Annotated in this window: 43 protein-coding genes and 1 tRNA gene (2 of these 44 cut by a window edge); 27 read left to right on the plus strand and 17 right to left on the minus strand. The window is 71.6% G+C overall.

What is annotated here, in order from left to right:
• A protein-coding gene (locus ACFO6V_RS21200; protein ID WP_377138982.1) for a MarR family winged helix-turn-helix transcriptional regulator crosses the window boundary here: on the minus strand, positions 1 to 439 show its 5' portion. It extends 80 nt beyond the left edge of the window; only the first 439 of its 519 coding nucleotides appear in the window; its start codon is at positions 437 to 439; the stop codon falls past the left edge of the window.
• 79 nt (positions 440 to 518) lie between these two features.
• Between ACFO6V_RS21200 and ACFO6V_RS21205 the strand changes: the two genes are divergently transcribed.
• From ACFO6V_RS21205 to ACFO6V_RS21220, 4 genes are all read left to right on the plus strand, one after another.
• On the plus strand, positions 519 to 1,784 hold the full coding sequence (locus tag ACFO6V_RS21205) for an amidohydrolase family protein (RefSeq protein ID WP_377138985.1): 1,266 nt from the start codon (positions 519 to 521) through the stop codon (positions 1,782 to 1,784).
• Positions 1,785 to 1,840: 56 nt separating this feature from the next.
• Complete coding sequence (locus ACFO6V_RS21210; RefSeq protein WP_377138987.1) at positions 1,841 to 2,791, plus strand: NADP-dependent oxidoreductase; 951 nt, start codon at positions 1,841 to 1,843, stop codon at positions 2,789 to 2,791.
• Positions 2,792 to 2,841: 50 nt separating this feature from the next.
• Positions 2,842 to 3,711 (plus strand): aldo/keto reductase, encoded by an 870-nt coding sequence (locus ACFO6V_RS21215; protein ID WP_377138990.1) that lies wholly within the window; start codon positions 2,842 to 2,844, stop codon positions 3,709 to 3,711.
• Between the two features lie 105 nt (positions 3,712 to 3,816).
• Complete coding sequence (locus ACFO6V_RS21220) at positions 3,817 to 4,767, plus strand: aldo/keto reductase (RefSeq protein WP_377138993.1); 951 nt, start codon at positions 3,817 to 3,819, stop codon at positions 4,765 to 4,767.
• A 115-nt stretch (positions 4,768 to 4,882) separates the two neighbouring features.
• Here the strand turns inward: ACFO6V_RS21220 and ACFO6V_RS21225 are convergent, their stop codons facing one another.
• Together ACFO6V_RS21225 and ACFO6V_RS21230 are read right to left on the minus strand one after the other, a co-directional pair.
• Positions 4,883 to 5,878, minus strand: coding sequence for a site-specific integrase (locus ACFO6V_RS21225; protein ID WP_377138995.1), 996 nt, complete (start codon positions 5,876 to 5,878; stop codon positions 4,883 to 4,885).
• Positions 5,879 to 6,022: 144 nt separating this feature from the next.
• A tRNA-Met gene (locus ACFO6V_RS21230) sits at positions 6,023 to 6,096 on the minus strand.
• A 111-nt stretch (positions 6,097 to 6,207) separates the two neighbouring features.
• Between ACFO6V_RS21230 and ACFO6V_RS21235 the strand changes: the two genes are divergently transcribed.
• Positions 6,208 to 7,023, plus strand: a complete 816-nt coding sequence (locus ACFO6V_RS21235) for a nicotianamine synthase family protein (protein WP_377138998.1) — start codon at positions 6,208 to 6,210, stop codon at positions 7,021 to 7,023.
• Positions 7,024 to 7,092: 69 nt separating this feature from the next.
• Here ACFO6V_RS21235 and ACFO6V_RS21240 read toward each other — a convergent pair whose 3' ends face one another.
• Together ACFO6V_RS21240 and ACFO6V_RS21245 are read right to left on the minus strand one after the other, a co-directional pair.
• Entirely contained in the window at positions 7,093 to 10,113 is a 3,021-nt protein-coding gene (locus tag ACFO6V_RS21240; RefSeq protein ID WP_377139001.1) for a UPF0182 family membrane protein, read from the minus strand.
• A gap of 134 nt (positions 10,114 to 10,247) precedes the next feature.
• The gene (locus tag ACFO6V_RS21245; protein ID WP_377139188.1) at positions 10,248 to 11,348 is read right to left on the minus strand and encodes a YlbL family protein; all 1,101 of its coding nucleotides are present in this window, start codon (positions 11,346 to 11,348) and stop codon (positions 10,248 to 10,250) included.
• Between the two features lie 196 nt (positions 11,349 to 11,544).
• Between ACFO6V_RS21245 and ACFO6V_RS21250 the strand changes: the two genes are divergently transcribed.
• Positions 11,545 to 12,087: a SprT-like domain-containing protein gene (locus ACFO6V_RS21250; protein ID WP_377139004.1), complete on the plus strand. Its 543-nt coding sequence runs from the start codon at positions 11,545 to 11,547 to the stop codon at positions 12,085 to 12,087.
• Between the two features lie 20 nt (positions 12,088 to 12,107).
• Here the strand turns inward: ACFO6V_RS21250 and ACFO6V_RS21255 are convergent, their stop codons facing one another.
• Complete coding sequence (locus ACFO6V_RS21255) at positions 12,108 to 13,496, minus strand: zinc-dependent metalloprotease (protein ID WP_377139007.1); 1,389 nt, start codon at positions 13,494 to 13,496, stop codon at positions 12,108 to 12,110.
• Between the two features lie 152 nt (positions 13,497 to 13,648).
• Between ACFO6V_RS21255 and ACFO6V_RS21260 the strand changes: the two genes are divergently transcribed.
• On the plus strand, positions 13,649 to 14,704 hold the full coding sequence (locus ACFO6V_RS21260) for a ThiF family adenylyltransferase (RefSeq protein WP_377139010.1): 1,056 nt from the start codon (positions 13,649 to 13,651) through the stop codon (positions 14,702 to 14,704).
• 82 nt (positions 14,705 to 14,786) lie between these two features.
• On the opposite strand, the gene ACFO6V_RS21265 is transcribed toward ACFO6V_RS21260, so the two are convergent.
• Both ACFO6V_RS21265 and ACFO6V_RS21270 read right to left on the minus strand, forming a co-directional pair.
• On the minus strand, positions 14,787 to 15,152 hold the full coding sequence (locus ACFO6V_RS21265; protein WP_116673785.1) for a WhiB family transcriptional regulator: 366 nt from the start codon (positions 15,150 to 15,152) through the stop codon (positions 14,787 to 14,789).
• A 570-nt stretch (positions 15,153 to 15,722) separates the two neighbouring features.
• Positions 15,723 to 17,738, minus strand: coding sequence for an ATP-dependent helicase (locus ACFO6V_RS21270; RefSeq protein ID WP_377139012.1), 2,016 nt, complete (start codon positions 17,736 to 17,738; stop codon positions 15,723 to 15,725).
• An 88-nt stretch (positions 17,739 to 17,826) separates the two neighbouring features.
• Here ACFO6V_RS21270 and ACFO6V_RS21275 point away from each other — a divergent pair, with 88 nt between their 5' ends.
• Together ACFO6V_RS21275 and ACFO6V_RS21280 are read left to right on the plus strand one after the other, a co-directional pair.
• Positions 17,827 to 18,108 (plus strand): mycoredoxin, encoded by a 282-nt coding sequence (locus ACFO6V_RS21275; protein WP_377139016.1) that lies wholly within the window; start codon positions 17,827 to 17,829, stop codon positions 18,106 to 18,108.
• 44 nt (positions 18,109 to 18,152) lie between these two features.
• Entirely contained in the window at positions 18,153 to 19,103 is a 951-nt protein-coding gene (locus ACFO6V_RS21280; RefSeq protein ID WP_377139019.1) for a phosphotransferase family protein, read from the plus strand.
• A gap of 18 nt (positions 19,104 to 19,121) precedes the next feature.
• On the opposite strand, the gene nudC is transcribed toward ACFO6V_RS21280, so the two are convergent.
• The gene (gene nudC, locus ACFO6V_RS21285; protein ID WP_377139023.1) at positions 19,122 to 20,015 is read right to left on the minus strand and encodes an NAD(+) diphosphatase; all 894 of its coding nucleotides are present in this window, start codon (positions 20,013 to 20,015) and stop codon (positions 19,122 to 19,124) included.
• Between the two features lie 146 nt (positions 20,016 to 20,161).
• Here nudC and ACFO6V_RS21290 point away from each other — a divergent pair, with 146 nt between their 5' ends.
• The 3 genes from ACFO6V_RS21290 to ACFO6V_RS21300 all read left to right on the plus strand — a co-directional run bounded on the left by ACFO6V_RS21290 (position 20,162) and on the right by ACFO6V_RS21300 (position 22,460).
• Positions 20,162 to 20,494: a PadR family transcriptional regulator gene (locus tag ACFO6V_RS21290; RefSeq protein WP_377139025.1), complete on the plus strand. Its 333-nt coding sequence runs from the start codon at positions 20,162 to 20,164 to the stop codon at positions 20,492 to 20,494.
• A complete protein-coding gene (locus tag ACFO6V_RS21295) occupies positions 20,491 to 21,432 on the plus strand; it encodes an HAAS signaling domain-containing protein (RefSeq protein WP_377139027.1) in 942 nt (313 codons plus the stop codon). Before ACFO6V_RS21290 ends, ACFO6V_RS21295 begins: the two co-directional genes overlap by 4 nt.
• A 107-nt stretch (positions 21,433 to 21,539) precedes the next feature.
• Positions 21,540 to 22,460 carry a phosphotransferase gene (locus tag ACFO6V_RS21300; protein WP_377139029.1) on the plus strand — a complete coding sequence of 307 codons (921 nt, stop codon included), beginning with the start codon at positions 21,540 to 21,542 and terminating at the stop codon, positions 22,458 to 22,460.
• 30 nt (positions 22,461 to 22,490) lie between these two features.
• On the opposite strand, the gene ACFO6V_RS21305 is transcribed toward ACFO6V_RS21300, so the two are convergent.
• The 3 genes from ACFO6V_RS21305 to ACFO6V_RS21315 all read right to left on the minus strand — a co-directional run bounded on the left by ACFO6V_RS21305 (position 22,491) and on the right by ACFO6V_RS21315 (position 30,527).
• Positions 22,491 to 25,934, minus strand: coding sequence for a UvrD-helicase domain-containing protein (locus ACFO6V_RS21305; protein WP_377139031.1), 3,444 nt, complete (start codon positions 25,932 to 25,934; stop codon positions 22,491 to 22,493).
• Positions 25,931 to 29,311 (minus strand): ATP-dependent helicase, encoded by a 3,381-nt coding sequence (locus tag ACFO6V_RS21310; protein WP_377139034.1) that lies wholly within the window; start codon positions 29,309 to 29,311, stop codon positions 25,931 to 25,933. The genes ACFO6V_RS21305 and ACFO6V_RS21310 overlap by 4 nt, the downstream gene beginning before the upstream one ends.
• A gap of 88 nt (positions 29,312 to 29,399) precedes the next feature.
• Positions 29,400 to 30,527 carry a DUF3152 domain-containing protein gene (locus tag ACFO6V_RS21315; protein WP_377139037.1) on the minus strand — a complete coding sequence of 376 codons (1,128 nt, stop codon included), beginning with the start codon at positions 30,525 to 30,527 and terminating at the stop codon, positions 29,400 to 29,402.
• A 212-nt stretch (positions 30,528 to 30,739) separates the two neighbouring features.
• On the opposite strand from ACFO6V_RS21315, the gene ACFO6V_RS21320 reads away from it, so the two are divergent.
• From ACFO6V_RS21320 to ACFO6V_RS21330, 3 genes are all read left to right on the plus strand, one after another.
• Positions 30,740 to 30,961: a DUF3107 domain-containing protein gene (locus ACFO6V_RS21320; RefSeq protein WP_377139040.1), complete on the plus strand. Its 222-nt coding sequence runs from the start codon at positions 30,740 to 30,742 to the stop codon at positions 30,959 to 30,961.
• Between the two features lie 311 nt (positions 30,962 to 31,272).
• Positions 31,273 to 32,982 carry a DEAD/DEAH box helicase gene (locus tag ACFO6V_RS21325; RefSeq protein WP_377139042.1) on the plus strand — a complete coding sequence of 570 codons (1,710 nt, stop codon included), beginning with the start codon at positions 31,273 to 31,275 and terminating at the stop codon, positions 32,980 to 32,982.
• Positions 32,983 to 33,084: 102 nt separating this feature from the next.
• Positions 33,085 to 33,381 (plus strand): DUF1905 domain-containing protein, encoded by a 297-nt coding sequence (locus ACFO6V_RS21330; protein WP_165827082.1) that lies wholly within the window; start codon positions 33,085 to 33,087, stop codon positions 33,379 to 33,381.
• 48 nt (positions 33,382 to 33,429) lie between these two features.
• Here ACFO6V_RS21330 and ACFO6V_RS21335 read toward each other — a convergent pair whose 3' ends face one another.
• Together ACFO6V_RS21335 and ACFO6V_RS21340 are read right to left on the minus strand one after the other, a co-directional pair.
• A complete protein-coding gene (locus tag ACFO6V_RS21335; protein WP_377139046.1) occupies positions 33,430 to 34,065 on the minus strand; it encodes a MarC family protein in 636 nt (211 codons plus the stop codon).
• Positions 34,062 to 34,910, minus strand: coding sequence for a PHP domain-containing protein (locus ACFO6V_RS21340; RefSeq protein WP_377139048.1), 849 nt, complete (start codon positions 34,908 to 34,910; stop codon positions 34,062 to 34,064). Before ACFO6V_RS21340 ends, ACFO6V_RS21335 begins: the two co-directional genes overlap by 4 nt.
• Positions 34,911 to 35,084: 174 nt before the next feature.
• Between ACFO6V_RS21340 and ACFO6V_RS21345 the strand changes: the two genes are divergently transcribed.
• The 3 genes from ACFO6V_RS21345 (at position 35,085) to ACFO6V_RS21355 (ending at position 38,872) form a co-directional block, all read left to right on the plus strand.
• The gene (locus ACFO6V_RS21345; protein ID WP_377139051.1) at positions 35,085 to 35,924 is read left to right on the plus strand and encodes an alpha/beta fold hydrolase; all 840 of its coding nucleotides are present in this window, start codon (positions 35,085 to 35,087) and stop codon (positions 35,922 to 35,924) included.
• 12 nt (positions 35,925 to 35,936) lie between these two features.
• Positions 35,937 to 37,472, plus strand: coding sequence for an aminopeptidase P family protein (locus ACFO6V_RS21350; protein ID WP_377139053.1), 1,536 nt, complete (start codon positions 35,937 to 35,939; stop codon positions 37,470 to 37,472).
• Positions 37,473 to 37,909: 437 nt separating this feature from the next.
• Positions 37,910 to 38,872 carry a hypothetical protein gene (locus ACFO6V_RS21355; protein WP_377139056.1) on the plus strand — a complete coding sequence of 321 codons (963 nt, stop codon included), beginning with the start codon at positions 37,910 to 37,912 and terminating at the stop codon, positions 38,870 to 38,872.
• A gap of 148 nt (positions 38,873 to 39,020) precedes the next feature.
• Here ACFO6V_RS21355 and ACFO6V_RS21360 read toward each other — a convergent pair whose 3' ends face one another.
• Positions 39,021 to 40,034 (minus strand): general stress protein, encoded by a 1,014-nt coding sequence (locus ACFO6V_RS21360; RefSeq protein WP_377139059.1) that lies wholly within the window; start codon positions 40,032 to 40,034, stop codon positions 39,021 to 39,023.
• Between the two features lie 73 nt (positions 40,035 to 40,107).
• On the opposite strand from ACFO6V_RS21360, the gene ACFO6V_RS21365 reads away from it, so the two are divergent.
• Both ACFO6V_RS21365 and ACFO6V_RS21370 read left to right on the plus strand, forming a co-directional pair.
• Positions 40,108 to 41,457, plus strand: coding sequence for a magnesium transporter MgtE N-terminal domain-containing protein (locus ACFO6V_RS21365; RefSeq protein ID WP_377139061.1), 1,350 nt, complete (start codon positions 40,108 to 40,110; stop codon positions 41,455 to 41,457).
• Entirely contained in the window at positions 41,450 to 41,947 is a 498-nt protein-coding gene (locus tag ACFO6V_RS21370) for a DUF1003 domain-containing protein (RefSeq protein WP_377139064.1), read from the plus strand. The genes ACFO6V_RS21365 and ACFO6V_RS21370 overlap by 8 nt, the downstream gene beginning before the upstream one ends.
• A 33-nt stretch (positions 41,948 to 41,980) precedes the next feature.
• Here the strand turns inward: ACFO6V_RS21370 and ACFO6V_RS21375 are convergent, their stop codons facing one another.
• On the minus strand, positions 41,981 to 45,037 hold the full coding sequence (locus tag ACFO6V_RS21375; RefSeq protein WP_377139191.1) for an SdrD B-like domain-containing protein: 3,057 nt from the start codon (positions 45,035 to 45,037) through the stop codon (positions 41,981 to 41,983).
• Positions 45,038 to 46,998: 1,961 nt separating this feature from the next.
• Here ACFO6V_RS21375 and ACFO6V_RS21380 point away from each other — a divergent pair.
• From ACFO6V_RS21380 to ACFO6V_RS21390, 3 genes are read left to right on the plus strand one after another with little or no spacing between them, the layout of a single operon-like run.
• The gene (locus ACFO6V_RS21380) at positions 46,999 to 48,342 is read left to right on the plus strand and encodes a right-handed parallel beta-helix repeat-containing protein (RefSeq protein WP_377139066.1); all 1,344 of its coding nucleotides are present in this window, start codon (positions 46,999 to 47,001) and stop codon (positions 48,340 to 48,342) included.
• Positions 48,339 to 49,097 (plus strand): hypothetical protein, encoded by a 759-nt coding sequence (locus tag ACFO6V_RS21385; protein WP_377139069.1) that lies wholly within the window; start codon positions 48,339 to 48,341, stop codon positions 49,095 to 49,097. Before ACFO6V_RS21380 ends, ACFO6V_RS21385 begins: the two co-directional genes overlap by 4 nt.
• Positions 49,094 to 50,311 (plus strand): Dyp-type peroxidase, encoded by a 1,218-nt coding sequence (locus ACFO6V_RS21390; protein ID WP_377139071.1) that lies wholly within the window; start codon positions 49,094 to 49,096, stop codon positions 50,309 to 50,311. Before ACFO6V_RS21385 ends, ACFO6V_RS21390 begins: the two co-directional genes overlap by 4 nt.
• Before the next feature lie 45 nt (positions 50,312 to 50,356).
• Here ACFO6V_RS21390 and ACFO6V_RS21395 read toward each other — a convergent pair whose 3' ends face one another.
• On the minus strand, positions 50,357 to 52,402 hold the full coding sequence (locus tag ACFO6V_RS21395) for a hypothetical protein (protein ID WP_377139073.1): 2,046 nt from the start codon (positions 52,400 to 52,402) through the stop codon (positions 50,357 to 50,359).
• 118 nt (positions 52,403 to 52,520) lie between these two features.
• Between ACFO6V_RS21395 and ACFO6V_RS21400 the strand changes: the two genes are divergently transcribed.
• The 4 genes from ACFO6V_RS21400 to ACFO6V_RS21415 form a co-directional block, all read left to right on the plus strand.
• Positions 52,521 to 53,690: an Mrp/NBP35 family ATP-binding protein gene (locus ACFO6V_RS21400; RefSeq protein WP_377139076.1), complete on the plus strand. Its 1,170-nt coding sequence runs from the start codon at positions 52,521 to 52,523 to the stop codon at positions 53,688 to 53,690.
• A gap of 140 nt (positions 53,691 to 53,830) precedes the next feature.
• Positions 53,831 to 55,924 carry a choline BCCT transporter BetT gene (betT, locus tag ACFO6V_RS21405; protein WP_377139078.1) on the plus strand — a complete coding sequence of 698 codons (2,094 nt, stop codon included), beginning with the start codon at positions 53,831 to 53,833 and terminating at the stop codon, positions 55,922 to 55,924.
• Positions 55,925 to 55,968: 44 nt separating this feature from the next.
• Positions 55,969 to 57,453 carry an aldehyde dehydrogenase family protein gene (locus ACFO6V_RS21410; RefSeq protein WP_377139081.1) on the plus strand — a complete coding sequence of 495 codons (1,485 nt, stop codon included), beginning with the start codon at positions 55,969 to 55,971 and terminating at the stop codon, positions 57,451 to 57,453.
• Between the two features lie 22 nt (positions 57,454 to 57,475).
• Positions 57,476 to 57,671, plus strand: partial view of a GMC family oxidoreductase gene (locus tag ACFO6V_RS21415; protein ID WP_377139194.1) — the start only. Its footprint extends 1,376 nt past the window's final position; only the first 196 of its 1,572 coding nucleotides appear in the window; its start codon is at positions 57,476 to 57,478; its stop codon lies beyond the right edge, outside the window.

Below are 57,671 nucleotides of genomic sequence, written 5' to 3' on the forward strand. Positions count from 1 at the left end.
CGGGAGGCGTGTCCCGGAAGAGCGCGTCGTGCGCGGCCGCGTTGGCCCGGACGGCGCGCTCAGCGAGCTCCACACCCTCGGGGGTGAGCTGTAGCCAGGTGCTGCGGGCGTCCGCGGGGTCGCCCTCACGGACGATCAGCCCGCGCGAGACCAGGCGGTGCGTGACGTTGGTGGTCCCGCCGCTGGAGAGCATGAGGGAACGAGCGAGCTGGTTGGGCTTCATCCGGTAGGGAGCGCCGCCGCGGCGCAACGCGACGATGATGTCGAACTCCGCCGCGGTGAGCTCGAGCTCGGCCAGCTCGCGGCGCACCGTCGCCTCCAGAGCGCTGAAGACGAACATGATCCGCTTCGTCAGCTCGGACGACGGCAGGACGACGCCGCTCAGCTCACCCCGCCAGGCATCGAGCCAGGCGTCGACCGGATCGCTCTGCGAGGACATGTGCCGATCCTACTTCACTTTCGTGATAGCTTTCTTCAAAGCTTTCCACAGAGGTGGATCTCGATCGGAAGTAGTGGACATGCCCCAGAACCGCACCGTCATCCGCGGCGGAACCGTCATCGACGTCGAGGCAGGCACCGCCCTGCCCGCGACCGACGTACTCGTCGAGGGCGAGCACATCGTCGCCGTCGGACCCGGGATCGACGCCCCCGGCGCTGAGATCATCGACGCCACGCACCACATCGTCCTGCCAGGGTTCGTCGACGTGCACCGCCACGCGTGGCAGTCGGCCCTACGCGCTACCGCGATCGACGTCGACCTGCAAACCTACCTGGAGCGCGTCCTGGGCCAGTACGGCCCGCGCTTCACCGCCGAGCACGTCGGCACCGCCACCCTCGCCGGAGCCCTCGAGTGCCTCGACGCGGGCGTAACTACGCTCATGGACTTCTCGCACGCCCTGCACTCCCCCGCACACACGGACGCCGTCGTCGATGCCCTTGCCGACTCGGGCATCCGCGCGGTGTTCGGCTACGGGTTCCCCATGTACGGAGCACGTGACCTCGACGACGTCCGGCGGGTCCGCACCACCCGGCTGGCCGACGACGACACGCGCGTCACGATAGCGCTCGCCCCGGTGGGACCCTCGTTCACACCGATCGACGTCGTCCGGGAGGACTGGGCGCTGGCCGACGAGCTGGGGCTGCGCCTGACGTTCCACGTCAGCAGCGGCCCCGTCGCCACGCGGCCCGTCACCGCCCTGCGCGAGCACGGGCTGCTGCGGGCGGGCAGCCTTTACATCCACGGCAGCTCGCTGAACGACGGCGAGCTCGAGCTCATCGCAAGCTCCGGCGGCTACGCGGGCAGCACCCCCGCGGCGGAGGCGCAGCTCACCGGCGGAACACCCGTGATCGGGCGGCTTCGGAAGGCCGGCGTCGTCACCGGGCTCGGCGTCGACGCCGTCACCTCCGTGGCCGGCGACATGTTCTCCACCATGCGCGCCGCACTGGTAGGCAGCCAGATCGCCGACAAGGAACCCCTCACCGCAATCGACGTGCTCCGCATGGCGACCCTCGACGGCGCCACCGCCCTCGGCCTGGGCCACCGCACCGGATCGATCACCCCGGGCAAGCAGGCCGACCTCGTGCTCCTGCGCACCGACGACCTGAACCTGCTCGCCGCGGACCACGACGCGGTAGGCGCCGTGGTCGCCTCCGCCCACGCCGGAAACGTCGACACCGTGCTCGTGGCCGGCCATGTCGTGAAGGCCGGTGGCCGGCTCGCCCGAACCGACCTCGACGCCGTCACCTCAGCAGTCCGCGAGGTCGCCGCCGCCGTCCGCGGCTGAGCGCCCTGCACACCCGTACCCCGCAGACCAGACCCGTCGTCTCAAGGAGACATCACATGCGCGCGCTCCACGTCCCCGCCCCCGGTCAGCCGCCCGTTCTAGGCGAGCTCGACATCCCACAGCCCGGACCCGGCGACGTCCTCGTCAAGGTCAGGGCCGCAGGCCTCAACCCCGTCGACAACATCCTGGCCGCCGGCCACATGACACAAGCAGTCGCCCATGCCTACCCGCTGGTGCTCGGACGCGACGTCGCCGGCACCGTCGAGGCCGTTGGCAAGGACGTCACACACGTCTCGCCCGGCGACCGGGTCCTCGGCTGCCTGCCCCTGCGCCCACCGGTCCAGGCCGGCACCCTCGCCGACTACGCCGTCCTGCCCGGTGACGGGGTGACCCCCTTGCCCGAGGGTCTCGACTTCGTCACCGCCGCCGCGCTGCCCCTGGCCGCGTCGGCCGCCTTCGCGGCAATCGAGTCGGCCTCTCCGCAGGAGGGCGAGGTCGTGCTCGTCAACGGCGCGACCGGGGGCGTCGGCCTCTTCGCCGTGCAGCTCGCCGCCGCCCGTGGCGCCGTCGTCGTGGCCACCGGCACCCCGGAGGACGAGGAGCGCCTGCTCAAGCTCGGAGCCGCCACGGTCATCGACTACACCGCAGGCTCCGTCGTCGGCCAGGTACGGGCCGAGCACTCCGACGGTGTCGACGTCCTGATCAACTTGGTCGGGCAGAGCCCGGAGCAGGTGCCGTTCGCGGCGCTCCGCGTAGGCGGCCGGGTGGCGAGCACGACGTTCGGCGTCGTCACCGACGAAGCGCTCGCGACGGCGAACGCCACCGGCGAGGTGGTCTCCGCGAACCCCGTGCGCGAGACGACCGCACCGCTGGCCGCGCTGGCCGCCATCAACGGTCTCACCGTCGAGGTGGCAGAGGTCCTGCCCCTCGAACGGGCCATCGAGGGCCTCGCGACCCTTGCCGCCGGCATCGCCCGCGGCAAGGTCGTGGTCGCGATCGACGCGTGAAGACCCCGCCCCACCCGCAATCCACCGTCCGCAATCCAGGAGCACACGACATGACGGATACAGCCCTTTCAACCTTCCAGCTCGGCGGTGACCTTCCGGTCGCACGACTCGGCTTCGGCGCGATGCGCCTGGCCCAGGACGGGATGAACCCCCGCAACGAGCCCCGCGACCCGGCGGTAGCCCGCGACGTCCTGCGCCGCGCCGTCGAGCTGGGCGTGAACCACATCGACACCGCCGAGTTCTACCGCTCCCCCGACGGCAGCACCGGAGCGAACGACCTCATCCGCGAAGCGCTCCACCCCTACCCGGCGGATCTGGTGATCGCGACGAAGATCGGGCCCGTCTTCTGCGCGGGCCAGTTCGGCCAGGCCACCGCCGCGGACATGCGCGAGCTGGTGGAGGCGAACCTCGTCGCGCTCGGCGTCGACCGGCTGGACCTGGTGTATCTGCGCATCGGGATGATGGCGCCCCCGCACGGCGAATCCCTGGCCGAGCGGTACGAGGCACTGGCGGCACTGCAGGAGGAGGGCCTCATCCGGCACCTCGGCCTGAGCAACGTCGACGACGCCCACCTCACCGAGGCGCAGCACATCGCCCCGGTCGCCGCGATCCAGAACCTGTTCCACCCGGAGAGCGCCGACGAGCGCGCGCTGCTGCGCCGTACCACCGATGAAGGCATCGCCTTCGTCCCGTTCGGCCCGCTCGGCAGCGGGCAGGCTGGCCGCCAGGACGATGCCTACGCCGAGATCGCTACCCGCTATGACGCCACCGTCCCGCAGGTCGCACTCGCCCACGTCCTCGCGCTGGCCCCGAACACCCTCGCGATCCCCGGAACCGGGTCGATCGGGCACGTGGAGGAGAACGTGGCAGCCGGGTCGCTCACGCTGGCTCCTGCCGACCTGAGCCAGCTCGGCGTCTAGCGGGAGGGGGCCTCGGGCATCTTCCGCGGCCCCCTCCTCCCCCAGCTCAACGTCCGTCGCAGTGGCAACACCCAGGATCTTGTTCAACACGAGGAAGGCCTAGCGATGTCAGAATCCGTCAGCCCGCCTGAGCGCACACCCGAGCCAAGCCCAGGAGGAACCTTTCCTCTGGGGAAGCACACGGTCTCGCGCATCGGGTACGGCGCCATCCAGTTGCCACGGCTGCGTGATCCCGCCGACGCGCAGCGGGTGCTGCGGCGAGCGCTCGATCTCGGTGTGAACCACTTCGACACCGCGGACTTCTACGGCAAGAGTGTCGCGAACGAGTACCTCGCGCAGACGCTGCCCGCGGATGACGACGTCCTGGTTGTCACCAAGGTGGGAGCGCTCCGGACGACACGCGGGCCGGTCCCGATGCGCCCTGGCCAGCGCCCGGAAGAACTGCGCAAGAGCGTCCAGGACAACCTGCGCAGCCTGAACACCGACCGGCTCGCACTGGTCAACATGCGCCGCATGTCGCCCGACGGCGGCTTCCCCGTCGGCCACGACCAGAGGGTCGACTTCGACGACCAGATCGCGGAGATGGTCGCCATGCGCGACGAGGGCCTCATCGGTGACATCGGGCTGAGCGCCGTGTCCCTGAAGGAGGTGCAGCGCGCCCTGTCCGTCGGTATCGCCTGCGTCCAGAACCCGTACAGCCTTGTCGCCCGCAAGGACGAGCCGCTCCTCACACTCTGCGAGAGACACGGCATCGCATGGGCGCCGTACTTTCCGCTCGGCGGCGCGTTGCCCGGCCTGGCGAAGGTCACCCACGAACCGGCGGTCCAGGCGATCGCTCAAACCGTCGGCGCGACGCCCGCGCAGGTCGGGCTGGCGTGGCTCCTCCATCACGCCGGGAACGTCCTGCTCATCCCCGGCACGTCGTCGGTCGACCACCTTGAGCAGAACGTCGCGGCAGGAGAGGTCCGGCTCGACGAGGACGCCCTGGCCAGGCTCGACAAACTCAAGCCGGCCGCCGGCATCCGAGGATTCGTCAACCGCTTCAGGCGGCCCTGACAACAGAGCAGCCGGGTCGCCAGAATCCTGGTCTCGTCTGGCGTCGGACCTGGCGTCGCGTCCTGTTAAGACGGACACACCGCACGGTCGCAGTGTGCCGAACGAGGCTGTGAGGTCACAGGCCCAGGGCACGGCTCGAGGTGTTCGCCAGTGCGTCGATTGGCCGGATGTAGTGCTCTACCAGGGTCGAGACGTCGCGGTGGCGGGTCTGTGCGGCGATCCTGTCCAGTGGGGCACCGGCCAGCGCGGCGGTCGTCGCGTGCCCGGCGCGCAGTGAGTGCCCGGTGACCCGCTCGCCCGGGATACCGGCGGCCTCGGCGCGGGTTCGGATGATCCGGGCGACGGTGTGGCCGCCGATCGGGTCGGTGGTCGTGTGGTCGGGGTATCGCATGCGCGTGAAGACCCTTCCTGGGCGCGTTCCACGCGCGGCGATCCACGTACGGAGTGCGGCTACGGGGTCAGTGGAGGTGTGCTCGCCGGCCGCGACCGCGACGATCTGCCCTTCGCCGTCCTGGTCTGCCTTGGAGCGGCGCACGGTCAGCACCACGCCCCCGAGCCGGAACTCGACGTCAGCGAGGGTCAGAGCGGCGAGCTCCGACCTGCGCAGTGCGGAGGCGAAGCCGATCAGGATGAGGGCCCGGTCGCGGGCGCCGGCCGCGGTGCCCGGATCGATGCGCGCGACGATCTGGCGCACTTCCTCTCCGACCAGGGGACGGGCCTGCCGGCGTGGCGCGACGCCGACGATGCGGCGCAGTCCGCGGCGGACGCGTCCGACCATGGCGTCGGTGATCGGGTCGGGCAGGCCGGCGCGCTGGTGCTCGTAGCCGATTGCGGCGCAGGCGACGTTGATCGTGCCGATGGACAGTCCCTGCTCGGCGCGCTCGGCCAGATAGGCACACACTGTCGCGGGATCCGCAGGGAAGGCGACCAGGCCGCGGGTGGCGCACCATTTCGTGAACATGCGCCACGCGGAGGCGTACAGGATCAGGGTGGACGGGGCGCGCTCGGCGGCGATGGCGGCGACCACGCGAGCAGCGTCGGCCGCCGTGATGCCGGGCAGGGAGAATCGCTGGCCGGGTTGGGTCGGCACGCGCGTCAGGGAGGTAGTCATGACACCGGTGCTACCGGCTCGGCGGCCTCGGGGCGCGCTGTGTACGAGAACCCGCCGTCTACGCAAAGGAGGGTTTGTGGTGACTGGTTCAAGTTCCAGAAACCTTTCAGGCCCGGGAATCCAAGGATTCCCGGGCCTGATTCGTAGCGGGGGCAGGATTTGAACCTGCGACCTCTGGGTTATGAGCCCAGCGAGCTACCGAACTGCTCCACCCCGCGGCGGTAACCCCTACTTTACGCACGCCCGGGGGCTGAGTGCAAACCGGGTCGGGCGGTAGAGACGCAGGTCACAAGCGATCGAACCGATGCGGCCGTGGAACGATCATCCTCATGCCGACGGAGCTGAGCGCCACCACCCTGACCGCGGACCGGATCGTCCGTCTCACCGACGAGCTCGCCGCACTCCCCCACCTGCGACCGGACCCCCGTACCAACGCCCTCTTCGGCGAGCTGGTGCAGACGGTCCTCGCGGCGCCCGACCGTCAGGCCCTCGAGATCCTGGCGCACCCGGAGGTCGAGGATCGCAAGAACGCCGTCCGCGATCTCTCGGCGCGCGGCGAGACCGCGCTCGAGCACACCTGGGCGGAGCGCATCGCGACGGCGCCCGATCCGGCGTCGGCGCTGAGCGAGTTCCCGTACCTCGACAACTACCACCGGCTCACAGCCCTCGAGGTGCGCCTGCTCACCCACTCGGGCGGCACACCGGCGTCCGTCGCCGTGCTCGGCTGCGGGCCGCTTCCCCTGAGCACCGTGGGGTACGCCGACGCGCTCGGCTGCCCCGTCGTCGGCCTGGACCGGGACCCCGTCGCGGTCGCCCTCGCCCGACGGTTCGCCGCGCGGTTCGGTACCCCGCGGGTCCGGTTCGAGCAGGCCGACGCCGCGGACGTCGACCTCGCGGCCCACGACGCAGTGGTGCTCGCCGCGCTGGTCGGGGAGACGTCGTCGGCCAAGGCGGCGATCCTCGCGCGGATGGCCGACTCGATGCGGCCCGGCGCCATGCTGCTCGCACGGAGCGCGCGCGGCCTGCGCACCCTCCTCTACCCGCCGGTGGACCTGCGCGCCATGCCCGGATTCGAGGTGCTGGAGGTGGTCCATCCCACCGACGACGTCGTCAACTCGGTGGTGGTGGCCCGCCGGCTCGGCTGAGCATGACAGAGGCCCCCGGTGCAAGCACCGGGGGCCTCTGTCTTCGTGCGCTCAGCGCGCGGCGGCTGGTCAGCCCGCCGAGCTCTGCGCTTCCTCGGCCGCTATCGCGTCCTCCAGCGCCTGCTGCAGGCGGTCCTGCGCCTCGCCGTAGGCGGTCCAGTCACCATCGCGCTGGGCGGCGTTGGCGTCAGCCATGGCGTCGGCCGCCTCCTGCAGTGCGACGTCGAGGTCCGACCCGGTGCCGCCCGTGCCGGCGCCGCCGGTGGGTTCGCCGCTCGGCTCGCCTGACGGTTCGGGCGTCGGATCCGTACCCGGTTCGCCCTCACCCGTCGGCGGGGTGATGGGCGCTTCGTCCTCGGCCGTACCCGCGTCGCCCGCCTGGGCACCCGAGTCACCGCCGAACACCTGGTCCAGCGCCTCGTCGAGCGTGTCGGCGAAGCCGATGTCGTCACCGAAGGCGACGAGCACCTTGCGCAGCAGCGGGAACTGCGTGCCACCGGTCGACTGGATGTACACGGGCTGCACGTACAGCAGGCCGCCACCGACCGGCAGGGTCAGCTGGTTACCCCGCCGCACCGTGGACGAACCGATCTGCAGGAGGTTCAGCTGCTCGGAGATCGTCGGGTTCGAGTCGAAGTTGTTCTGTACCTGACCGGGGCCGGGCACCGTCGTGTCTCGTGGCAGCTCCAGCAGTCGGAGCTTGCCGTAGTCCTCTGCCTTCTTGCCCGCCTCGTTCCCCGCATCGGCATCCACGGCGAGGAACCCGGTGAGCACCTCTCGGTCCGTGTTACCGCCCGGGATGAAGGTGGACGTCAGCGAGAACGACGACTCCTCCTGCCCGGGCATCTTCAGCGTGAGGTAGTACGGCGGCTGCAGCGGCTTGTTGGCAGCGTCCGACGTCGGGTCGGTCGGGTTGTTCCAGAAGTCCTGGCCCGAGAAGAACTCGGCCGAGTTGTCCACGTGGTACTGGCTGAGCAGGGTGCGCTGCACCTTGAACAGGTCCTCGGGGTACCGCAGGTGGCTCATCAGGTCGCCGGAGATCTCCTCGATCGGCTTGACCGACGTCGGGAAGACGTTGGTCCAGGCCTTGAGGATCGGGTCCTCGGTGTCCCACGCGTACAGGTCGACCGACCCGTCGTAGGCGTCGACCGTGGCCTTCACCGAGTTCCGGATGTAGTTGACCTCCTCCGGCAGCTCGACCGGAGCGCCGGAAGCAGTGGTGAGCGTGTCCGCGACGGCCTCGTCGAGCGGCGTCGACGTGGAGTACGGGACGGCGTCACTGGTGGTGTAGGCGTCGACTATCCACTTCACGCGGCCGTCGACGACCGCCGGGTACACCCGGTTGTCGAGGGTGAGCCACGGGGCGACCTTGCTGACGCGCTGCTGCGGGTCACGGTCGTAGAGGATCTGCGACTCGCTCGTCACGCGGTCGGAGAACAGGAGCTGCTCCTCGCCGAACTTGAGCGCGTACAGCAGCTTGCTCCCGAAGGAGCCCACGTCGGGCCCGGCGTCACCGGAGAACGTCGTGTTGACCTGGCCGCCGTCGTCGGCCTCGTCCGCCTGGTAGTCCAGCTCCCAGGGCTTCGTGCCCTCGGGTGCGCCCACGACGGAATACGTGTCGGTGCTGGGGCTGAAGTAGATGCGCGGCTCGTACTCGCCCTCGAGGTCGGTGATCGCGCCCTGGGACGGGATGCCGCCCTCGAAGAACGCCGGGCGACCGTCCGGGCCCGGCTGGTTGCCGTACGCGGCGACGACGCCGTAGCCGTGCGTGTACACGGTGTGGTCGTTGACCCAGTTGCGCTGGTCCTGGCCGAGGCCGTCGAGGTTCAGCTCGCGCACCGCGATCACGGTGTCGCGGGACTCGCCGTCGATCTCGTACCTGTCCACCGACAGGGAGTCGTCAAAGTTGTAGTACTGCTTGTTCTGCTGCAGCTGACGGAACGACGGCGACACGATCTGCGGGTCCAGCAGCCGGATCGACGCGGCGGTGTCGGCGTCCTCCCGCAGCGCGCCCTCCTCCGCCTGCGTCGTGGCGTCGTACTGCTCCTTCTCGACGCCGTCGATGTCGAACGCCGTCAAGGTCGCGTCGATGTTGCGCTGGATGTACTCGGCCTCCAGCTCCTGCGCGTTCGGGTTCACCTGGAACCGCTGCACGACGGCGGGGTAGATGCCGCCGATGGCGATGGCGGACACGACCATGAGGCCGACGCCGATCGCCGGCAGGCGCCAGTCGCCACGGAACGCGGTGACGATGAACAGCGCGGCGACGAAGATCGCGACCACGGTGAGGATGCCCTTGGCGGGGATCACCGCGTGCACGTCGGAGTACGAGGCGCCGTCGAACCGGTCGCCCGCGTTGGTCAGGATCGAGTAGCGGTCCAGCCAGTAGTTGGCGGCGATCAGGAGCAGACCGATGGCGCCGATGACGGCGAGGTGGACGCGCGCGGCGGTGGTGGTCCGCGGACCACCGGCTGCGGCGGGTCCGACCCGCAGGCCCCCGTACAGGTAGTGCGTGACCAGCCCGGCGATACCGGCGATCACCACCACCGAGATGAGGAACCCGACGCCGAACCGCAGCACGGGCAGCGTGAAGACGAAGAACCCGAGGTCCATGTTGAACTCGGGGTCGGTCTCGCCGAAGGACTCGCCGTTGAACGCCAGCAGCACCGTCCGCCACTGCGCGGAGGCAGCGACGCCGGCGAAGAAGCCGACGAGGACCGGCGCGGCGACCATGACGACCCGGCGCAGCGGCTCGACGGCCTCACGGTACTGGTCGAGCGTCGCCTGCTCGGGGGTGCTGGGCGCGTAGATGGGGCGGGACCGGTAGGCCGCGGTGAACGACCAGAACACGGATCCGGCCATCAGCAGGAACCCGGCGGCGAACAGGGCGGCGCGCATGCCCCACTCGGTCCAGATCACCCGGGAGAACCCGAGCTGACCGAACCACATCACCTCGGTCCAGAACTGGGCTAGGAGAAGCAGGGCTGCGATCACGGCGGCGACCGCGACTATCGCCACCCCCAGCGGACTGCGTCGTCGGGCTCGGGGGGCGCCGCCGGAAGGGCGGCGAGGTGCTGCGGCGAAGGACACGACTGCGTTACCTCACGTCATCAAATGGTTGGGCCGTACCCAGGTGGAACGGCCGGGCTCTGCTCAAGGTTCCCAGCACAAGGTTCCCACATCCTCCAGATGTGCAACACACGGTCAACATCTGCACCGGGAGGTCAGGAACACGTCGGGAGGTCGCTGCCCTCGTCCCGTCCGATCTGCTCGACGGCGTCCCGCGCCTCGGCCAGCGTCGACACCTTCACGACGTTCAGCCCGGCGGGCACGTTGCCGACCACCTGGGCGCAGTTGTCCGCCGGTGCGAGGAACCACTTGGCGCCGTCCCGGACCGCCCCGTACAGCTTCTGCTCGATGCCCCCGATCGGGCCCACCGTGCCCTCCGGGCTCATCGTCCCGGTGCCGGCGATCACCTTTCCGTTCGCCTCGTCCTCGGCGGTCAGCTTGTCGATGATGCCGAGCGCGAACATGGTGCCCGCGCTGGGCCCGCCGATGTTCTCGATCTCGATGGAGACGTCCACGGGGAAGTCGTAGCGCGGGTCGATGAAGACGCCGAGGACCGCCCGCTCGCCGTTGCCCGACGTGGTGATGTCGACATCCATCGCGCGCTTGCCCCGCTGGACCCCGAGCGTCACGTCGTCCCCCGGGTTCGTCTCGGCGAGCCCGTCGATGAGGTCGGCATAGGTGCCGACGGGCTCACCCTGGAACTCGACGATCACGTCGCCCTCGGAGAGCTTGCCCTCGGCCCCGGAGCCCGGCTCCGTCCCGGCCACGTCGAGGACGGCGGGCACGTCGTAGCCGATCTCGGTCAGCGCTGCCGCCGTGGCGGACTCCTGCGACGACACCATCTCCGCCTGGCTGAGCTCCTTCTGCTGCTCCTGGGTGGTCGCCTCGGGGAAGATCGCCTCCACCGGCAGCACCGAGCGCTTCGGGTCCAGCCAGCCCTGGATCACCTGGCCGGACAGCATCGGATAACCCGGTCCGCCCAGCACGGAGACCGTCGTGAGGCGGAGCTCGCCCGTCGACTCGTACGTCCGCGCGCCCTCGATCTGGATCAGGTTCCGCTGCAGCGTGTCCTCGGTAGGCCCCGGCGAGCGCATCGCGTACGGAGTCGGCACCACCAGCGCCACCGCGGCGAGGACTGCGGTGGCCAGCAGGGAGACGCCGAGCGTCACCGTGCGGCGCGAGATCGGGGCGACCGCTACCGGCGCGTCGTCGAAGGGCGACGGGTCGGGCTGCGGGGCGGGCTGGCGGTCGCGCATATCAGTCACCGGACCATCATTCCTCACTTGGCTGAGGTTTCCGTGAAAGCCGCCTGACCGCGACGCGTGCCTGATCGCACGATGCCGATCGCTACGCCGTCCCTCTACGCCAATCCCTACGCCGTCGTGCAAAGATTTTCCACTTGAACGGTGTGTTATACCCCACGTCGCGCCGATAACACGCTACGGTCATTCCGTGGCCCACGACGCCCTGACGTCCGTGGAGGTGCGCCGGAGCCGCCGTCGCACCGCCACGGTGAGCGCATATCGCGACGGTGGACGGACCATCGTCGCCATTCCCGCGCGCTTCTCTCGGGCTCAGGAACGAGAGTGGGTGGCCAAGATGGTGGCCCGGCTGGAGGACAAGGAACGGCGCCGCCGTCCGTCCGACCAAGAACTGATGGACCGTGCCGGCGAGCTCTCGGCCAAGTATCTGGACGGCCACGCCAAGCCCTCGAGCGTGCGGTGGTCGTCGAACCAGGGCCGGCGCTGGGGGTCGTGCACGCTGCTCGACGGGTCCATCCGCATCTCGACCCGCCTCCAGGGCATGCCGTCCTGGGTGCTCGACTACGTGCTGCTGCACGAGCTGGCGCACCTGCTGCACGCGGGCCACGGCCCGGAGTTCTGGAAGATCCTGGAGGTCTACCCCAGGACCGACCGGGCGCGCGGATTCCTCGAGGGCGCGTCGTTCGCACAGGACGACCCGGGGGACATCACGTCCGACGACGGGGACGACTGACCGCTGAGTCGTGAGCCGACTCAGTCCTCGCCGAAGATCTCCTTGAGCGCGGCGTCGACGTCGGCGTGCTCGTTCTCCGCGGCCTCGCGGCGTACGAGGTAGCTCGACGGGTCGTCGAGGTCCTGCGTGCCCGGCAGCAGATCGGGGTGGTCCCACACGGCGTCGCGCCCCTCGGCGCCCTGGGCGCGGGAGACTATCGAGAACAGGGTCGCCGCGTCGCGCGACCGGCGCGGCCGCAGCTCCAGCCCGACCAGCGTCGAGAACGTCTGCTCGGCAGGGCCGCCCGCGGCACGACGGCGCCGGATCATCTCGCGCAACGGGATGGCGTGCGGCAGGTGCGGCAGGGCGGCGATGGCGCTGACCTCGTCGACCCAGCCCTCCACCAGGGCGAGCGTGGTCTCCAGGTTCAGCAGCACGGCCTTCTGCTCGTCGGTGTTCTGCAGCCCGAACACACCGCCGGACAGGGCGCTGCGCAGGGCGTCGGAGTCGGCGAGGTCGATGTCGCGCACCTGCGCCTCGAGCGCGTCGAGGTCGATGGTGATGCCGCGGGCGTAGCGCTCCACTATCGACAGCAGGTGCGACCGGAGCCACGGGACGTGGGTGAACAGGCGGGCGTGCGCAGCCTCGCGGACGGCGAGGAACTGCCGGACCTCGTCCAGCGGGGCGTCCAGTCCGTCGGCGAACGCGGCGACGTTCGTGGGCAGCAGCACGGTGTCGGAGCTGTCGAGCAGCGGCAGGCCGACGTCGGTGGCGCCGAACACCTCCTGCGAGAGCGTGCCGGCGGCCTGGCCGACCTGCATGCCGAACACCGCCGAGCCGAGCCGGCGCATCATCTGGGTCGGGTCGATGGAGCCGCCGAGCCCGTGCAGGACGCCAGCGGGCATCCCGGGGATCGCCTCGCCGTCGTCGATGCCCTCGGGAAGCTGGTCGCGCAGCACCGTGGCCAGCGCCTCCGAGACGGACGAGGCGACGGGCGCCGCCAGCTCGTTCCACACGGGCAGCGTCGCCTCGACCCACTCGGACCGGTTCCACGCGTGCCGCTTCCCGCCGGCGGGCGGCAGGTCGGTGACGGCGTCGAGCCAGAGCTCGGCCACCGCGAGCGCGTCCGTGGCGTCCTTGGCCTGCTTGCCGGTCAGGGACGGGTCACCCTTGCTGACGGCGACCTGTCGCGCGACGTCGTGCGCGACGTCGGCGTTGACCGGTCCGGTGCCCTCGGCCGAGAGCATCTTCTGCACCTGGGCCAGCGCGTACTGCATCATCACGGGGTCGGGTGGTCCACCGAGCGCGGTCGGGTCGATGCCTCGCTCGCGCATCTCGGCCATCACTTCGTCTGCGCCGTCGCCGAGCATCGAGCGCAGCATCTCCTCCCACGACTGGGGGGTATCGCCGGGCTGGTGCTGGTCGCTCATAGGGTCACCGTAACCGGGTCGGCAAGCTCTGCGCCGTCCATTTGGCTCTGGGCGCACACGGGAACTTCCGCTCCGCACGACGCTTTGGATATACCTCTGGAACTGTGGACGACGGCCGGGGGCGTGCGACGCCGTCGTGCATCGTTGTCGCCATGAAGCCCCCTCCCCTGCTCCGGCTGCGGCCAGGCACACCGGTGCTCAGTCGCGGCGGCGGCCAGATGCAGTGCGGTTCGGACCCGCGGTGGTCGTTCGTGCTGACCGGGCTCACGCCTGCCGAGGAGACATGGCTCGAGGAGATCGCCGAACGGCGGCACGTGACCGTCGAGCAGTCGGCTGCGCGGTGCGGTGTTCCCGCCGAGCGGCGCGACGAGATCATGACCGCCCTGTTCCGGGCGGGCGTGCTGGTCCCCGTGCCGGCAACGGTCGGCGCGGTGACGGCTCCGGCGGACGGCGCCGCGGACGCGACGGTGCTCGGCATGCTGCGGCCCGACGGCGCGGGGCTCGCAACCCTGGCCGACCGCGCGCGGCGGGTGGTCGGCGTCGTCGGGCTCGGACGGCTGGGCACGGCGGTCGCGCTGCACCTGGCGACGGCGGGCGTCGGCGGGCTGCTGCTGCACGACCCGCTGCCGGTACAGGTCACCGACGTCGGGCTGGGCGGTCTACGGGCGGTCGACGTCGGACAGGCGCGCGACGACGCCGTCCGCTCCATGCTGGCGGAACGCTCCCCGCGTGTGACGGTGCGGGTCGACGACGGCAGGACGGGCGGGACGGGGCTCGACCCGACGACCCTCGATGTCGTGGTCGTCACCGAGCCGCACGCCGCGCACCCTGCGCGGTACCAGCGGCTGCTCGGCCTCGGGGTACCGCACCTGCCGGTGGTGGTACGGGAGGCGGACGTGGTGGTCGGGCCGTTCGTCCGGCCCGGCCGGTCGGCCTGCGTGACGTGCGTGGACCTGGCCCGCGCCGACGCCGACCGGGAGTGGCCCGCGCTGGCCACCCAGCTGCGCAAGGTGGCGGAGCCGACGCAGGAGGCGACGCTCGCCGCGGTGGCAGCGGCGACGGCCGCGAGCCAGGTGCTCGCCCAGCTGGACGGACACCGGCCCGCGGCCGTGGGTGCATGCCTGGAGATCTCGCTCCCGGCAGGGCTCCCCCGCGTCAGGCCGGCGGAACCGCACCCGCGCTGCGGGTGCGTGGTCCTGCCAGCTTGACGCCCTACGTCGAGTGCGGGGTGTTCGCCCGGCCAATGGTCGTTGACCGGGCGAACATCACGCACTCGACGCTGCGGCTGGATCAGGCCGCTGCGACGTTCTCCGACTTGCGGGGCCGTCCCCGGCCACGCTTGCGGGCGACAACGGCGCCGTCGACGAAGACCTCGCCGCCCCAGACGCCCCAGGGCTCGTTCCGCTCGAGGGCGCCGGCGAGGCAGCCCTCGATCAGGGGGCAGGTGCGGCACAGGGCCTTGGCCTGCTCCACCTGGGTGCTGTGCTCGGCGAACCACAGCTCCGGGTCGTTGGTACGGCACGGCAGCAGTGTGTCCATCAGCCGGTTGAACTCCGCCGAGTCCGAACCGATCCCGCTCGTGACGGGGTGTTGAGGTGGGTCCCAGGGGCCCGAACCGCCCTGGGGAAGAGTGTCGAGGAGCGCAGTGAGGCGCACGGTTGTCTCCTGTGTCCTGTAAAGAAGAACGTCGTCGATGAACGTCTGGGGGAACAGGACCCCGGGCTAGATCTCGGCCGGCCGGCCCTGGCGGGGCCGGGTCTCCGGGCAAGAATTAAGGCCGCGGGTCCTAGATGGACTCCGCGGCCTGGATGACTCGGTCGTTAGACCGGCGAGTCTCCTGGAGATGCGGAGTCGGGTGCGAGAGCGGACGGCTTGTTGCCTCCGCGGTGAGTGCGCGCGCGGAAAGGCAGAGCTGCGCCGATTGCCTGAACGGGCTCGTTGCCGAGCACGTACTTGCACGCGTGCAGATCCGTCTGCGGAATCATGTTCATCTCCAAGACACCCACCTCCTCACTCGAATCCGGGCCAGACCTTAAGGTCTCACCCACTGCCGTCAGGGACATGTGAACACTATGCCGGGGCACCGGGGCGAGCCAACTCTTTTTCCAAACTTTCTTGAGAAGTTTTTCGCCGGTCCCGGAACGGCCCACTCTGCAGCCATTCCGGGAGCCTCCGAACCACTCGAAAGTTCCCTCGCCGGACCACCTGACAGGCCGCTACGGCCGCTCAGGTGCTCGGTGCGCTCGCCACTATCGCGAGGATCGTGGCGCCGTACCTGTCGATCTTCGCCGGACCTATCCCGTCCACGCGAGCAAGTTCGGCTATGGCCGAAGGTCGGATCTCCGCGATGGCCGCCAGTGTCGCGTCGGTGAGCACCGTGTAGGCGGGCTTGTCCGTCTCGCGGGCGACCTCGAGGCGCCAGTCGCGCAGGGCGTCGAAGAGCGCGACGTCGTGCTCGCCGGTCAGCAGCGCCCGGGCCTGGCCCTTGGTCGTGGTCCGTGCCCTGGGAGAGCGCAGGTCCTCCGGCCACAGCCCGTCGAGGAACCTGGTGCGCTTGCGCGTGGGCCGGCCACCCGGGTTCCGCGCGCGCCCGAACGACACCTCCAGGTGCTCGCGCGCGCGGGTGATCCCGACGTACAGCAGCCGGCGCTCCTCGTGCACGGCGTCGTCGGACTCCGCCAGCGAGATCGGCATCAGCCCCTCGCTCATGCCGGCGAGGAAGACGGCGTCCCACTCCAGACCCTTGGCCGCGTGCAGCGAGGCGAGCGTGACGCCCTCGACCGTCGGCGCGTGCTGCGCCGCGGCGCGTTCGTCGAGCTCGGCGACGAGCAGTGCGACCGTCGCTGGGCTCTCGGGGGTCGCGGCTGCGGCCAGGTCGTCCGCGAGCGAGACGAGCGCCTGCATGGCATCCCAGCGCTCGCGGGCGGCACCGCGCGCCGTGGGCGGCTGGTCGGCCCAGCCGGCGGTGGCGAGGATGTCGCGCACCTGGTCCGGCATGGGCAGCTCCGGATCCGCAGAGCGGGCGGCACCACGCAGCAGCACTATCGCGTCGCGCACCTCCTTGCGCTGGAAGAACCGCTGCCCGCCGCGCACGAGGTAGCCCACCCCGGCGTCGGCGAACGCGGCCTCGAACGCCTCGGACTGCGAGTTGGTCCGGTACAGCACGGCGATCTCGCTCGGCTTCACGCCCGACTGGATCAGGCGGGCCGCCCTGCTGGCGACGCCCTTCGCCTCGGCCTCGTCGTCGTCGTACGCCGTGAAGGCGATCGGCGGGCCCGGCTTTCGCTGCGCGATGAGCTCCAGCGCCTGGTGCGCACCGCCTCCGCGGCCGGCGCGCTTGAGCACCTCGTTGGCGAGGTTCACCACCTGCGGCGTCGAGCGGTAGTCACGCACGAGCCGGATCTCCTGCGCCTCGGGGTAGGTCCGCCGGAACTCCAGGAGGTGGCGCGGCGAGGCGCCGGTGAAGGAGTAGATGGTCTGCGACGGGTCGCCCACCACGCACAGCTCCTTGCGCCCGCCGAGCCACTGGTCCAGCAGGAACTGCTGCAGCGGGGAAACGTCCTGGTACTCGTCCACGACGAAGCGCCGGTACTGCGAGCGCACCTCGTCCGCCACGATCTTGTGGCTGTTCAGCATGTCCCCGAGCATGAGGAGCACGTCCTCGAAGTCGATGACCTCGCGTTCCGTCTTCACGTCCTCGTACGCCGTGATGAGGCGCGACACCGTCTGCGGGTCGTAGCCCGATGGCGCCTCGCGGCCGGTCGCGAGCAGCGCCTTCTCGTAGTCGTCGGCGGTGATGAGCGAGACCTTCGCCCACTCCACCTCGCTGCTCAGGTCGCGGACGGCGACGCGGTCCACGCTCAGGCCGAGCCGGCGGGCCGCCTCCGCGATGATCTGCGCCTTGTGCTCCACCAGCCGGGGCGGGGCGCCGCCCACCACGCGCGGCCAGAAGTACCCGAGCTGCCGCAGCGCCGCGGCGTGGAACGTGCGGGCCTGCACGCCCTGGACGCCGAGCTCGCGCAGCCGCGTGCGCATCTCCCCCGCCGCACGGGCCGTGAACGTCACCGCGAGCACGCTGGTCGGCGCGTACACGCCGATGCGCACTCCGTAGGCGATGCGATGGGTGATGGCGCGCGTCTTGCCCGTGCCCGCACCCGCGAGCACCATGACCGGCCCGTTGAGCGCGAGCGCCACCTCGCGCTGCTCGGGGTCGAGCGCGGTCAGGATGGCGTCGGGGCTCATCGGTCCAGGATGATTCGAACCGGCGGCGGAGTTGGTCTGGGTGAGCATCGTCTGCGATTCTCGCAGCACCCACTGACAAGGAGTACTGATGTCCGATACGACCACGTCGAACCACTCGCCGATCCCGGCGGACGGCACGGTCCTGATGTACTCGACCACCTGGTGCGGGTACTGCCGGCGACTGCGTACGCAGCTCGACTCGGAGGGCATCGGCTACACGGTCATCGACATCGAGGAGCAGCCCGAGGCTGCCGCCTACGTGGAGCAGGTCAATGGCGGGAACCAGACAGTGCCCACAGTGGTCTACCCGGACGGCTCGGCGGCGACCAACCCGAGCCTCGCGCAGGTGAAGCAGGCCCTCGCGGCCTGAAAATCGGTCGCCTTCTCGCTGCGGGCACACCTACCGTTCCGAGCATGTCCGAGGCCACGCAGAGCATGCTCACCGCCGAGAGCGCGGAAGAACTCCTACGGCAGGTCTTCCCGGGCGCTTCAGTCGCCGAGGTCATCAAGCGCACGGGTGGTGAGATAAATACCGTCTTCGAGATTCGCTGCGCGCCGCCGACAGAGCCGGTCATCGTCAAGATCTACGGCGAGCGGTGGCGCTGGAAGCAGGAGAAGGAGATCCACGTCTACCGACTGCTGGAGCAGCACGACGTCGGCCCGGCGCCACGCATCCTGCACAGCCAGGACGAACAGGGCCCGCTCGGTCAGACCCTGACGATCATGACCAAGGTCGACGGAGTGCCTTTGTCCGCTGTCAAGGGCGACCTCCCCGACGCCGACGTTCGCAGCGTCTACCGGCAGCTGGGCGCCTGCCTGGCTCGCGTCCACGGCATCGCGCAGGGCAGCTTCGGCTATCTCACCACGCAGATCCACGACCCGGAGCCGACGAACAGCGCCTACATGCGCCGGCAGTTCGACAAGAAGCTCGCCGAGTTCACCGCGCTCGGTGGCGATCCCGCCCTGCACGCGGCGGTGAAGGCCCGACTCGTCGAGCGGGTCGGCCTCTTCCAGCACTGCTCCGGCGCCGTGCTCTGTCACAACGACTTCCACGACGGCAATGTCCTTGTGGCCGAGCAGCCCGGCGGCTGGGCATTCACCGGCTTCATCGACGTCGAGAACGCCATCGCGGCCGACCCCCTCGTCGACCTGGCCAAGGCCGACTACTACGCACTCCTCAGCGACCCGGCGAGGCGCCAAGCCTTCTACGAGGGCTACGGCCCCCTTCCGGCCGATGCGGAGGAGCGCATCGAGATCTATCGCATCTACCACGCCCTGGAGCTCTGGGACTGGTTCGCCTCCATCGGCCAGACTGATCCGCTGCCGGGGATCGCGGACGACATCAGGCGCATGACCGCTGCCTGAGATGCCCCGGCGGCCGTGTCACTCCTCGAGCCGGCCGCCGTACCAGTCCTCGATCAGGGAGCGGGCGATCGAGGCGCGCCCCGGTAGGCCCAGGTCGCCGTCGGCCACCGCTGCGGCTACCTCTGCGCGGGTGAACCAGTCCGCCTCGGCGATCTCGTCCTCCTGCCGCACCAGATGTGTCGTGGTTGCCCGGGCCCGGAAGCCGAGCATGAGCGACGCCGGCAGCGGCCAGGACTGGCTGCCGCGGTACTCGACGGTGCCGGGGTCGACGACGACCCCTACCTCCTCCATCGTCTCGCGCACCACTGCCTGCTCGAGCCCCTCGCCCGGCTCCACGAAGCCGGCCAGCACCGACCGCCGGCCGGGACCCCACTGCGGGCCACGGGCAAGGAGCAGCCTGTCGTCGACGTCGGTGACCGCCATGATCACCGCGGGGTCCGTGCGCGGGAACTGGTTCGTGTCGTCCTTCGGGCAGTGCTGGATCCAGCCGCCCTGCGCGACCTCGGTTCGCGTGCCGCACCGAGGGCAGTGGGAGTGCACGGCGTGCCACTGGGACAGGGCGATCGCCTCGACGACGAGCCCTTGTTCCAGGTCCGGCTCGTCGAGGGTCCGCAGCCCTGCCCACTCGACGTCGAGCGGGGGCTCCGCCTCGGCGTCGGTCAGGACCGCGGCGAGGTAGGCCACGCCGTCCGCCTCCCCGAGGAAGAGGTGCAGGCCGACGGCGAGGTGCGCGACGTCGTCGGGCGCGAAGAGCGCCACGCGCTGACCGGCCATCGCGACCCGGTTCCCGCGGACGACCAGCACCTGGGTGCCGCGCTCCTTGAGGAGGTCGCCGACCAGACCGGGCTCGGCGCGGCGGTGGGCGGCACGGTAGTGGGCGGCGCGGGCGAACGGGAGGTCGAGAGCTGACACAGGGTCGACAGTAGTCGGCCCTCCTGACACCCGGACCCCGGCCGCTCGAGCACCTGCCATCGCGGCACCACCGAACCTTGTCTCGCAAGACTTGTTTCGCAAGACTTGTATTGCAAGTCTTGCTACGCAAGGTTAGAGTTCTCAACATGATCGAAGAGCGCATCGCAACGAACCTCCGTAAGGGAGTGCTCGAGTACTGCGTGCTCGCGCTGCTCTCTCGCGGTGAGAAGTACGGCCTCGAGCTGGCCGACGACCTCACCGCACGCGGGCTCATCGCAAGCGAGGGCAGCCTCTATCCGCTGCTGGCCCGCATGCGTGAGAACGGACTCGTCGAGCCCCGATGGGACTCGTCCGGCACCGCTCGCCCCCGCCGCTACTACGCCATCACCGATGACGGCACCAGTCAGCTCACCGCGTTCGCCCAGGTCTGGACGTCGGTCGCCGCACAGGTCAACGCATTGCTGGAGGGATCACGATGACTGAGAACACGACCACTGCCGAGAGCACCACGACGACCGAGAGGACCGCGATGAACGGGAACACCGAGGGTGCCTACCTGCGTGACGTGGGCAAGCGCCTGCGATCGCTCACCCCTGAGCAGCGCGACGCGGTGCTCGACGACGTCCGGGCACACTTCGCGGAAGCCGAGGACGCCGGGCGCACTCCCGAACAGGCCGCCGAGAGCCTCGGCGACCCCGCGCAGTTCACGGAACGAGTGCGGGCCGAGCTCGGCCACGAACCGGGCGGGACCGACCGGATGAGGCGCATCCTGCTGTGGCTTGCGACCGCTGTCGGGGTCTTCGCCGCGATGTTCGTCTCCTTCTGGTGGCCGGAGGGCTCCCTCCAGGTGCCGAACACCCAGTTCCAGGCGCACGGCTTCGGAATCGTGCTGTTGAATCTGGCCCCGGCAGTGGTCGCAGCGCTCCCGAACTTCGCCACCGCGCGTGCCCGTACCGTCTTCACCGCTGCGGCGGCGATCATGCTGTCGGTCATGAGCTTCATGTTCTCCGACGGCTGGGCCTTCGCCCCCACGGCCTGGCTCGCGTGGGCCGCACTCGTCGTACCGGTCATCGCCCGCAACGGACCGCCCGCGACCGGCTGGCGGATCGCCGGCGGAGCGCTCGCCGTCCTGCCCATGGTCCTGGGTATCGGCGGAGCCCTCGTCGGCAGCTGGGGCCTGGAGCTCGGTTACGTTCTCTACACCGTCGTGGTCGCCGCTCTCGGCGTGCTGATGGCCCTCGGCAAGCCGTGGGCAGGCGTCGTTCTGGCCCTGGTCGGCGTCGCGGCGCTGGTGAGCTCCGCGCTCTATCCGGGAATGCTCACCTCGGGCGTCTGGTGGGCAGGCGGGCTGTTCATCACCCTCGGCGCGAGCCAGGCCCTCATGCACGCCCGGTCGCGCATACCCGCACGCAGGTAGCACTTCCGCGCCCAGGCTCTACCAACAAGGTGGTGTGTCCCCGTTTGGGCGGGGACACACCACCGCGCTGTGCCATGGCACGCGAACACTGCAATACGGTTGAGCACGTGTCCCGCACGCCCCTCGCTCTCGCCGCCCTCTCCACCGCCGCCGTACCTGGTCTCGACGCCCAGTCGGTGCGCGTCGGCGAGCTCGCGGGCGACTACGACGTCGCCGTCGTCACGGGGCAGGACGACCAGGAGTGGGTGGTCCGCGCACCCCGCAGCACGGTGGCCGGCGCGGCGCTCGAGGCCGAGATCGAGCTGCTGGACGCGCTTCGGCTGTACATCGACACCGGTGTGCTCCCGTTCGTCGTGCCACAGGTCGCGGGTTACGCATTGCTGCCGGAAGGTGGCCGGGCCGTCGTGCACCGGCGGATCATCGGCAGCACGCTCGACGTCGAGGCGCTGGAGCCTGGCCCTGGCCTGGCGGCAGACCTGGGCCGGGCGATCGCCGCGATCCACGAGCTGCCGACGTCGGTCGTGGAGACCTGCGGCCTGCCCAGCTACACGGCGTCCGAGTACCGCGAGCGTCGCCTCACCGAGGTGGACGAGGCCGCGCGGACCGGCCGGATCCCGCCCACCCTGCTGCGCCGCTGGGAGGCGGCGCTCGAGGACGTCTCCCTCTGGAAGTTCAAGCCCGTGGTCGCGCACGGCGACCTGGCGCCCGACCAGCTGCTCGTGGACCGGCAGCGGGTCGTCGCGATCTCGGGCTGGGCCGAGGCCCGCGTGGCCGACCCCGCCGACGACCTCGCGTGGCTCATCGCGGCGGCTCCGCTCGAAGCGGTCGACTCGATCATGGAGGCGTACCAGCTGCGCCGCACCGAGCTGAGCGACTCCCGCCTGGCCGAGCGCGCGATGCTCGTGGGTGAGCTGGCGCTCGCGCGGTGGCTGCTGCACGGCGTACGGCACCGGCTGCCCGAGGTGGTCGAGGACGCGACGTCGATGCTGGAGGACCTCGACGAGGCGACGCTCGAAGAGGGCGCGTAGTCAGAGGGCACGTAGTCAGAGGGCACGCGGTCACTCGCCGCGGATGAGCGCCTCCAGCTCCGTCTCGTCGAGCAGGCGCTCCGGCCGGACCGTCGTGTCCGAGCCGACGTAGTAGAACGCGGCGCTCACCTGCTCCAGCGGCAGCCCCGTCCAGCGTGACCACGCCAGGCGGTACACCGCGAGCTGCACCTCGCGGGCGCTTCGCGCCGCGGCGTCGAGCGGCTCGCGGCCGGTCTTCCAGTCCACGACCACCACCGCGTCCGATCCTGTGGCCGGGTCCGCGGCCGGGTCCCGGAAGACGGCGTCCATGCGGCAGCGCAGCATGACGCCGGCCACCGGCGTCTCGACGTCGACCTCCACGGCGACAGGCGTGCGGGCCGACCACTCCGAGCCGAGGAACGTGTCGCGCAGCTTGTCGAGGTCGGTGTCCTCCGGGAGGTCCTCGTCCTCGGCGCTGGGCAGGTCGTCGACGTCGAGCAGCGTGGCAGACGTGAAGAACTGCTCCACCCACTCGTGGAACCGGGTACCCCGGCGGGCGTGCACCGTGGGCTGCACCGGCACAGGGCGGCGGAGCTGGAGGGCGAACGCCTCGCGGTCCGCGGCGAGCCGCACCAGCCCGGACGCCGAGACGTGCGCCGGGAAGGCGATCTCCCGGTCGGCGTGCCGGTCCCGCTCGGCAAGGAGCATGCGGGCGAGGTCGACGAGGTCATGGCCTGCGGCGTCGGTGACGGCGCCCCTCGGCGCGGTGAGCGCGTCGGCAGGCAGGCGCATGGCGGCCAGCGCGACGAGGCGCTCCTCCGCGGCCTCGTCCACGAGCTCGGCGGTAGCACGCAGCACGTCCCGGGCGGTCAGCAACTGGCCGCCGGCCGTGTCCGGCCGCGTCGCAGCCTGGTCCTGGCCTCCGTCCGGAGCGGGCCAGACCGCCGTCAGCTCCTCCGCGTTGCGGGGGTTCTCGGCGTCCGGGGCGGGCATGGGGGCCCACAGGTCGGTGTTGACCAGACCCGCGTCGGCCAGCTCGGCGAGGAACGGGGAGACGCCGCGCGGACGGCTCGCCGAGCCCCACCACGAGGCAGTGAGGAAGAGCTCGCGCCGGGCGCGCGTGAACGCCACGTACGCCAGCCGGCGTTCCTCGGCGAGGCGGTGCTCACCGCACTCGTACTTGAACTCGTCGCGCAGCGCGATGAGGTCCTTGGTGTCGGAGGCGCGCTCCCAGCCGAAGTTCGGCAGGTCGTCCGCGTCGCCGCGCAGGTGGTAGGGCAGCTCGCCCAGGTCGGACAGCCAGCCCGACGACGACTCTCCTGAGCGCGAGCCCCTGTCCCACGTCGGGAAGGCGCCGTCTGCCAGGCCGGCCACGGCCACCGCGTCCCACTCCAGCCCCTTGGCGGCGTGCGCGGTGATCACCTGGACGGCGTCCGGGTCGGGCTCGTGCACGGGCATGTCGAGGCCGCGTTCCTTCTCCCCCGCCACACCGAGCCAGGCGAGGAACGCGCCGAGCGTCGCGGTGTCCGACGACTGCGCGAACGATGCGGCCACGTCCCGGAACGCGTCGAGGTGCTCGCGGCCACGATCGCTCACGGCTCCACCGACACCGGCGCTGGTCAGGGCGGCCGCGGTGGCCGCCTCGACGTCGAGGCCGAGCGCGCGCTCCGCCTGGACCACCAGTTCGGGCAGCGACAGGTAGGTGAGGCCGCGCAGGTCCCGCAGCAGCTGAGCCAGCGCGGTCAGCCGCAGATGAGCGTCCGGGGACAGCACCCGGCCGTCGCGAGCAGGCTTCCCGGCAGGCGGCAGGTCGTCGAGCGCGTCGACTATCGAACGGTGGTCCGAGACGTCGCCCTCGACGACACGGGGGTCGTCGTCCACAGCGCCGTCCGAACCGTCCGCGCCGTCCACCCGGGCCGCGGACGCCGCGGCCGTGCGCGGGTCGTCCATCCGCGCCAGGTCGGCCGCCCACGAGCCCAGCGCATGGAGGTCGGCCGCCCCGAGGTTGAGGCGCGGGCCGGTCAGGAGGCGCATCAGCGAGTCACCGCGGGACGGGTCGTGCGCGGCCTGGAGCAGCGCGACGACGTCGACCACCTCGGGCGTGGACAGCAGACCGCCGAGGCCGACGACCTCCACCGGGAGGCCGCGGCGGCGCAGCGCCACCTCGAGGGTGGGGAACTGTGCTCGGGCCCGGCAGAGAACGGCAGCGGTCGACCGCCCGTCCGGGTGGGCGCCGGAGCGCCAGCGTGCGGCCACCCACTCGGCGACCGCCTCTGCCTCCTCCTCCAGGGTGGCCGCCACGTGCGCCGACACCACTCCCTCGCCCGCCCCTGGCCGCAGGTCCAGCGGAGGTACCTCAACATTCGTCCCGGCCCCGGTCCGCGAGCGCAGCGGGCCCGACACGATGTTCGCGGCAGTGAGCACCGCGGCGTCGTTGCGCCAGGACGTGGACAGGTAGTGCACGGCGGCGGGGACGCCGTCGTCGCGCTGGAAGCGGCCAGGGAAGCGGGCGAGGCCCGCCGCGGAGGCGCCACGCCATCCGTAGATGGACTGGTGCGGGTCGCCGACGGCGGTCACGGGGTGGCCGCCGCCGAACAGACCGGACAGCAGCTCGACCTGGGCGTAGGACGTGTCCTGGTACTCGTCGAGGAGCACCACCTCGAACCGCGCGCGCTCGGCGGCACCCACGAGCGGCACCTCGCGGGCGAGCTGGGCGGCGAAGGCGACCTGGTCACCGAAGTCGAGGGTCTCGGCGATGCGCTTGCGACGGCGGTACTCGACGACGAGGTCCACGAACCGGGCGCGTTCGGCGACCGAGCTGATGAGCTTGTCGACGTCCTTGGTGCGCTTCTTCTGCTTCGGTCCGAGCGGGATGGACTCGAGGTGCTCTGCCATCTCGGTCAGGCGGTCGCGGGCGTCGGCAGGGTCGACGAGGTGTTCGCCCAGCGCGCTGGACAGGGCCACGACGGCGCCGGTGACGGTGCTGACGGCCTTGTCGGTGCCGAGGTCCTCGTCCCAGGACTCGACCACCTGGGACGCGAGCTGCCACTGCTCGGCCTGGCCGAGCAGGCGGGCGCTCGGTTCGACGCCGAGGCGGAGACCGTGGTCGGCGACCAGGGAGGCGGCGTAGGCGTTGTAGGTCGCGACGGTGGGCCGGTCGAGGTCCAGGCCGGCGAGTGCCTCGCCCGACTCCTCGCCCAGTGCCCGGTTGAGCTGCGCCAGCCGTGTCTGGACGCGCTGGGTGAGCTCGCCCGCGGCCTTGCGCGTGAACGTCAGGCCGAGCACCTGCTCGGGCTGGACCAGCTTGTTGGCGATGAGCCATACGACGCGCGCGGCCATGGTCTCGGTCTTGCCGGAGCCCGCACCCGCGACGACGAGCGCCGGCTCCAGGGGTGACTCGATGACCCGGACCTGCTCGTCGGTAGGCTCGTGGCGACCGAGCAGCCGGGCGATCGCGCGCGCGGACAGCCGGATCTCCGGCTCGTGCCTGGTCACTCGACCACCTTCCGTCCCTCGGGCTGCAGCGGGCAGGAACGCCGCACCGGACACACCTCGCACAGGTCGTTGTTCTTCGCCGCGAACTTCGCCGCGGCCATCGTGTCGGCGGCACCCTCCACGGTGTCGCGCGCCCAGCTGTTGCCGTCCTCGTCCGGGACGAGGGCGGGCTGGTTCCGCACGCTCGCCGACACGGTCTCGGTGCCGACGTAGACGAGGCTCGCGCCCTTGCTGACCGTGCCCTCGGGCAGGTCGAGCGCGCCCTCCTCCACCGCGAGCTGGTAGGCGCCGAGCTGCGGGTTCTCCGCCGCCTTCTCCTTGCTGGCCGCGGACTTGCCGGTCTTGAGGTCGGCCACCGTCACGCTGCCGTCGCCCGCGTCCTCGACGCGGTCGACCTGACCGCGCAGCCGGGCGCGCCCCACCTGCAGGTCGAAGTCGGCCTCCACGAGGAGCGGTTCGCCCGAGTCGGCGAGGTAGTCCGCGAGCCGCTCCACCATGCGCTCGGCCCGTTTGCGGAGCTGCAGCGACGGCCAGCCCTCGGGCAGTGCGAGCTCCGGCCAGCGCCGGTCCAGCTCCTTCTTCAGCTCGGTGAGCGAACCCTTGGGATGGCTCTGCGCTATCGAGTGCAGCAGCGTGCCGAGGGTCTGGTGTGTGGCGTCCGGCTTGGTGCCGCCCGCCGCCTCGAGCGCCCAGCGCAGGGCGCACGTGGTCACCGTCTCGACCTTCGACGGCGACACCTTCACCGTGTCCTGAGCGCCCCACAGCGGAACCTCGCTCGACACCCCGGCGACGCCGTACCAGGTGCTCGGGTCGGCCTCGGCGACGCCCGCCGCCGAGAGGTCGGCGAGGAGGGCGGCGGCGGGCTGGTTGCCCGGCGTCGAGAGCGCGGCGGCGCGCACCAGCTCCGTCCGGGCGGCGGCCACCACGCCACGCAGGTCGAGCGGTGGGCCGACCGGCACGCGCCGGGGGTCCGGCCCGTCGCCGCCGTCGTTCCGTGGCGACACGAGGTCGCAGAACACGCTGGGCGCTTCCTCCGTGTCCTCCACGGCGGTGACCAGGAGACGCCGTCGGGCGCGGGAGACCGCTACCGCGAAGGCGCGCAGCTCGTCCGTGAGGACCTGCCGCCGGGCCTCCGCGCCGACGACCCGTCCGTCCTCCGACCGGCCGGCGATGAGCTCGACGAGCGCCTGCGAGCCGAGCAGGGAGTCGCGCAGCCGCAGGTCGGGCCAGACGCCGTCCTGCACACCGGCCACGACCACCACGTCCCACTCGCGCCCGGCGGCCCCGGGCGGCGTGAGCGCCTCCACGGCGCCCGCACCCTGTGCCGACGCCGCCAGCGAGTCGGCCGGGAGGTCCTGCGATGCGAGGTAGTCGACGAACGCGGCGACCGGCGCGCCCGGCATCCGGTCCACGAAGGTCTCCGCCGCGCGGAACAGCGCGAGCACCGAGTCGAGGTCGCGGTCGGCCCGCAGGCCGGCCGGACCACCGGCGAGGGCGTAGGCGCTCCACCGCTCGGCCAGGCCGGTCGCCGCCCAGACGGCCCAGAGCACCGTCTGTGCCGTGGCGCCCGGCTCCCCTGCAGCCTCGCGCCCGGCGGCCAGCACCCGTGCCACGGCGAGCGGCCCCCGCCGCACCTGCGTGGGCAGCAGCGCGGCACGCGCAGGATCGGCCAGGACCTCGACCAGCAGGGTGTCCGACGTGCGGCCCCCGCCCGCCGACAGCTCCTCCGAGCGCAGCGCACGCCGCAGCCTGCGCAGCGCCACGGCGTCGAGCCCGCCGATCGGGGAGACGAGCAGGTGTGCGGCCGTCTCAGGGTCCAGGACCGGCTCGTTCCCGTCGAGCTCCTCGGCGATCAGCGCCTCGAGGCTCCCGCGCGGCGCGCCTGCGCACGTCTTCACGGCCGCCAGCAGCGGCGCCACGGCAGGCTCGTCCCGCAGCGGGAGGTCCGACCCGAGCAGCGCGACCGGCACCGATGCCGAGACCAGCTCACGCCGCAGCGCCGCCAGCCGCGTACCGCTGCGGGCGATCACCGCCATCCGTTCCCAGGGCGTGCCGCGCAGCAGGTGCTCGGCCCGCAGCTCACGGGCGATCCAGGCCGCCTCCTGGGCCGCGCCCGAGAGCACCGCAACCTGGACGGACGACACTGCCCCGGCAGGTGCCTCCGAGGTGGCGGGCGCCTCCGTCGCGGTGGAGCCGTCCGCCGTGGATCCGGCACCCGCCCGCGCTCCGGCGGCCTGCTCACCCCCAGCAGGCTTCGGCGCATACGCCGTCGCGCGCCGGTGCATGGCACTCGCCGACACCGGGATCCGGTTCGTCACCGCGCGCGTGACCGCACGCAGCTCGGGCAGCTGCCGCCACACCGTCCCGAGCACCATCGTCTCCGCGTCGAACGCGCCGAACGCGCGACCGGGGCCGGCCGGCGCGGCGGCACGGCCGGTGAGCCCCGGCGCGGCACCACGGAAGGTCTGGACCGCGGAGTCCGGGTCGGACAGCAGGACCAGCCGCGCGCCGTCGTCGTGCAGCACCCGCAGGAGCCGGACCGTCGCGGCGGTGGCCTCCTGGTAGTCGTCGACCACCACCAGGCCCCAGGTGGGCCGGGGCATGCCCGGCACCTCGTCCTCCCAGGAACGCAGCGACTCGGCGGCCTCGTCGATGACCACAGCGGGGTCGTAGCGCGGCCCGGCGTCGGGTGTGGCGAGGCGAAGCGCCGTCGTGTCGAGGTACTCCTCGTAGATCTGCGCCGCCATGACCCACTCGGGGCGGTCGTTCTGGCGCCCCATCTCGTCCAGCTCGACCGGGCCGAGCCCTCGCTCGGCGGCCCGCATGAGCAGGTCACGCAGTTCCTGGCGCAGTCCACGCAGGCCCAGCGACTCCTCGGGCAGACCGGCGGGCAGCGCGAGCGGCCGCCCTTCTCCGGCCACGTGACCGGCGAGCAGCTCGGCGAGCACCAGGTCCTGCTCCGGGCCCGAGACCAGGGTCGGCGTCGGCTGCTCGAGCGCGGCGGCGCGCTTGTGCAGCACCGCGAACGCGGCTGACGACGCCGTGCGGACCATCGGTGCACCGACCGTGCGCCCGGCCCGGGCCGCTACCTCGTCGCGCAGACGCGCCGCGGCCCGTCGGGAGGACGCGAGGACCAGGACGCGTTCAGGCTGCACGCCCGAGTCCAGCGCCCGCACGGCGACCTCGCACGTGACGGTGGTCTTACCCGACCCGGGCGCTCCGAGGACCAGCGTCGCCCGGTTGCTCAGCGCAGCCTCGACGGCTGCCGACTGGGTGTCGTCGAGCGGCACACCGCCCTCGACCAGCACAGATCCGGCCGCCTCGGGACGGTTCCCAGGCGGCGTCAGCCGAGGTGCGAGAGCGAAGGTTGGTGTCACGCGGACGATCGAACCACGAGCCACTGACACTCCCCGACGCCCCGCGCTGGGGCGTCGGCAATGCCCGTTTCGTCCTGTGGAAAGACGTTCAGTCCTTGTCCGGTACCGGCGCGTCGGGAACAGGCCAGGGCTCGGGGATGCAGCCGCTGGTGGTGGTGGTCTGCTGCACCATCACCGTCGCGTGCTCACCCTCACCGGCGCACAGGTCGTGGTGGTACCCGATCACATGCCCCACCTCGTGGTTCACGAGGTACTGCCGATACCGCTCTGTGCTCTCCCACGCCTGGGAGCCAGTCGCCCAGCGCTTGAAGTTGAGCACCGCGGTCTCCTCGATGCCGCACGAGAGCTCGCCGATCGTGTCCAGCGGGAGGCAGAGCCGGTCGGTCGTCCCGGGGCTGGCGAGCACCACGCGTGCGTCGTAGTCGTCGGAGTCGGTCCAGGCGAAGGTAGATCCGTCGGCGGCGTTCCAGCCGCGCGGGTCGTTCAAGGTGGCCAGCACGGACTCGGCGAAGACCTCCGGATCCACCGGCAGCCCCTTCTCGACGGCGAGCTGGACGCGCCAAACCTTCCCTTCCGCCGGGGCGCGACGAGACCCGGTGGCCACGACGAGCCTGCCGGACAGCTCCTCCTCCACCGCGACGCGCGTACCGAGCAGGCCGGAACCCGGCTCCGGCGTCGGCCCGGCGGCGGCGCGAAGGCTCGGGCTGGGCGACGGCGGCGCCGACTTCTCGACGGACGGCACTCCCGCCGAGGCCACGGCCAGTGGTTCGGGCGGCTCGGGAGCCGGCGGCTCGGGCAGCCCCTCGGCGGCCGCGCCCACGCCTGCCCCGGTCCCCGAGGCGGCCACACCCGCCTCGGCGGTATCCGGCGACGCCGCCGTCGCGGGCGGCGACGTCCGTTCGCCGGACCTGGTCGCCTCGTACGCGTTCCGCACCGCGGCGGCCGCCTCGGCGCCCAGGCTGTCCTCGACGGCTCCCGCGACGACCGCCGCGGACGCGTCGGGCTCCATGCTCATGGTGACCGCGATGCCTCCACCCAGCCCCGCCGCCAGGCAGAGGCTGAGCGCGACCACCGCCCGTCGAGGGTCCTGCGCGGCGCGGCGGCGCACCTTCCACGCCACTGAACGGCTCGCGGCCACGCCCTCCGTCAAGAGGCCGGCGGGCGCGCCTCCACGGGCGTGCCGGCCGGCGCGCCGTGCGGAGGACTGTCTGCTCACGCCGACCATGGTGCCACGCACGCGCCCGCGCGCCCATGCCCCCGTCCACAGGAATGCGGGACCGGCGCCACCGTCCGGGGCATGGTGCCGTGTCTCCTGTCGGCTCACGGCGAAACCGAGGGCAGACGGCGCCGACGCGTGACTAGGATCGACAAGCCGGGTCCCCGGATCACCGGGCACACGGCGCAATCCCCGACCGAACTGGAGTAAAAGTGGACGTCACCATCGGTGTGCAGAACCTGCCTCGCGAGGTCGTGGTCGAGACGGAGGCGAGCGCGGACGCCGTCGCGACTGCCGTCAAGAAGGCCCTGGCCGGTGGCACCCTCGAGCTCACCGACTCGCGTGGCCGCCTCGTGATCGTCCCCGGCGCCGCGATCGGCTACGTCGAGATCGGTTCCGAGGAGCAGCGCAAGGTCGGCTTCGGCGCGGTCTGAGCACGTTGCACCCCACGCCATGTGGCGGACGGCACACCCGCACGCGCCGTCCGCCACGTGGCGTTCATTACTAACTGGGCTGTTCACCGTGTTTCGCTAACCACTCGGAAACATCGTGCGCGTACCATGAATCCCGTACATCGGTTGCCCGGTCGTCACGTTCCGACCCCCGAGCCTGTGCTTCGGCCTCCCAGAGGCCGCCCCGACAGGACGCGCAGCCTGGGTCCATCCCGGCGCGCGATGATTTTCACGATCGGCTGCCGCACGAAGGCGCGATCGCCGGGCCATGAGGGCCCACCGCGCCGCGAGAGATGAAGGCGCCAGTGACTACCACAGACACCCCGGCCGCAGACGCGGTCATCGAGACAAGTCCCGAGCCGGCTACCGGTTCGGGCCCCGACTACTCCAGCCCGTCCGCCATCCAGGCGCAGAACGTGACGTTCGCGGACTTCGGCGTCCGCCCCGAGATCGTCGAGGCGCTCAAGGACGCGGGCATCACCCACCCGTTCCCCATCCAGGCCATGACGCTTCCCGTCGCGATGAGCGGGCACGACATCATCGGCCAGGCCAAGACCGGTACCGGTAAGACGCTCGGCTTCGGCGTGCCGCTGCTGCACCGCGTCGTCGCCCCCGGCGAGCCCGGCTACGACCAGCTCGTCGCCCCCGGCAAGCCGCAGGCAGTCGTCGTCGTCCCCACGCGCGAGCTCGCCGTGCAGGTGGCGAACGACCTGAGCGCGGCGTCCTCCCGGCGTAGCGTGCGGATCGTGCAGGTCTACGGCGGCCGTGCCTACGAGCCGCAGATCGAGGCCATGAAGACCGGCGTCGACGTCGTGGTCGGCACGCCGGGCCGCATGATCGACCTGCTGAACCAGGGTCACCTCAACCTGCTCCGTGCGGCGACCGTCGTGCTCGACGAGGCCGACGAGATGCTCGACCTCGGGTTCCTGCCCGACGTCGAGAAGATCCTTGCCCGCACCCCCGCGCAGCGGCACACCATGCTGTTCAGCGCGACCATGCCGGGCGCTGTGGTCTCCATGGCCCGCCGCTACATGAAGCAGCCCACGCACATCCGGGCCGCCGAGCCGGACGACCAGGGCGCGACGGTCAAGAACATCAAGCAGGTCGTGTACCGGGCCCACGCCCTGGACAAGATCGAGGTGCTCGCCCGCCTGCTCCAGTCCGAGGGCCGTGGCCGCAGCATCGTGTTCGCACGCACCAAGCGCACCGCCGCCAAGGTCGCGGACGAGCTGCAGACGCGCGGCTTCGCGGCCGGCGCGATCCACGGCGACCTGGGCCAGGGCGCACGCGAGCAGGCACTGCGCGCGTTCCGCAACGGCAAGATCGACGTGCTCGTCGCGACCGACGTCGCCGCCCGCGGCATCGACGTCGACGACGTCACGCACGTGGTCAACTACCAGTGCCCCGAGGACGAGCGAATCTACCTGCACCGGGTGGGCCGCACCGGCCGCGCGGGCAACACCGGTACCGCCGTCACCTTCGTGGACTGGGACGACGTGCCGCGCTGGTCGCTCATCGACAAGGCGCTCGAGATCGGGTACCCCGAGCCGGTCGAGACGTACTCCACGTCGCCGCACCTGTTCGCCGACCTGAACATCCCCGAGGGCACCAAGGGCCGCCTGCCGCGGTCCGCGCAGCACCTCGCGGGACTGGACGCCGAGGACGTCGAGGACCTGGGCGAGACGGGCAAGCGCAACAGCGGCTCCCGTTCCGGCGGCTCGCGCTCCGGCGCGCCGCGTTCCGGCGCGCCGCGGTCCGGTGCATCCCGCTCGGGCGGGCGGCAGGGCGGCTCGCACGGCGAGCCTCGCGCCACCTCGCGGCCCGACGGCAGCGCCGTCACCAGCGCACCGACGAGCAGCGCATCGACGAGCAGCGCCGCGACCAGCGGCGACGGCACGGCATCGGGCGCGCTCCCGGCGTCGGGCGGCGACGAGGACGGCGGCCAGCGCCGCCGCCGGAGCCGCAACCGCCGTCGTACGCGTGGCGGTCAGTCGGAGAGCTGACCGCACCGATCCGCGAAGTAGAGCGCCTGTCCGAGACTCCCTGGGTGAAGCCGGGAGTCTCGGACAGGCGCTCTACTTCGCGGGTCGCGTAGGTTGCTTCCCGTGCAGATCGAGTTCACCGCTCCCCTGTGGCAGTGGCAGGTACGTACCGACTCCTGGTGGTTCGTAACCGTGCCGCCTGACGAGTCCGACGAGCTGGCCGACCTCCCGCTGCCGCCGCGCGGGTTCGGCTCCATCCGGGTGCGGGTGACCGTGGGGAAGACCACCTGGACCACCTCCGTCTTCCCCAGCGACAAGGACGGCGGCTACGTGCTGCCCATGAAGAAGAAGGTGCGGGAGGCCGAGAGCCTCGTCCCGGAGAAGCCGGTCTCGGTGACCTTGGAGACCATCGACATCTGACGTGTCAGACACACAGGTCACTCGGGTGACCTGTGTGTCTGACACGGGTCAGACCGTGCGGACGAACTCGATGACGCCGTTCGCGATCATCTGGGTGGCGATCGCCGCGAGCAGCACGCCGGCGATGCGCGTCACCAGCGTCACGCCGGAGTCCTTGAGCACCCTATGCACCAACCCGGCGAACCGCATGGCCGCCCACGTGCAGACGCACACCGCGACGATGCCGATGCCGATCGACGCGTAGTGCCCGACGGCGGACTCGCCGGCGCTCACGCCCTGCTGCACGAACACCATCGTGGCCACGATCGTGCCGGGGCCGGCGAGCAGCGGGGTCGCGAGCGGCACCAGGGCCACGTTCTTGGCGGCCCCGCCGGCGTCCGTCCCGCCGGCGTCCATCTTGCCCATGAGCAGCTCCAGCGCGACCAGGAGCAGGAGCAGCCCGCCCGACGCCTGGAGCGCCGCGAGCGAGATCCCCATGTGCTCCAGCAGCAGCTGGCCGAACACCGCGAACACCACGATCACGCCGAAGGCCACGAAGATCGCGGTGCGCGCCGCGCGCTTGCGGTCGTGCGCGGTCATCCGCGAGGTCAGCGCGAGGAAGACCGGCACGGTGCCCGGCGGGTCCATGATCACGAAGAGCGTCACGAAGACCTCGGTGAAGAGCGCTACGTCGAACCAGCTCACCGGAGCACCTCGAGGGTGCCCTGCTCCACGATCGCCTCGAGCACCTCGGGCACTGTCGTGTTCTCGCCGATGAGGTTGCGCTTGCCCGACCCGTGGAAGTCGCTCGACCCCGTGACCAGCAGGTCCAGGGACTGGGCGATCTCGCGGAGGCGTCGGCGCGTGTCCGGGGTGTGGTCGCGGTGGTCCACCTCGAGCCCCGCGAGCCCCGCCGCGGCCAGCTCCTCGATGGTCGAGTCGGGGACCACCCGGCCGCGCGCGTCGGCACCGGGGTGCGCGAAGACCGGCACTCCGCCCGCTGCCCGGACCGCCTTGACGGTGGCCACGGCGTCGGGCGCGTAGTGGCCCACGTAGTAGCGAGTGCCGGTGCGGAGCATCGTGGCGAACGCCTCGTCCCTGTCGCGTACGACACCGGCCGCCACCAGCGCGTCCGCGATGTGCGGGCGGCCGATCGTGGTCCCGGCCTGCGTCTGGGCGAGCAGGTCGTCCCACGTGATCGGGTAGTCCTCGCCGAGGAGGGCCACCATCCGCCGGGCGCGGGACGTGCGGTCGTCGCGCGTCCGCTCCGTCTCGGCCACCAGGTCGGGGTGCGTCGGGTCGTACAGGTACGCGAGCAGGTGCACCCCGGTGCCCCAGCCGGTGGTGCGAGCGATCGCCGAGATCTCGGCGCCGCGCACCAGACCTATCTGGAAGCGCCCGGCCGACTCGGCGGCCTCGGCCCAGCCCGAGGTCGTGTCGTGGTCGGTGATGGCCAGCGTCTTGATGCCGGCGAGTGCGGCGACCTCGACCAGACGCGCTGGCGAGTCGGTGCCGTCTGACGCGGTGGAGTGCGTATGGAGGTCGATCACTCCACAAGGGTAGAGAGCCGAGGGGCCGTCGGGCGTCGCGAAGGGCGTGAGGTGCGGCACCCCCGGCGTCGTCGGCCCTTATCGACTGAGACGCATCAGGCCCACACAGACCGTTCACCGACCGTTCCGCCGTCGTACGCCGCCTGCCCCAGCCGATCCCGCATCATCGAAGGGATGACGAGCAGCAACCAGACCCCGCAGGACGCTCCGACGAGCGTCGTCTTCGTGCACGGCATGCGCAGCTCCGGTGCCATCTGGGAGAACCAGGTGCGGCACGTGCGCGCCGCCGGCCACGCGGCCGTCGCCGTCGACCTACCGGCGCACGGCGCGCGGCGCCACGACCGGTTCACCATGGACGGCGCCTTCGAGGCGCTGGACGACGCCGTCGCGACCCTCCCGTCCGGGCCGATCGCACTGGTCGGACTGTCCCTGGGCGGCTACACCTCCCTCGCCTGGGCCGCTCGGCAGGGAGCCACCGACCGCCTCGTGGGCATCCTCGCGGCGGGCTGCACCTCGGACCCGAAGGGCAAGCCCGTGCGGCTCTACCGGGACGTCGCCAGGGGCGTCGCGAACGCCGCCTACCTCGGACGCCGGCTCACCGGCCAGGTGGTGCACCCGAGCGTGCACCGCCCGCGCCTCTCCGTACCCTCCGTGCGCCTCCCGTTCCGCCCGCTGCGGAGCGCACCGGGCGGTTCCGACCTGCGACAGGTAGAGATCGCGCCGCAGCAGACCGCCGAGATGTACCGGCCCACCTGGGACGTCGTGACCGACGCGCTGACCCACCTCGCGGGACGCTCCTCGATCGCCAACGTACGTGCCGCGCGGATCCCGCTCTGGTTCGTCAACGGCGCCCGCGACGCCATGCGCATCGAGGAGCAGCGCCACCTCGCCGCCGCCCACGACGGGTCGCTCGTGGTCATCCCCGGTGCCGGGCACGACGTCAACATGGAGGCCCCCGCGGCCTTCAACCGGGTGCTCACCAGGGCGCTTGCGGACTTCAACCGGCGTGCGTGAAACACTGGGCGTATGAGCGAATCCACCACCACTTCGCAGCCTGACGAGCAGGGAACCGCCGACCGCGGGTCCAACCGTTCACACCGCCCCGGCTCCACCGCCTTCAAGAACTTCGTGATGTCGCAGTGGGCCCCGCGTGCCGAGCTCGGCCTGACGGCGTCGGCCGCCGCGCAGTACACGGTCGCCCGACGCGCGGCGCTCTCCGAGCGGCTGCCGGGCATGCGCCTCGTGATCCCGGCGGGCTCGCTCAAGACCCGCTCCAACGACACCGACTACCGGTTCCGGCCGCACTCGGCGTTCGCGCACCTCACCGGCCTGGGCACCGACCACGAGCCGGACGCCGTGCTGGTGCTGCACCCGGTCGAGGACGGCGCCGGCGACGGCGGTTCCAACCACCACGCCGTGCTCTACGTGCGTCCCCTCGCTCCGCGCGACAACGAGGAGTTCTACGCCGACGCGCGCTACGGCGAGTTCTGGGTCGGCGCCCGGCCGTCGCTGGCCGACGTCGAGGCCCTCACCGGCATCGAGGCCCGCCACATCGACGAGCTGGGCGACGCCCTGGCGAAGGACGTGGGCGACGGCGGCGTGCACCTCCTCGTGGTGACCGGCGCGGACGACGCGGTCGAGTCGCTCGTCGAAGAGCTGCGCCTGGAGGCCGGCGAGGACGAGGACGCGGTCACCGACGAGACGCTCGTCGAGGCCACGTCCGAGCTGCGGCTCATCAAGGACGCGCACGAGATCGAGCAGATGCGTGAGGCCGTGGCCCGCACCATCGAGGGCTTCGAGGCCGTCGTCCGGGCCCTGCCGCGCGCCCTGGAGCACCGCCGCGGCGAGCGCGTCGTGGAGACCACGTTCGACGGGCACGCCCGGCTCGAGGGCAACGCCGTGGGCTACGAGACGATCGCGGCCTCCGGCGAGCACGCCACCACGCTGCACTGGATCCGGAACGACGGCGAGGTCCGCTCGGGCGACGTGCTGCTGCTCGACGGCGGCGTCGAGGTCGACTCGCTCTACACCGCGGACATCACGCGCTCCCTGCCGGTCGACGGCGAGTACACGGACGTGCAGCGCAAGATCTACCAGGCAGTGCTGGACGCGGCCGACGCGGCGTTCGCCGTCGCGAAGCCGGGCACCAAGTTCCGCGACGTCCACGCGGCGGCCATGGAGGTCATCGCGGCCCGCCTCGAGGAGTGGGGCTTCCTGCCCGACGGCGTCACCGCCGCCGACGCGCTCTCCGATGACGGCCAGCAGCACCGCCGCTGGATGGTGCACGGCACGTCGCACCACCTCGGCCTCGACGTGCACGACTGCGCGCAGGCGCGCCGCGAGCTCTACCTCGACGGCGTCCTGGAGCCGGGCATGGTCTTCACCATCGAGCCGGGCCTGTACTTCAAGGCCGACGACCTCGCCGTGCCCGAGGAGTTCCGTGGGATCGGCGTGCGCATCGAGGACGACGTGCTGGTCACGGAGGACGGCAACGAGAACCTGTCGGCGGCGCTCCCCCGGCGCCCGGAGGACGTCGAGGCCTGGATGGCGTCGCTGCGCTGATGCGCTGCGGGGGCTGGGCTGGGCGGCGCTGACTTCGGTCCGTCGCACGGCGGCGGACAACCGACTTCGGTCAGTTACACGGCACGGGTAGGTGACTTCGGTCGGTTGCTCTGAGATCGGTCGTTTGATTGACCGATCTCAGAGCAACCGACCGAAGTCATTGCGGCCGCTGTGCAACGGACCGAAGTCGCTAGCCGCGCCACCTCACATCACCGAGCCGAGCCGAGCCGAGCCGAGCCGAGCCGAGCCGAGCCGAGCCGAGCCGAGCCGAGCCGAGCCGAGCCGAGCCGAGCCGAGGGATTGTCGCCCCGCGTGCAGCCCCACGGGACGGTGGCTCAACGGTCCGAGCACGACCACAGCCCTGTGGATTCGCAGTCTGTGCACAGCTCTCTCGGTGCCGGTCATCCGAACCGCCAGAGATGGCGCAACGTCGTTCCATGGTCGAAGTGAAGATCCCGGCGGTTGCCCTCGCGCTCGAGCACAACCGCAACAAGCTGGCCGCCGCAGCTCGTGCCGGTGAGGTCCTCAGGGTCCGACGCGGTGCGTACTGCGCTCCGGACGAGATCCGCGTGGAAGGCCCCTCGGGAGCCGCGCGGGAAGCGCGCAACAAGGCTCTCGCCCGCGCCCGTGCGCTGCACGCCCAGCTCAGAGCCAAGCACGTGTTCAGCCACAAGACTGCGGCGCTGCTCCTGGGCTGCTTCGTCTGGACGACGCCACGAGAGACACACGTCTACCAGCACTACCGTGCCTCAGGTCACGCTGCCGGCGACGTCCGGCGGTACTCGTGGACCCTTGCGCCCCATGACATCGACGAGGCGGCAGGCCTTCCGGTGACGTCGCTCGTACGCACGGTCGTCGACTGCGCGCGGACGCTGCACCCGCTCGAAGCCCTCGTCATCGCCGACTCGGCCCTGGCCCTGGGTATCGACCGAGAAGAGCTGCTCGCGACGCTCGCCGCCCAGACCGGCCGGCGCGGGATCCAGCGGGCTCGGCTGGTGATCGAGCTGGCCGACGGCGGCGCTCAGTCCGCCTGGGAGACCTGGGTCCGCTACCAGCTGCTCCGTGCCGGGTTGCCTCGGCCGACCACACAGATGGCCGTCCAGACCGACGCCGGGCTCTTCCACACCGACCTGGGCTACGAACAGTGGGCGCTGGGCATCGAGTTCGACGGCAAGATCAAGTATCGGCCCGACGGCGTTCGGCCCGGCCACGACCCCGCACAGGAGTACCTGGCCGAGAAGGCTCGCGCCGACGCCATCCGGCGGGCCGGCGTCACCCTCGAGAGCGTCAGCGCGTCCGACAAACAGGATGTCCGGGCGATGCTCAAGCGAGTCACCACGCGCATCCCGCCGGACGTGCTGCGGAAGGCGCGGATCGATCCTCGACTGCCCGCCAGGTGACCCCCAACTTCGGTCCCTTGCACAGCACACACAAATGACTTCGGTCGGTTGCTCTGAGATCGGTCGTTTGATTGACCGATCTCAGAGCAACCGACCGAAGTCACACGGGCCACCGCGCAACCGACCGAAGTCGGAGCCAGGAACTGAGCTACTTCTGGTCGTCGCTCGGCGGGGCGTAGGGGTTGGTGTAGCGGGGCGTCGTGCGAGTCGTCCGCTCGTCATCCTGGTCGTCCGACCCGTCCTGTCGCTGGCCGTCCGAGGCGGAGGCCGCCTGGTCCGGCGGGGTCGGCGACTCGGTCTGCGGCGACGCGCCCGAGGGCGCGTCCGCCGGCGCGTCGGTGGGCACGGCAGCCGGCGCATCCGTCGTAGCGATGGGCGTGCCCGCAGGTGCACCCGACGGCGCATCGGCCGACGCCGGCCCGGCGCCAGCAGCACCAGCACCAGCACCAGCACCAGCACCAGCACCAGCACCAGCAGCGTCAGGCCGCATCGCGCCGTAACGAGGCTCGCCCGACGGCGTGACCCAGCGCGGGTCCGTCGGGCGGGTCGGCGCGGCGGCGGGCTCCGCACCGGGCGCCTGCGCACCAGGAGCCGGAGCACCCGGCATCTGAGCGGAAGGGACCGGCGGCATGACGGGCGCCGGGACGCCCACGGTGGCGGCGCCGCGCGACTTGCCCAGCCCGCCCGGCGAGCGCATCAGGAGCGCCCGTGCGTCGCTCGCGTGGTCGTGCCCGCAGAGGATCGCGTACGTCGCGGCCACGATCTGCGACGAGGACGTGAAGTCACGCCGCCCGCCGGTGAACGTGTACGACAGGATCGAGAACAGCAGGCCGAACCCCGCACCGAGCGCGATGCCGGCGAACATGACCTGGAAGCCCGCCTCACCCGCGAACAGGGTGATCAGCAGGCCCACGAAGAAACCGAACCAGGCGCCGGAGAGTGCGCCGGCGAGCGCCACCCGGCCGTACGTGAGACGCCCCGTGACGCGCTCGACCATGCGCAGGTCGGTGCCCACGATGGTGACGTTCTCGACGGGGAACTTGTTGTCGGAGAGGTAGTCGACTGCTTTCTGCGCCTCCAGGTAGGTGGAGTACGCGGCGACCTCGTCGCCGGCCGGCAGGGTCGGGACCTTCGGGACGGCACCCGGGCGAGACATGCTCATGCCTCATAGTCTCTCCTACCTTGCGGCTGGTGGCGAGGAGCGTGGCCCAGGGGCGAGTCGTAGGCTGACCAGCGTGAGCGCCAGCAGCAGGGTCTTTGTCGCACGTCTGGCCGGGACGGTGGTCTTCGACCCGATCGGGGACCAGGTCGGCCGGGTTCGTGACGTCGTCGTGCTGGTCCGGGCGAAGGGCGCGCCGCGTGCGGTGGGCCTGGTGGTCGAGGTCCCGGGCCGACGCCGCGTCTTCCTCCCCTTGACCCGGGTGACCAGTATCGACTCGGGCCAGGTGATCAGTACCGGCCTGGTGAACCTGCGGCGGTTCGAGCAGCGGGCCATGGAGTCGGTGGTGCTGGGCGAGCTGCTCGACCGCCGGGTCCAGCTCACCGACGGTTCGGGCGAGGTGACCATCGAGGACGTCTCGATCGCGCAGCAGCGCACCGGCGACTGGCTGGTGGACCAGCTGTTCGTGCGACGTCGGTCCGCGCGGGGGTCTGCCCCGTTCCGCCGTGGCTCCACCCTGACGGTCCCTGTCGACGCCGTGCAGGACCTCATGAGCCGGTCGCCGGAGCAGGGCGCCGCGCGCCTGCTGGAGGCGTACGAGGACATGCGCGCCGCCGACCTCGCGGACGTGATCCGCGAGCTGGCGCCGGCGCGCCGGCTGGAGATCGCGAGCGCACTGAACAACGAGCGCCTCGCCGACGTGCTGGAGGAGCTGCCGGAGGACGCCCAGGTGTCGATCCTGTCGGGTCTGGACCGGGACCGCGCGGCCGACGTGCTGGAGGCGATGGAGCCGGACGACGCCGCCGACCTCCTCAACGAGCTGCCCGAGGAGCAGGCGGCACAGCTCCTGAACCTCATGGAGCCGGAGGAGGCGGCCGACGTCCGGCGTCTGCTGGAGTACGCGGAGGACACGGCGGGTGGTCTCATGACCACGGAGCCGGTGATCCTGGGCGCTGACGACACGATCGCCACCGCGCTGGCCCAGATCAGGCGGTCGGAGCTGCCGCCCGCGCTGGCCTCCATGGTGTTCGTGGTGCGGCCCCCGCTGGAGACGCCGACCGGCCGGTTCCTCGGCGTCGCGCACTTCCAGCGACTGCTGCGCGAGCCGCCGCACGCCGCCGTCGCGTCGGTGCTGGACGCCGAGACCGAGTGGCTCACCCACGACGCCTCGGTGGGCCAGGTGACGCGCCTGCTCGCCGCGTACGACCTGCTAGCGCTGCCGGTGCTCGACGCCCAGCGCAGACTGCTGGGCGTGGTCACCGTCGACGACGTGCTGGACCACATCCTCCCGGACAACTGGCGCGGCAGCGACGACGAACGGCTGGAGGCGATCGCCGCGCAGGCGGCGCCCTCGGCACGTCGCGAGTCCGCACGCAGGGAGTCGCTGCGACAGGAGCCGACAGGACAGGAGGCGAACCGTGGCTGACCGCCTGGACACCCCGCTCGCCAAGGGCCGCACCCTGGTGCCCCGGTTCCGGATGGACCAGGACGCCGTCGGGAAGGCCACCGAGGGCATCGCCCGGTTCCTGGGCACGCCTCGGTTCCTCATCTACCTCACGGTGTTCTGCATCGTCTGGCTGGTGTGGAACGCGTGGGGCCCGGAGAGCCTGCGGTTCGACAGCGCCGCGAACGGGTTCACCGCGCTCACGCTGATGCTGTCGCTGCAGGCCAGCTACGCGGCCCCGCTGATCCTGCTGGCGCAGAACCGGCAGGACGACCGCGACCGGGTCACCGCCGAGCAGGACCGGCAGCGCGGCGAGCGCAACCTCGCGGACACCGAGTACCTGGCGCGCGAGATGGCGGCGCTGCGGATTGCGCTCTCGGAGGTCGCCACCCGGGACTTCGTGCGCTCGGAGATCCGCAACCTGCTGGAGGAGCTGGAGGAGAAGGACAGCGGACGGCCCTCGCACCCGTAGGTGCGAGGGCCGTCCGCTTCGGTTCACCTACCGTCAGGCACCGTGCCGACGGCGGTTACGCCACACCACGAGGATCGTGCCCGTGGCGACCAGCAGCACGCTCAGCAGCGCGATCAGCACCACGTTGGCGCCGGTGCTGGCCATCTCGCCCGGGTCCTCCCCGGACGTCTCGTCGGCGCAGTCACGCAGGCCGGCGTCGATGTCCGACCGATCGAGGTTGCCCTCGGTCACTGCGACCGTTCCGGTCTCACCGGTCTTCCGGTCGGCGTTGGAGTCGAGTGCCGGCTTGTCGCCGGCCCCCGGTGCCACGAAGCACATCCCCTCGGGGGCGTCCCCGAAGGTGACCGTGTAGTCACCCGGCGGCAGGCCCGTGAACAGGTACGCGCACTCGGCGTCCGTGGTGGTCGTCGCCACCTCGGCACCCTCGGCGTCGTACAGGGTCACGGTCACGCCCTCGACACCGGACTCGCCATCGTTCTGGAGACCGTCCTCGTTCTCGTCGAACCAGACGCAGTCACCGATCGAGCCCAGGACCTCGTCGGGCGACACGACACCCGCGTCGACGTCCCGACGGTCCGGGACCTCCTCGGTCAGCGTGTACGTACCCGTCCGGCCCGTGACCTGGTCGGCGTCCGAGTCCACTGCCGGGTCGTCCCCGGCGCCCGGGGTGGTGAACGTCTTGCCCTCGGGCAGGTCGGTGAACCCGACCGAGTAGTCGCCCAGCGGCAGGTCGGTGAACAGGTACATGCAGTCGGCGTCCGTGGTGGTGCGAGCCACCTCGTCGCCGTCGGCCCCGAACAGGATCACCGTCACACCCTCGACGCCGGGCTCGCCGTCGTCCTGGATGCCGTTGGCGTTCTCGTCGAACCAGACGCAGTTACCGATCGAGCCCAGCACCGCATCGGGCGAGACGACGCCCGCGTCGACGTCCAGGCGGTCCGGAACCTCCTCGGTCAGCGACACGGTGCCGGTCGTCCCGGTCTCCATGTCGGCGTCCGAGTCCAGCGCCGGGTCGTCACCGGCACCCGGCAGGGTGAACGTCGCGCCCTCGGGCAGGTCCTCGAACCCGACCGAGTAGTCGCCCAGCGGCAGGTCGGTGAACAGGTACATGCAGTCGGCGTCCGTGGTGGTGCGAGCCACCTCGTCGCCCTCAGCGGAGTACAGCACGACGGTCACACCCTCGACGCCGGGCTCGCCCTCGTCCTGAAGACCGTTGGTGTTCTCGTCGAACCAGACGCAGTTACCGATCGAGCCCAGCACCGCATCGGGCGAGACGACGCCCGCGTCGACGTCCAGGCGGTCCGGGACCTCCTCGGTCAGCGAGACAGTGCCGGTCGTCCCGGTCTCCGGGTCCGCGTCCGAGTCCACGGCCGGGTCGTCCCCGACACCGGGCGTCGTGAAGGTCGCACCCTCGGGCAGGTCCGTGAACCCGACCGAGTAGTCGCCCAGCGGCAGGTCGGCGAACAGGTACACGCAGTCCGCGTCCGTGGTGGTGCGAGCCACCTCGTCGCCGTCCGCCCCGAACAGGATCACCGTCACACCCTCGACGCCGGCCTCGCCGTCGTCCTGGATGCCATCGGCGTTCTCGTCGAACCACACGCAGTCACCGATCGAACCCAGCACCTCGTCGGTCGGGACGATGCCCGCGTCGACATCGAGGACTACCGGGTTGCCGGGCGTCAGGGAGACGACGGGCGTCATCCCGGTGGCCGGGTCGGCGTCCGAGTCGACCGCCGGGTCCTCGCCCGCGCCCTGCGGGGAGAGCACCGAGCCGTCCGGCGCGATGAACTCGACCGTGTAGTCACCCAGCGGCAGGCCCTCGAAGAGGTACTTGCACTCGGCGTCCGTGGTGGTCGTGTCGACCAGGTTGCCGTCGACGTCGTACAGGTTCACCACGACGCCCTCGACACCCGGTTCGCCCTCGTCCTGGATGCCGTCACCGTTCAGGTCGGACCAGACGCAGTCGCCGATCGAGCCGAGGATCACGACACCGGCGTCGATCGAGTGGTCGTTCTGGCCGTGGCCGCCCAGGGTGAACGTGTACTCGCCGGACGCCGGGTCCGGGTTCGAGTCGGTCCGGTCCGCGTCCTCTGCGGCCTCCGGCACGTCGGGCACGGGCTCCGGGCGCGGGTTCACGCCGTCGGCGTTGTCCGTCTCCGCGTGCGGGTTGTCGCCGGTCGTCGCCTGCATGGTGGTGAACAGGACGTCCGACCACGGCACGGTGATCGATGCGCCGAGATAGTCGACCGCCAGGTCGCCGTCGGCCGGCGTGACGAACCGCGCGGTGTACTCCGCGCCGTGCACCAGCTCGGTGAAGTGCGCGGTGTCGGTGGCGTCGGACGAGAAGTAGTACGTCCCGTCGGCAGCGGTGACCTGCGTGCCGACGACAGCGCCCTCTGCGTCCACCAGCTCGACGGTGACCCCGGGGATGCCGGGCTCGCCCGCGTCCTGGAGTCCGTCGCCGTTGCCGTCGAACCACACGCGGTTGCCGATCTCGACCGGAGCCGGCGGGATCAGTGCGTCGAGGTCGCCGAGGCCACCACCCTTCTGGAAGCTGACGGTCGGCCGCCCGGTGTTCCCTTCGTCCTCGGTGAACTCGACTCCGCGCGTCGCCGCGCCGTCACCGTCGGCGAACCAGATGAGGCCCTGCACGCGCAGCGTCGCGAGCGGGTCGAACGATGTGGAGGCCACATCCGTCGCACCGGCCACGTCGAGCACGGCGCCCAGCGCGATCTCCTCGTGGGTGACTCCGGAGACGGTGCCGTCAAGGCCCTGGTCGTCGCCGTGGAACTCGTTGCCGCCCGGGCCGGACGCGAGGATGGGTGCGGTGGTGTTCGCCCACTGGGTGGTCTCGCCGTCGAGGCCCGTCGCCTCCGCCGCGGCACCGGTCTCGGGCGTGTACGTCCCGTCCGCGTTCCGGCCGGCCAGCATGATGTCGCCCTGGGCGATCGTCTCGAAGACGATCTCCGACGACGTTCCGCCGTCCTGGCCGGTGTCGGCGGCCCACTGGCGGTTACCGCCCTGCAGCTCGGTACGGTCCGTCATGCCGACCGTCATGTAGCCGGCGGTGTTGAAGGTGATCGAGGACATGATCGCCTGCGGGTACGCCTGCGCCCCGTCGGGGTCGCCGGCCGCGGTCTTGCTGAAGCCGACCGACCCGTCGGGCCAGCTGTCAGCGTTCGCGTCCGCGCTGTCCCACGTCCAGACGTCGGTCCAGGAGTTCCAGTGCCGGATCTGCGGGTGCCGCTCGACGTTCCCCTGCTGCGTCCCGTCCCAGTAGGACATCGGGTTACCGCGCGGGTAGCCCAGGTCGACGTCCATGACCTGTGCGACGGCGCCGCCGTCGACCGGGACCTTGCCCACGTAGCCGTGCAGCGCCTCCGTGGAGCCGCACTGCGGCCAGCTGTCGGTGGACTCGCCGGGCGCGGTGGTGGCGCAGCTGCCGGGTGCGGAGCCGGTGTCGGCCCAGCCCACGTACACCTCGTCACCCTGCACCTCGACGGCCCAGCCACGCTGGGCGTCACCGAGGCCGAGCGCGATCTGCTCGACGTCGCCCGCGGCCGGGACGAATGCCGGGTCGAAGTCCGGGCTGACGGGGTTCGTCGGCGAGATGTCGATCCGGTACAGGTTGCCGTCGGCGAGGTTCATCACGAACAGGTACGTCGTGACGCCGTCGCTCCACGTGTCGATGCCGCCGAGGCCGACCTTCGCGGCGTTCGCGAACCCGTCGGGGTCGGCAGTCGGGTCGACACCCGCCGCCAGCGCACGATCCGCGTTCGAGGCGACCGTGCCGACGTCGATCCCGAGGTCGGTCAGGGAGAACCATGCCTCCACGCTGCCCGACGGCCCGATGCCGGCCGCGACGTCGCCCGTCGCGGGGTCGACGGCGTCCGGGATCCGGTAGATGGCGCCGAGGGCACGGTCCGTCGAACCGTCCCACCGGTGCTCGGCGAGGCCGGCGTTCCTGCGGTACACCGCCGAGGCCAGGAACGCGTTGCTGGTCTGCTCGTACGCGGTGCCCCACACGGTGCCGACGTCGCCGACGGTGGCGATGTCGCGCTTGCCCGTGTCCTGGGCGGTTGCCCAGTCGGTGACGACGAGCGCGGGCCGCCCCGTCGATGCCTCGGCCAGCGGGTCGCCCGCCGAGTGGATCGCCGTGATGACGTCCGGCGACTGCGGGCGGTGGTCCTCCGGCGGCAGCACCGCATAGTCCACTGACTGGTCGCCCGCGGCGACGAACTGCACGGACGTGCCGTTGTCCGCGAGGTCGCCGGCCAGCCACGACGCATAGCCCTCAGGGATGTCGGAGAAGGTGACGCGCAGCTCCGCGGCGGCCGCGCCGTCGGCGACATGGGGCACCTCGCCGGTCTGGTCGGTGAACTCGCCCTCGGTCATCGACCAGCCGCCTGCCGCGTCGACGCGGTTGGTGCGCGTGGTCGCGGAGTTTCCGAGCGCGTCGGTCACGGTGACCGTGACGTTGCCGACGCCCTGCTCCAGGAATCCGTCGGAGCCGTCGTCGTCGTACGCGCCGTCGCCGTCGTTGTCCTCCCAGACCTGGCCCGCGGCGATCACGTCGTCCGGTGCCGCCGAGGCCGACGGGGCCATTCCCGGAACCATCAGCACTGCGGTGAGCGCGAGCGCTCCGCCGCCGGCAACGAGGCTGCGCGGTGATGAGACACCGATTCGTCGGACGTCGAGCCGCGGGGTGAGTTCATGGGCTCCGGCCCAGGAGGCCCACCACCCATGCGCACCGCGCTCAGAGCGCTGGCGAATTCCCATGTCTTTTTCTCCTGTCATAAAACGGACAATGCTTCTTCACATGTCTCGACAATCCGACGTCATGAGATGCCACGCGAGTAGGCAGTGCAAGTCGAAAGCACTGCTGGCCGCGTATTGTCCGAAAACTTTGCCGCGACGCACGGGAATGCAAGTGAGTGCATTCCTGAACGAATCGGAAACGCGAAAACGCATGCCTAAGGCACACAAGCCCCGGAGCAGGCACATTGCGGTTCAGCAGGTGCGCGACAGGCCCGCCTGCCTACACTCCGCGCATGCCACCGAAGAGGCACTTACAATCATTGTTCGGATATATACCCCGAACCGCCGCAATTGCATCCGTCCTCGCCCTCTCGGCGTGCGCGGCCGGCCCCGCGTCCTCCGCCGACGGGACGCCCGGCGTCCTGCGCGTCCCCGAGGCGTTCGAGACGATCCAGGCGGCCGTCGACGCCGCCGCCCCGGGCGACCTCGTGCTCGTCGCCCCGGGGACGTACGCCGAGGAGGTCCTGATCGGCACGGACGACGTCACGCTGCGCGGAACCGAGCGCAACGACGTGGTGATCGACGGCGGGGGCATGCGCAGCTCCGGCGTCATAGCCACCGCCGACGGCGTGCGCATCGAGAACCTCACCGTGCGCCGCACGATGTACTACGGCGTGCTCGTCACGGGCATGCACGATGAGGCGGGCCCCACCGCGCACGGTCTCGACGGCTACGAACGGCTCGACCCCGAGCAGTTCCCGCCCGTCGAGCGGTTCGCGATCCGGAACGTCACGGCGTCGAACAACGGGCTGTACGGCATCTACGCGTTCGACGCCCGCCACGGCGTCATCGCGGACTCCTACGCCTCCGGTTCTGCCGATTCGGGCATCTACGTGGGGCAATGCAAGGACTGTGACATTCTCGTTACCAATAATGTGGCCGAGCGCAACGCCGTTGGTTTCGAGAATGCCAACGCCTCCGACTCGGTGGTCGTGACCGGGAACAGGTTCTCGCACAACCGGATCGGGATGACGCTGCTGTCGAACTACCTGGAGGCTTTTACGCCCCAGCACGGCAATACCATTGTGGGAAATGTCATCAGCTCGAACGACGCTGCCGACTCTCCCGCACATGCCGAGGGCGGATTCGGCATCGGCGTGGGCATCAGCGGCGGCCGGGACAACGTGCTGCGGGACAACCTGGTGGCGGGGAACCCGCGCGCGGGTGTCCTGCTCGCCAACACGGAGGACCTGGCCGCCGTCGGGAACCGGATGGACGGCGCCTGGTCGGCCGCCGGCCTGGACGCCAACGGCGTCGACATCGCGAACATCTCGGCGGAGCGGACGCCGGCCCGGGACAACTGCGCGGGTGGGCGGCCGTCCACGCTGCCGGAGAACCTGGGTACGCGCTGCGGGACGACGTCGCCACTGGCCGCCGTCTCGCCCGACGCGCTCCCGGACGTGGCGGTCCCGCCCGGGGTCAGCTTCCTGAAGGTCCCCGCGCCACCGGCCCAGCCCGGGATGAGCGACGTCGAGACGGTGCCGGGCCCGCTGCCGCCCGCCGTGACCGACGACGCAGAGCTGCCTGACGGCGTTCCCGCCGCCGGCCTGCTCGCCGAACGGAGTGGTGTGGCATGACGCGGCGACGGGCCGCCGGCGCCCTCGTCGCGGTGACGCTGCTGCTCACCGCCGCCTGCTCCGGCGGCGCCGAACTCGCGTTGGAGGAGAGCGCCGTACGCCCGGTCACCGTGGCGGAGTCCGAGCGGCTGGCGAGCGTCCGGTTCCGGAACTTCGACGCCGGCAGCCGCAAGGTCACGGCGACGTACACGGACCAGGGCCACGACGTGGTCCTCGAGGGCTGGTACGACTACACGACGCACACCGGCTACGGGCTCGTCTCGGCCGACGGCGTGCCCTCCGACCGGGTCGTCTGGGACGGCCGCGTCCTCGCGACCACCGCAGGCAACCACCTCGGCGAACCCGTGACGTCGCTCGACGGCTGGCAGGCCGGGAAGCTGGACGCGGGTACCTCACCGCTCGCCGTCGTGCTGACGGTGCTCGCGGGCCTGGGCGCTGACCGCCCCGAGAACCCGTTGCTCATCAGGCAGGGGGGTGCGCTCTGGCTGCGCGAGGACACCGCGGGCCGGCAGGAGGTGACGGTGTTCGCGGGTCCGACCGACCAGCAGACAGACGGAGGCGACCCGGACGCCGCGGGCATCCACTACTGGGTGGACCGGAGCGGCCTCGCCCACCGGGTGGACGTACGTCTCGGCGAGGAGTGGGCAGAGGTCACCCTGGAGGACGCCACGCTGACCGTCCCGGCGGTCCTCAAGGAGGTCGACCCGAGTGCACTCCCCGATACCCGTATGAATGCCCTGAGGAGTGACGGATGAGCGGCGTCAGCCGACGAGAGCTGCTGTTCGGCACCGGCGGCGCGATCGCGGGCCTGGCCGCGACGGCCGGCGGGGTGGCCGCCACCGGGGCGCTCGGCGGCCCGGACGCCTACGGCCGGGCGCCGACGTCCGCGCGAGCCGGCACGGAAACCGACACCGTCACCCTGGAGCCGCCGTCCGACGTCGTGGAGGCCACCGGGGCCACGCAGGCCGGGATCGCCCGGCCCGCTACGCCGCAGCGGTTCGGCCTGCTCGCGGTGCTCGACCTGCCGGACGGCCCCGCCGACCTCGGCCCCCGGATCGCCGCCCTGGGTGCGGCGATCCTCACGGTCACGAACAGCGCAGGGCCGCTCCCCGACGGCCCCGGCGACCTCACCGTCACGGTAGGGCTCGGGCCCCGGCTCGTCGCCGGTATCGACCCCGGCCTCCCCGGCGCGACGGAGCTCCCCTCGTTCGCGGGCGACGGATCGATGGACCCGCGCCGCCAGGGTGGCGACCTGTTGCTCGCCGTGCACGGCTCCGACCCGCTGGCCCTGCCCACCGCGCTCCGCGAGCTCCGCGCCGCACTCGGTGACACCACCCTCCGCTGGTCCGAGCCCTGCTTTCGCGGACCTGGCGAAGGCACCGTCGTGCGGAACCCGCTCGGCTTCCACGACGGCATAGTCGTCCCGCACGGCGGCGACGAGCTGGCTCGCGAGGTCTGGCTGCCCACGGCGGACGACGGTGGCGACCCGCGGGTGGCCGGCGGCACCGTCTGCGTGGTGCGGCGGCTCGTCCTGGACACCGAACGGTTCGCCGGCCTGCCACCAGAGAGCCAGGACGCCGTCATGGGACGACGCCGCTCCGACGGCGCCCCGCTGTCCGGCGGCACCCTGTCGGACGATGTCGACCTGCACGCCAAGACCCCCGCGGGCGAGTACCTCGTGCCCGCGCGGTCCCACACCCGTGCGGCGCACCCCTCGTTCACGGGCAGCGGCCTCATGCTCCGGCGCGGCTACACGTTCGCCACGCCCGCCGTCGGCGACGACCCCGGGGAGACCGGGCTGCTCTTCGTCTGCTTCCAGCGCGAGCTCGACACGTTCGTCCGTACGCAGCACCGGCTCGACGAGGCAGACGCGCTCACGGACTTCGTCACCCCGACGGCGAGCGCCACGTTCCTCGTGCTCCCGGGGTTCGACGCGACGCGGCCGCTCGGCTCGACCCTGACCGGGTAGCCGCGCGCCGCCGACCGGCCGGGCCTGCGGCGGGCGGACCGGGGACTACGGCTCCACGTCGTCGTGGAGCACGACGCGCGACAGCTCGTAGGACCCACCCGGCAGCTTCCAGTAGTGCAGCCTCCGGGCCGACGGCGTGTTGACCTGCAGCGAGACCCGCCAGCACACGGCGCCGTCGTCGCGGTGCCTGGCGGGGTCGTCGCCGCCCGCGCCCGTCCGCAGACGGTGGACCTGCAGACCGTTCATCCCGGGAGCCAGCCCGGTGAGCACCATGACGAGCGTCCAGACCACCCGGTCGCGGCTCACCCCCTCGACGTCGGTCAGGGAGGCGAGGAACCGCGAGCCGAGCGCGTACTCCGCCAGGGGGCGCCCGGCCTTCTCGGCGGCCGGGATCGCCCGGGCCCACTCGCTCAGCACCTCGAACCGGAGCTGCTCCTCGTCGTCGACGAAGTGCCGGTCCTCGGGCACCTCGACCCCGGCGTCCCCCAGCCGACGGCGGAGACGCGCCGCCTCCTGCCGCGCCTTGCGGAGGGCCGTCGCCTGCTGCTCGGCGCGGCGCTCGCTGCGTTCGAGCCGTTCGGTGAGCTCGCCGACCCGGCCGAGCAGCCGGTCCACCTCCAGCTCCACCTGGTGCCGCTTGACCTTGTCGTCCAGCAGCTCCTTGCCAAGCGCCGAGACCTGGGCCCGCGCCGCGTCGAGGGAGAGGCTGAGGTCACGCGCCGCCTTGCCTGGTGGTTCGGCGGGTGTGTCGGAGGACGCGAACGACGTGGGGGACGGCAGCGCGTCGTGCCCGCCGGCGTGCCACGCGGCCACGTCGCCGGGGGTCGGCGCCCGCTGGCCGCCCGGGGGCGTGGGCACCGGGCCGGTGTCGGGGGCCGGGCGTCCGGGGCCCGGGTCGGACTGGCGCGGGCCGAACAGGTCGGCGGGCGTGGGCGGGGTCTCGACAAGCTCGACCAGCGAGGGGTCAGAGGTCTCGGCAGGTTCGACCACCGGGACCCGGCGGGTCTCGACGAGATCGACCAGCGGGAGTCGGCTGCTCTCGACACGCGGGACCAGCGGGAGTCGGGAGATCACCACGGGCTCGACCAGCGAGGAGCGAGGGGGCTCGATCGGCAGAGGGGGCGGCGGCTCCAGCCAGGGCGGCCCGTCGGCCAGGAGCGCTATCGCGGGGACCGGCTCGTCCTCCGTCTCGTCGACGTCGTCGAGACGTAGCGCCAGGCCGTCGAGCGGCGCGGGCACCCGGCGGGCCGCCACGACCTCGCCCGGCGTGAAGAGGTCGCTCAGCAGGTCCAGGTCGTTGCCGGTGATCTCCGCGCGGCGCACCCGCACGACGACGCCCGGCGCCAGCGCGATCCGTACCGCGTCGGGCTCGACCACCTCGACCCGGCCGAGCACCACGTGACCCACCCGGTAGGTGGCGTTGACCACCCGGCGCAGCGCGTCGGCGTCGGGCAGCATGCCGCGGATGTCGAGGAGGCGGCGCGCGGGGTCCAGCACTCCGGTGACCCGCATGCCCGGCGCGAGCACCCGCGCCAGCGCGACGTCGGAGAAGACGAGCTCCTCGGCGACGGTGGCCTGGCCGCCGTCCTCGGTGCTGATCAGGGCGCGTGTGCCGAGCACGCCCAGCACCTTGCCCTCGGTGGTCGCCGCGTCCGGTGCGGACCGGGGCGCGCCCACGATCCCCGCGCGCACCGCGAACCGCATGACGTCGCCGACCAGGCGCTCCCGCACCCGCTCGTCCTCGTCCGCGGAGTAGGCGAAGTGCAGCGGCGAGCGCCGCGGATGGTGCACCCACTCCAGGTCCGTGCCGTAGACGCGGGACGCGCCGCCGTAGACCTGGGTGTCCGGCGGCATGCCGGACGAGAACGCCCACGACACGTCGCCCGTGGGGATCACCACCACCTCGGCGAGCCCGGCGACGTCGTCGAGCACCCGCTTCGGGTCCACGTACGGGACATCGCGCCCGGCGGGCGTCGAGATGACCACCACAGGCTGGTTGCGGCCGGGCCGCTGCAGTGCGGCGGCGAGCTCGCGGGCCTGGTCCTCGGAGGCGACACGCAAGACCCGCGCGGGGACGCGTGACTCGGTCATGGGGGCCTCCTCACCCTTGGTGGTGACGCAGCGTACCGTTTTCAACTGTCATTCATTGCAAAGACATGAAAGAGCCTGCTGATTCCACCCCCCTGGACCCGGCCCATAGGATCGATTCATGACCCCAGTCGACTCCCCCGCACTCGAGGCGCGCGTCCGCGACGCGCTGACCGGTGTGCTCGACCCCGAGATCCGGCGCCCCATCACCGATCTGGGCATGGTCCGGTCGGTAGTGGTCTCGACCGGCTCGACCACCGGGACCACCTCCGAACCGGGCGCCCACGTGACCGTCGGCGTCGACCTGACGGTTGCCGGCTGTCCCATGAAATCGACGCTCATCAAGGACGTGACGGCCGCAGCGTCAGCCGTCGACGGGGTGGCCGGTGTCGACGTCGAGCTGGGCGTGATGACGCCGGAGCAGCGCTCCTCGCTGCGCTCGATGCTGCGCGGCGGCGCGGGCGACCCCGTCATCCCGTTCTCACAGCCGGGCTCGATGACCAAGGTCTTCGCCGTGGCGTCGGGCAAGGGTGGCGTGGGCAAGTCGTCGGTCACGGCGAACCTCGCGGTGGCCATGGCGGCGGACGGCCTCTCGGTAGGCGTGATCGACGCCGACATCTACGGCTTCTCGATCCCCCGCATGCTGGGCGTCGACCGTCAGCCCACCCGGGTCGACAACATGCTGCTGCCGCCCATCGCGCACGGCGTCAAGGTGGTCTCGATCGGCATGTTCGTGCCGCCGGGACAGCCGGTCGTCTGGCGCGGGCCGATGCTGCACCGCGCCCTGGAGCAGTTCCTGGCCGACGTGTTCTGGGGCGACCTGGACGTGCTGCTCCTCGACCTCCCGCCGGGTACCGGCGATATCGCCATCTCGGTGGCGCAGCTGCTGCCGTCGTCCGAGATCCTGGTGGTCACGACGCCGCAGGCGGCGGCCGCCGAGGTCGCCGAGCGCGCGGGATCGGTGGCGACCCAGACACAGCAGGGCGTCGTCGGCGTGGTCGAGAACATGTCGTGGCTGGAGCAGCCCGACGGCACCCGCATGGAGATCTTCGGCTCCGGCGGAGGCGCGAAGGTCTCGGCCCGGCTCACCGAGCTCGTGGGCAAGGACGTGCCGCTGCTGGGCCAGATCCCGCTCGACGTCGCCGTCCGCGAGGGTGGTGACGACGGCACCCCGGTGGTCCTGACCGCGCCGGACTCACCGGGCGCCCGGGTGCTGGCCGACGTCGCCCGCGGGCTCGCGAAGCGCCGCCGCGGCCTCGCGGGCCGCAACCTGGGGCTCGCGCCGGTCTGAGCTGCCGAGCGGCGCCCCGACGTCGGGCGTAGCGCTGGGTCCGTATACCCGGCCGGTGGGGCCTCGACCATCCAGATAACGGGTGAAATTTCATCTCGATGTACGGTGGGCAGCGCCCAACGTCGTCGACGAAGGAAAACATGAGCAGCCCGGCCAAGACCGAGAGTCCGACCGCAGCAGCCGATAGCCCAGTCGAAGCACCACGGCACAGCAGCATCAATCCGCCGGTGTTCTTCGGCTCCGCGGCGCTGATCCTCGTGGTCGGCCTCACCGCGATCATCTGGCCCGCGCAGACCGAGCAGTACATCGGCGTCGTCGTCGCCAGGATCTCCGACTGGTTCGGCGCCTACTACTTCGTCGCGGCCGCCGCGTTCCTGGTGTTCGTGATCGGCGTCGCCCTCTCCCGCGCGGGCCGCATCAAGCTCGGCCCGGAGCAGTCCAAGCCGCAGTTCGGCCTGTTCACCTGGTCCGCGATGCTGTTCGCAGCGGGCATCGGCACGGACCTGATGTTCTACTCGGTCGCCGAGCCCGCAACCCAGTACCTGGCCCCGCCCGTCGGCGAGGGCGGCACGGTCGAGGCCGCCCGGATGGCCATCGTCTGGACGCTGTTCCACTACGGCGTGATCGGCTGGGGCATGTACGCCCTCATGGGCATGGCGATCGCCTACTTCGCGTACCGGCGCAACATGCCGCTGAGTATCCGGTCCGTGCTGCACCCGCTGTTCGGCGACCGCGTCTGGGGCAGGCTCGGCGACGCCGTCGACGTCGCCGCCGTCCTCGGCACCGTCTTCGGTCTGGCCACCACCCTCGGCATCGGCGTCGAGATGCTCAACCGCGGGCTCTCCGACCTGGTGGGCGTGCCGATCGGCGTCGGCGCACAGGTGGCGCTGCTCGCGCTCGCCGTCGTGATGGCGACGCTGTCCGTGATCTCCGGCGTGCAGCGCGGTGTGCGGCGCCTGTCCGAGCTCAACGTGGTGCTCGCCCTGCTGCTGGTGCTGTTCCTCGTCGTCACCGGCAAGACGACGTTCCTGTTCAACGCGCTGGTGATGAACGTCGGCGACTACGTCTCCCGCCTGCCCGGCATGACGCTGAACACCTACGCCTTCGACGCGCCCACCGAGTGGATGAACGCGTGGACGCTGTTCTTCTGGGCCTGGTGGGTGGCCTGGGCGCCGTTCGTGGGGCTGTTCCTCGCGCGGATCTCGCGCGGCCGGACCATCCGCCAGTTCGTGGTCGGCACGCTCACCATCCCGTTCGTGTTCGTGCTGCTGTGGGTGTCCGTCTTCGGCAACAGCGCGCTCGACCACATCCGCAACGGCGGCGCCGAGGGGGCGGCGTTCGGCGACGCGGCGATGAACGACCCGGCGTCGGGCATCTACGCCCTGCTCCAGCAGTTCCCCGCGGCGCCCGCGACGATCGGGCTGGCCATCTTCATCGGGCTGCTGTTCTACGTGACGTCCGCCGACTCGGGCGCGCTCGTCCTCTCGCACCTGACCATCAAGATGCACGAGGCGTCGGACGACGGGCCGATCTGGCTGCGCATCTTCTGGGCGTCGGCCACGGGCCTCCTCACGGCAGGCATGCTGATCGCGGGCGGCATCACCACACTGCAGTCCGGCACGATCATCATGGGCCTGCCGTTCTCGCTCGTGATGTTCGGCGTGATGTTCTCCCTCTACAAGGTGCTGCGCACCGAGGGGCAGAAGTTCGACACCCTCCGCACCGCGCTGCCGTCCAGCCTGTCGGGCCGCATCGGGCACCCGGGAGCCAGCGGCGTCCCGGGCTGGCGGCAGCGGCTCAAGCGGCTGGTCAGCTTCCCCGACCGCCGCCACGTGCTGCGGTTCATCGACCGGACGGTGCGCCCGGCCCTCACCGAGGTCTCCGCCGCGCTCGAGGAGCAGGGCATCGCGACCTCCTGCACGGAGGCGTCGGTGGGCGAGACCGGGCTGCCGGCCATCACGCTCACGGTCGAGCACGGCGACGAGGCCCCGTTCACCTACACGCTGTGGCCGCAGGCCCACCCCACGCCGACGTTCCGCATGAACACGTCAGACCAGGGCGACACGTACTTCCGTGTCGAGGTGCTCCTCGCGGAGGGCACGCAGGGCTACGACGTCACCGACTACGCCAAGGAACAGCTCATCGCCGACGTCCTGGACCAGTACGAGCGGCACCTGCTGTTCCTGCACGCGAGCAGCTCGCCGACGCACGACACGGAACCGATCGAAAGCTGACTACCGCACACCCGCACGTGTACGTCTCGACCGGGAGCACCACCATGAGCACACCGACCACCCTGTACATCGACGGCACCTGGGCGGCAGCGGCCGCAGGCGCCACCCGCGAGATCCGCTGTCCGGCGGACGGCTCGCTCGTCGCGGAGGTTTCTGAGGCGACCGCCGCCGACACCGAGCGGGCGATCGCGGCGGCCCGCCGGGCGTTCGACGCCGGCCCGTGGCGGGCCACGACCGCGCCCGAGCGCGGCGAGCTGCTGCACCGCGTGGCCGACCTCCTAGCCGAGCGGGCGGAGGACTTCGCCCTCGCCGAGTCCCGCGACACGGGCAAGCGCCTGGTCGAGAGCCGCATCGACATCGACGACTGCATCGCCTGCTTCCGCTGGTACGCGAAGCTGGCGGGCGTGGACGCCGGGCGCGTGGTCGACGCCGGCAGTCCCGACGTGCTGAGCCGCGTGGTGCACGAGCCGGTGGGGGTGTGCGGCCTCATCTCGCCGTGGAACTACCCGCTGCTGCAGGCCGTGTGGAAGGTGGCGCCCTGCCTCGCGGCGGGCAACACGTTCGTGCTCAAGCCGAGCGAGCTCACCCCGCACACCGCCGTCCTGCTGATGGACGTGCTGACCGATGCGGGCGTGCCGGCGGGCGTCGCGAACCTGGTGCTGGGCGCGGGTCCCGAGGCGGGCGCACCGCTCTCGGCTCACCCCGACGTCGACCTGGTGTCGTTCACCGGCGGCCTCCTCACCGGCCGGATCATCGCCGCGAGCGCCGCCGCCACCGTCAAGAAGGTGGCCCTGGAGCTGGGCGGCAAGAACCCGAACGTGATCTTCGCGGACGCCGACTTCGACGCCGCGGTGGACAACGCGCTCAACGGGGCGTTCGTGCACTCCGGGCAGGTGTGCTCGGCCGGGGCGCGGCTGGTCGTGGAGGAGTCGATCCACGACCGCTTCGTCGACGAGCTGGTGCGCCGGGCCCGGCAGATCCGGCTGGGCGGGCCGTTCGACGACGCCGCGGAGACCGGGCCGCTGATCTCCGCCGCGCACCGGGACAAGGTCACCGCGTACGTGGCGAAGGCCGTCGAGGAGGGCGCCGTCGTCCGCTGCGGCGGCGAGTGGGGCACGGGCGAGCTGGAGGCGGGCTTCTACTACCTGCCCACGGTGCTCGACGGCGTCCGGCGCGGCAGCTCCGCCGTCGTCGACGAGGCGTTCGGTCCCGTGGTGACCGTCGAGACGTTCAGGACCGAGGACGAGGCCGTCGAGATCGCCAACGACACGATCTACGGCCTGGCCGGCGCCGTCTGGTCGCAGGACGCCGGCAAGGCCCAGCGGGTCGCGAACCGGCTGCGGCACGGCACGATCTGGATCAACGACTACCACCCCTACCTGCCGCAGGCGGAGTGGGGCGGCTATGGGCAGTCCGGGTTCGGCCGGGAGCTCGGCCTCGCGGGCCTCGCCGAGTACCAGGAGTCCAAGCACATCTACCAGAACCTGCGCCCGGCAGTGACCGGATGGTTCGGAGGCACCGATGACTGAGCAGCCCGCGAAGCACCCCGAGATGCAGGCCGCCGCGCAGACCGGCGAGAGCACCTTCGACTACGTGGTGATCGGCGGGGGTTCCGCCGGCGCCGCGGTCGCGGCCCGGCTCAGCGAGGACCCGGCGGTCTCTGTCGCCCTGCTGGAGGCGGGGCCGTCCGACGTCGGCGACGACGCGATCCTCCAGCTCGACCGCTGGATGGGGCTGCTGGAGTCGG

The organism is Promicromonospora alba (assembly GCF_042654905.1).
Classification (GTDB): domain Bacteria; phylum Actinomycetota; class Actinomycetes; order Actinomycetales; family Cellulomonadaceae; genus Promicromonospora; species Promicromonospora alba.

Excerpts from the sequence above, each read along its gene's own strand:
- ACFO6V_RS21205 (WP_377138985.1), top strand. The coding sequence starts at position 519 with ATGCCCCAGAACCGCACCGTCATCCGCGGCGGAACCGTCATCGACGTC.
- ACFO6V_RS21210 (WP_377138987.1), top strand. The coding sequence starts at position 1,841 with ATGCGCGCGCTCCACGTCCCCGCCCCCGGTCAGCCGCCCGTTCTAGGC.
- ACFO6V_RS21215 (WP_377138990.1), top strand. The coding sequence starts at position 2,842 with ATGACGGATACAGCCCTTTCAACCTTCCAGCTCGGCGGTGACCTTCCG.
- ACFO6V_RS21220 (WP_377138993.1), top strand. The coding sequence starts at position 3,817 with ATGTCAGAATCCGTCAGCCCGCCTGAGCGCACACCCGAGCCAAGCCCA.
- ACFO6V_RS21225 (WP_377138995.1), bottom strand. The coding sequence starts at position 5,878 with ATGACTACCTCCCTGACGCGCGTGCCGACCCAACCCGGCCAGCGATTC.
- ACFO6V_RS21235 (WP_377138998.1), top strand. The coding sequence starts at position 6,208 with ATGCCGACGGAGCTGAGCGCCACCACCCTGACCGCGGACCGGATCGTC.
- ACFO6V_RS21245 (WP_377139188.1), bottom strand. The coding sequence starts at position 11,348 with ATGCGCGACCGCCAGCCCGCCCCGCAGCCCGACCCGTCGCCCTTCGAC.
- ACFO6V_RS21255 (WP_377139007.1), bottom strand. The coding sequence starts at position 13,496 with ATGAGCGACCAGCACCAGCCCGGCGATACCCCCCAGTCGTGGGAGGAG.
- ACFO6V_RS21260 (WP_377139010.1), top strand. The coding sequence starts at position 13,649 with ATGAAGCCCCCTCCCCTGCTCCGGCTGCGGCCAGGCACACCGGTGCTC.
- ACFO6V_RS21270 (WP_377139012.1), bottom strand. The coding sequence starts at position 17,738 with ATGAGCCCCGACGCCATCCTGACCGCGCTCGACCCCGAGCAGCGCGAG.
- ACFO6V_RS21275 (WP_377139016.1), top strand. The coding sequence starts at position 17,827 with ATGTCCGATACGACCACGTCGAACCACTCGCCGATCCCGGCGGACGGC.
- ACFO6V_RS21280 (WP_377139019.1), top strand. The coding sequence starts at position 18,153 with ATGTCCGAGGCCACGCAGAGCATGCTCACCGCCGAGAGCGCGGAAGAA.
- ACFO6V_RS21290 (WP_377139025.1), top strand. The coding sequence starts at position 20,162 with ATGATCGAAGAGCGCATCGCAACGAACCTCCGTAAGGGAGTGCTCGAG.
- ACFO6V_RS21295 (WP_377139027.1), top strand. The coding sequence starts at position 20,491 with ATGACTGAGAACACGACCACTGCCGAGAGCACCACGACGACCGAGAGG.
- ACFO6V_RS21325 (WP_377139042.1), top strand. The coding sequence starts at position 31,273 with ATGAAGGCGCCAGTGACTACCACAGACACCCCGGCCGCAGACGCGGTC.
- ACFO6V_RS21345 (WP_377139051.1), top strand. The coding sequence starts at position 35,085 with ATGACGAGCAGCAACCAGACCCCGCAGGACGCTCCGACGAGCGTCGTC.
- ACFO6V_RS21350 (WP_377139053.1), top strand. The coding sequence starts at position 35,937 with ATGAGCGAATCCACCACCACTTCGCAGCCTGACGAGCAGGGAACCGCC.
- ACFO6V_RS21355 (WP_377139056.1), top strand. The coding sequence starts at position 37,910 with ATGGTCGAAGTGAAGATCCCGGCGGTTGCCCTCGCGCTCGAGCACAAC.
- ACFO6V_RS21360 (WP_377139059.1), bottom strand. The coding sequence starts at position 40,034 with ATGAGCATGTCTCGCCCGGGTGCCGTCCCGAAGGTCCCGACCCTGCCG.
- ACFO6V_RS21375 (WP_377139191.1), bottom strand. The coding sequence starts at position 45,037 with ATGTCCTCGATCACCTTCAACACCGCCGGCTACATGACGGTCGGCATG.
- ACFO6V_RS21380 (WP_377139066.1), top strand. The coding sequence starts at position 46,999 with ATGCCACCGAAGAGGCACTTACAATCATTGTTCGGATATATACCCCGA.
- ACFO6V_RS21385 (WP_377139069.1), top strand. The coding sequence starts at position 48,339 with ATGACGCGGCGACGGGCCGCCGGCGCCCTCGTCGCGGTGACGCTGCTG.
- ACFO6V_RS21390 (WP_377139071.1), top strand. The coding sequence starts at position 49,094 with ATGAGCGGCGTCAGCCGACGAGAGCTGCTGTTCGGCACCGGCGGCGCG.
- ACFO6V_RS21395 (WP_377139073.1), bottom strand. The coding sequence starts at position 52,402 with ATGACCGAGTCACGCGTCCCCGCGCGGGTCTTGCGTGTCGCCTCCGAG.
- ACFO6V_RS21400 (WP_377139076.1), top strand. The coding sequence starts at position 52,521 with ATGACCCCAGTCGACTCCCCCGCACTCGAGGCGCGCGTCCGCGACGCG.
- betT (WP_377139078.1), top strand. The coding sequence starts at position 53,831 with ATGAGCAGCCCGGCCAAGACCGAGAGTCCGACCGCAGCAGCCGATAGC.
- ACFO6V_RS21410 (WP_377139081.1), top strand. The coding sequence starts at position 55,969 with ATGAGCACACCGACCACCCTGTACATCGACGGCACCTGGGCGGCAGCG.